Annotated in this window: 56 protein-coding genes (1 of these 56 cut by a window edge); 17 read left to right on the forward strand and 39 right to left on the reverse strand. The window is 66.3% G+C overall.

Annotation, left to right across the window (positions count from 1 at the left end):
* Positions 1 to 8: 8 nt before the first annotated feature.
* Positions 9 to 1001, forward strand: a complete 993-nt coding sequence (locus tag QRO95_RS03995) for a Gfo/Idh/MocA family protein (protein ID WP_285301759.1) — start codon at positions 9 to 11, stop codon at positions 999 to 1001.
* 54 nt (positions 1002 to 1055) lie between these two features.
* Here QRO95_RS03995 and hslU read toward each other — a convergent pair whose 3' ends face one another.
* From hslU to QRO95_RS04040, 9 genes are all read right to left on the reverse strand, one after another.
* A complete protein-coding gene (gene hslU, locus QRO95_RS04000; RefSeq protein ID WP_014038532.1) occupies positions 1056 to 2429 on the reverse strand; it encodes an ATP-dependent protease ATPase subunit HslU in 1374 nt (457 codons plus the stop codon).
* Positions 2430 to 2532: 103 nt separating this feature from the next.
* Positions 2533 to 3084, reverse strand: coding sequence for an ATP-dependent protease subunit HslV (gene hslV, locus QRO95_RS04005; protein WP_005411093.1), 552 nt, complete (start codon positions 3082 to 3084; stop codon positions 2533 to 2535).
* 172 nt (positions 3085 to 3256) lie between these two features.
* Positions 3257 to 3457: a DUF3079 domain-containing protein gene (locus tag QRO95_RS04010; RefSeq protein WP_049421394.1), complete on the reverse strand. Its 201-nt coding sequence runs from the start codon at positions 3455 to 3457 to the stop codon at positions 3257 to 3259.
* A gap of 77 nt (positions 3458 to 3534) precedes the next feature.
* The gene (gene xerC / locus QRO95_RS04015) at positions 3535 to 4425 is read right to left on the reverse strand and encodes a tyrosine recombinase XerC (protein ID WP_032129012.1); all 891 of its coding nucleotides are present in this window, start codon (positions 4423 to 4425) and stop codon (positions 3535 to 3537) included.
* A gap of 13 nt (positions 4426 to 4438) precedes the next feature.
* Positions 4439 to 5113 carry a DUF484 family protein gene (locus tag QRO95_RS04020; RefSeq protein WP_032129013.1) on the reverse strand — a complete coding sequence of 225 codons (675 nt, stop codon included), beginning with the start codon at positions 5111 to 5113 and terminating at the stop codon, positions 4439 to 4441.
* Positions 5110 to 5961, reverse strand: coding sequence for a diaminopimelate epimerase (dapF, locus tag QRO95_RS04025; RefSeq protein WP_049399235.1), 852 nt, complete (start codon positions 5959 to 5961; stop codon positions 5110 to 5112). Before dapF ends, QRO95_RS04020 begins: the two co-directional genes overlap by 4 nt.
* Positions 5954 to 6226 (reverse strand): LPS translocon maturation chaperone LptM, encoded by a 273-nt coding sequence (locus QRO95_RS04030; RefSeq protein ID WP_049463223.1) that lies wholly within the window; start codon positions 6224 to 6226, stop codon positions 5954 to 5956. Before QRO95_RS04030 ends, dapF begins: the two co-directional genes overlap by 8 nt.
* Positions 6227 to 6308: 82 nt before the next feature.
* Positions 6309 to 6734, reverse strand: coding sequence for a YbaN family protein (locus tag QRO95_RS04035; protein WP_049399233.1), 426 nt, complete (start codon positions 6732 to 6734; stop codon positions 6309 to 6311).
* Between the two features lie 54 nt (positions 6735 to 6788).
* A complete protein-coding gene (locus tag QRO95_RS04040) occupies positions 6789 to 8900 on the reverse strand; it encodes a S9 family peptidase (RefSeq protein ID WP_134951027.1) in 2112 nt (703 codons plus the stop codon).
* A 192-nt stretch (positions 8901 to 9092) separates the two neighbouring features.
* On the opposite strand from QRO95_RS04040, the gene QRO95_RS04045 reads away from it, so the two are divergent.
* Entirely contained in the window at positions 9093 to 10280 is a 1188-nt protein-coding gene (locus QRO95_RS04045; RefSeq protein WP_285301728.1) for a pyridoxal phosphate-dependent aminotransferase, read from the forward strand.
* 136 nt (positions 10281 to 10416) lie between these two features.
* On the opposite strand, the gene QRO95_RS04050 is transcribed toward QRO95_RS04045, so the two are convergent.
* Both QRO95_RS04050 and QRO95_RS04055 read right to left on the reverse strand, forming a co-directional pair.
* Positions 10417 to 12513: a prolyl oligopeptidase family protein gene (locus tag QRO95_RS04050; protein ID WP_197615758.1), complete on the reverse strand. Its 2097-nt coding sequence runs from the start codon at positions 12511 to 12513 to the stop codon at positions 10417 to 10419.
* 69 nt (positions 12514 to 12582) lie between these two features.
* Complete coding sequence (locus QRO95_RS04055) at positions 12583 to 12909, reverse strand: hypothetical protein (protein ID WP_049399225.1); 327 nt, start codon at positions 12907 to 12909, stop codon at positions 12583 to 12585.
* 127 nt (positions 12910 to 13036) lie between these two features.
* Between QRO95_RS04055 and QRO95_RS04060 the strand changes: the two genes are divergently transcribed.
* A complete protein-coding gene (locus QRO95_RS04060) occupies positions 13037 to 13639 on the forward strand; it encodes a lipocalin family protein (RefSeq protein WP_010481371.1) in 603 nt (200 codons plus the stop codon).
* A gap of 40 nt (positions 13640 to 13679) precedes the next feature.
* Here the strand turns inward: QRO95_RS04060 and QRO95_RS04065 are convergent, their stop codons facing one another.
* The 5 genes from QRO95_RS04065 to QRO95_RS04085 form a co-directional block, all read right to left on the reverse strand.
* Positions 13680 to 13979: a HigA family addiction module antitoxin gene (locus tag QRO95_RS04065; protein WP_049463234.1), complete on the reverse strand. Its 300-nt coding sequence runs from the start codon at positions 13977 to 13979 to the stop codon at positions 13680 to 13682.
* 10 nt (positions 13980 to 13989) lie between these two features.
* The gene (locus tag QRO95_RS04070; protein ID WP_080356578.1) at positions 13990 to 14268 is read right to left on the reverse strand and encodes a type II toxin-antitoxin system RelE/ParE family toxin; all 279 of its coding nucleotides are present in this window, start codon (positions 14266 to 14268) and stop codon (positions 13990 to 13992) included.
* Between the two features lie 255 nt (positions 14269 to 14523).
* A complete protein-coding gene (locus QRO95_RS04075; protein ID WP_032129021.1) occupies positions 14524 to 15213 on the reverse strand; it encodes a methionine ABC transporter permease in 690 nt (229 codons plus the stop codon).
* Positions 15210 to 16217, reverse strand: a complete 1008-nt coding sequence (locus QRO95_RS04080; RefSeq protein WP_285301730.1) for a methionine ABC transporter ATP-binding protein — start codon at positions 16215 to 16217, stop codon at positions 15210 to 15212. The genes QRO95_RS04075 and QRO95_RS04080 overlap by 4 nt, the downstream gene beginning before the upstream one ends.
* Positions 16218 to 16417: 200 nt before the next feature.
* Positions 16418 to 17314 (reverse strand): DMT family transporter, encoded by an 897-nt coding sequence (locus QRO95_RS04085; protein ID WP_285301731.1) that lies wholly within the window; start codon positions 17312 to 17314, stop codon positions 16418 to 16420.
* A 216-nt stretch (positions 17315 to 17530) separates the two neighbouring features.
* Here QRO95_RS04085 and QRO95_RS04090 point away from each other — a divergent pair, with 216 nt between their 5' ends.
* Positions 17531 to 18013: a YajQ family cyclic di-GMP-binding protein gene (locus QRO95_RS04090; protein ID WP_006471121.1), complete on the forward strand. Its 483-nt coding sequence runs from the start codon at positions 17531 to 17533 to the stop codon at positions 18011 to 18013.
* Between the two features lie 35 nt (positions 18014 to 18048).
* Here the strand turns inward: QRO95_RS04090 and QRO95_RS04095 are convergent, their stop codons facing one another.
* The 3 genes from QRO95_RS04095 to QRO95_RS04105 form a co-directional block, all read right to left on the reverse strand.
* Complete coding sequence (locus QRO95_RS04095) at positions 18049 to 19143, reverse strand: helix-turn-helix domain-containing protein (protein WP_285301732.1); 1095 nt, start codon at positions 19141 to 19143, stop codon at positions 18049 to 18051.
* Between the two features lie 157 nt (positions 19144 to 19300).
* Positions 19301 to 20428 (reverse strand): NAD(P)-dependent alcohol dehydrogenase, encoded by a 1128-nt coding sequence (locus tag QRO95_RS04100; RefSeq protein WP_049399218.1) that lies wholly within the window; start codon positions 20426 to 20428, stop codon positions 19301 to 19303.
* A 17-nt stretch (positions 20429 to 20445) separates the two neighbouring features.
* Positions 20446 to 21912, reverse strand: a complete 1467-nt coding sequence (locus QRO95_RS04105) for a benzaldehyde dehydrogenase (RefSeq protein WP_032129026.1) — start codon at positions 21910 to 21912, stop codon at positions 20446 to 20448.
* A gap of 193 nt (positions 21913 to 22105) precedes the next feature.
* Between QRO95_RS04105 and QRO95_RS04110 the strand changes: the two genes are divergently transcribed.
* Entirely contained in the window at positions 22106 to 22672 is a 567-nt protein-coding gene (locus QRO95_RS04110) for a DUF1415 domain-containing protein (protein WP_032129027.1), read from the forward strand.
* A complete protein-coding gene (locus QRO95_RS04115) occupies positions 22669 to 23472 on the forward strand; it encodes an SDR family oxidoreductase (protein WP_285301733.1) in 804 nt (267 codons plus the stop codon). The genes QRO95_RS04110 and QRO95_RS04115 overlap by 4 nt, the downstream gene beginning before the upstream one ends.
* A gap of 152 nt (positions 23473 to 23624) precedes the next feature.
* On the opposite strand, the gene QRO95_RS04120 is transcribed toward QRO95_RS04115, so the two are convergent.
* Entirely contained in the window at positions 23625 to 25655 is a 2031-nt protein-coding gene (locus tag QRO95_RS04120) for a M3 family metallopeptidase (RefSeq protein ID WP_285301734.1), read from the reverse strand.
* A gap of 170 nt (positions 25656 to 25825) precedes the next feature.
* Here QRO95_RS04120 and QRO95_RS04125 point away from each other — a divergent pair, with 170 nt between their 5' ends.
* The gene (locus tag QRO95_RS04125) at positions 25826 to 26230 is read left to right on the forward strand and encodes a hypothetical protein (protein WP_032129032.1); all 405 of its coding nucleotides are present in this window, start codon (positions 25826 to 25828) and stop codon (positions 26228 to 26230) included.
* Positions 26231 to 26288: 58 nt separating this feature from the next.
* Here the strand turns inward: QRO95_RS04125 and QRO95_RS04130 are convergent, their stop codons facing one another.
* Positions 26289 to 27401 carry a PLP-dependent cysteine synthase family protein gene (locus QRO95_RS04130; protein WP_285301735.1) on the reverse strand — a complete coding sequence of 371 codons (1113 nt, stop codon included), beginning with the start codon at positions 27399 to 27401 and terminating at the stop codon, positions 26289 to 26291.
* A 122-nt stretch (positions 27402 to 27523) separates the two neighbouring features.
* Between QRO95_RS04130 and gloA the strand changes: the two genes are divergently transcribed.
* The gene (gene gloA, locus QRO95_RS04135) at positions 27524 to 28042 is read left to right on the forward strand and encodes a lactoylglutathione lyase (RefSeq protein WP_285301736.1); all 519 of its coding nucleotides are present in this window, start codon (positions 27524 to 27526) and stop codon (positions 28040 to 28042) included.
* A 92-nt stretch (positions 28043 to 28134) separates the two neighbouring features.
* A complete protein-coding gene (locus tag QRO95_RS04140; RefSeq protein ID WP_032129035.1) occupies positions 28135 to 28563 on the forward strand; it encodes a VOC family protein in 429 nt (142 codons plus the stop codon).
* A gap of 67 nt (positions 28564 to 28630) precedes the next feature.
* On the opposite strand, the gene QRO95_RS04145 is transcribed toward QRO95_RS04140, so the two are convergent.
* On the reverse strand, positions 28631 to 29062 hold the full coding sequence (locus tag QRO95_RS04145) for a CBS domain-containing protein (protein ID WP_006394252.1): 432 nt from the start codon (positions 29060 to 29062) through the stop codon (positions 28631 to 28633).
* Between the two features lie 445 nt (positions 29063 to 29507).
* Positions 29508 to 31346 carry a glutamine--fructose-6-phosphate transaminase (isomerizing) gene (gene glmS, locus QRO95_RS04150; protein WP_049399202.1) on the reverse strand — a complete coding sequence of 613 codons (1839 nt, stop codon included), beginning with the start codon at positions 31344 to 31346 and terminating at the stop codon, positions 29508 to 29510.
* 203 nt (positions 31347 to 31549) lie between these two features.
* Here glmS and QRO95_RS04155 point away from each other — a divergent pair, with 203 nt between their 5' ends.
* The 6 genes from QRO95_RS04155 (at position 31550) to QRO95_RS04180 (ending at position 39008) form a co-directional block, all read left to right on the forward strand.
* Positions 31550 to 32827, forward strand: coding sequence for an efflux RND transporter periplasmic adaptor subunit (locus QRO95_RS04155; protein ID WP_049399200.1), 1278 nt, complete (start codon positions 31550 to 31552; stop codon positions 32825 to 32827).
* Positions 32828 to 32862: 35 nt separating this feature from the next.
* Positions 32863 to 33588 (forward strand): ABC transporter ATP-binding protein, encoded by a 726-nt coding sequence (locus QRO95_RS04160; RefSeq protein ID WP_032129038.1) that lies wholly within the window; start codon positions 32863 to 32865, stop codon positions 33586 to 33588.
* 10 nt (positions 33589 to 33598) lie between these two features.
* Positions 33599 to 34900, forward strand: coding sequence for an ABC transporter permease (locus tag QRO95_RS04165; protein WP_285301737.1), 1302 nt, complete (start codon positions 33599 to 33601; stop codon positions 34898 to 34900).
* Positions 34901 to 34921: 21 nt separating this feature from the next.
* Positions 34922 to 36136 (forward strand): ABC transporter permease, encoded by a 1215-nt coding sequence (locus tag QRO95_RS04170; protein WP_285301738.1) that lies wholly within the window; start codon positions 34922 to 34924, stop codon positions 36134 to 36136.
* Between the two features lie 176 nt (positions 36137 to 36312).
* Complete coding sequence (locus QRO95_RS04175; RefSeq protein ID WP_285301740.1) at positions 36313 to 37659, forward strand: sigma-54 dependent transcriptional regulator; 1347 nt, start codon at positions 36313 to 36315, stop codon at positions 37657 to 37659.
* A complete protein-coding gene (locus QRO95_RS04180) occupies positions 37656 to 39008 on the forward strand; it encodes a PAS domain-containing sensor histidine kinase (protein ID WP_285301741.1) in 1353 nt (450 codons plus the stop codon). Before QRO95_RS04175 ends, QRO95_RS04180 begins: the two co-directional genes overlap by 4 nt.
* 47 nt (positions 39009 to 39055) lie before the next feature.
* Here QRO95_RS04180 and QRO95_RS04185 read toward each other — a convergent pair whose 3' ends face one another.
* Both QRO95_RS04185 and glmU read right to left on the reverse strand, forming a co-directional pair.
* A complete protein-coding gene (locus tag QRO95_RS04185; protein ID WP_032129042.1) occupies positions 39056 to 39589 on the reverse strand; it encodes a GNAT family N-acetyltransferase in 534 nt (177 codons plus the stop codon).
* Positions 39558 to 40925 (reverse strand): bifunctional UDP-N-acetylglucosamine diphosphorylase/glucosamine-1-phosphate N-acetyltransferase GlmU, encoded by a 1368-nt coding sequence (glmU, locus tag QRO95_RS04190; RefSeq protein WP_134951578.1) that lies wholly within the window; start codon positions 40923 to 40925, stop codon positions 39558 to 39560. Before glmU ends, QRO95_RS04185 begins: the two co-directional genes overlap by 32 nt.
* Positions 40926 to 41008: 83 nt before the next feature.
* Between glmU and QRO95_RS04195 the strand changes: the two genes are divergently transcribed.
* A complete protein-coding gene (locus QRO95_RS04195) occupies positions 41009 to 41392 on the forward strand; it encodes a GtrA family protein (RefSeq protein WP_285301742.1) in 384 nt (127 codons plus the stop codon).
* A gap of 204 nt (positions 41393 to 41596) precedes the next feature.
* Here QRO95_RS04195 and QRO95_RS04200 read toward each other — a convergent pair whose 3' ends face one another.
* The 9 genes from QRO95_RS04200 to QRO95_RS04240 form a co-directional block, all read right to left on the reverse strand.
* Positions 41597 to 42019, reverse strand: coding sequence for a F0F1 ATP synthase subunit epsilon (locus QRO95_RS04200; protein ID WP_005419509.1), 423 nt, complete (start codon positions 42017 to 42019; stop codon positions 41597 to 41599).
* Between the two features lie 113 nt (positions 42020 to 42132).
* Positions 42133 to 43539 (reverse strand): F0F1 ATP synthase subunit beta, encoded by a 1407-nt coding sequence (gene atpD / locus QRO95_RS04205; RefSeq protein WP_032129045.1) that lies wholly within the window; start codon positions 43537 to 43539, stop codon positions 42133 to 42135.
* Between the two features lie 38 nt (positions 43540 to 43577).
* A complete protein-coding gene (gene atpG / locus QRO95_RS04210) occupies positions 43578 to 44441 on the reverse strand; it encodes a F0F1 ATP synthase subunit gamma (RefSeq protein WP_032129046.1) in 864 nt (287 codons plus the stop codon).
* Between the two features lie 97 nt (positions 44442 to 44538).
* Positions 44539 to 46086: a F0F1 ATP synthase subunit alpha gene (atpA, locus tag QRO95_RS04215; RefSeq protein WP_032129047.1), complete on the reverse strand. Its 1548-nt coding sequence runs from the start codon at positions 46084 to 46086 to the stop codon at positions 44539 to 44541.
* A gap of 44 nt (positions 46087 to 46130) precedes the next feature.
* Positions 46131 to 46658, reverse strand: coding sequence for a F0F1 ATP synthase subunit delta (locus tag QRO95_RS04220; protein WP_032129048.1), 528 nt, complete (start codon positions 46656 to 46658; stop codon positions 46131 to 46133).
* A 2-nt stretch (positions 46659 to 46660) separates the two neighbouring features.
* The gene (locus tag QRO95_RS04225) at positions 46661 to 47131 is read right to left on the reverse strand and encodes a F0F1 ATP synthase subunit B (protein ID WP_005419512.1); all 471 of its coding nucleotides are present in this window, start codon (positions 47129 to 47131) and stop codon (positions 46661 to 46663) included.
* Positions 47132 to 47237: 106 nt separating this feature from the next.
* Positions 47238 to 47543 (reverse strand): F0F1 ATP synthase subunit C, encoded by a 306-nt coding sequence (gene atpE, locus QRO95_RS04230; RefSeq protein WP_005411133.1) that lies wholly within the window; start codon positions 47541 to 47543, stop codon positions 47238 to 47240.
* A gap of 73 nt (positions 47544 to 47616) precedes the next feature.
* Positions 47617 to 48417, reverse strand: coding sequence for a F0F1 ATP synthase subunit A (atpB, locus tag QRO95_RS04235; RefSeq protein ID WP_010481316.1), 801 nt, complete (start codon positions 48415 to 48417; stop codon positions 47617 to 47619).
* Between the two features lie 31 nt (positions 48418 to 48448).
* Positions 48449 to 48814 (reverse strand): hypothetical protein, encoded by a 366-nt coding sequence (locus QRO95_RS04240; RefSeq protein WP_006394654.1) that lies wholly within the window; start codon positions 48812 to 48814, stop codon positions 48449 to 48451.
* Positions 48815 to 49275: 461 nt separating this feature from the next.
* On the opposite strand from QRO95_RS04240, the gene QRO95_RS04245 reads away from it, so the two are divergent.
* On the forward strand, positions 49276 to 50094 hold the full coding sequence (locus QRO95_RS04245) for a hypothetical protein (RefSeq protein WP_010481314.1): 819 nt from the start codon (positions 49276 to 49278) through the stop codon (positions 50092 to 50094).
* A 687-nt stretch (positions 50095 to 50781) separates the two neighbouring features.
* Here QRO95_RS04245 and QRO95_RS04250 read toward each other — a convergent pair.
* From QRO95_RS04250 to trbL, 5 genes are all read right to left on the reverse strand, one after another.
* The gene (locus QRO95_RS04250) at positions 50782 to 51027 is read right to left on the reverse strand and encodes a DUF2274 domain-containing protein (protein WP_026069911.1); all 246 of its coding nucleotides are present in this window, start codon (positions 51025 to 51027) and stop codon (positions 50782 to 50784) included.
* Positions 51024 to 52313 (reverse strand): TrbI/VirB10 family protein, encoded by a 1290-nt coding sequence (locus QRO95_RS04255; protein WP_075077240.1) that lies wholly within the window; start codon positions 52311 to 52313, stop codon positions 51024 to 51026. The genes QRO95_RS04250 and QRO95_RS04255 overlap by 4 nt, the downstream gene beginning before the upstream one ends.
* 2 nt (positions 52314 to 52315) lie before the next feature.
* The gene (trbG, locus tag QRO95_RS04260) at positions 52316 to 53278 is read right to left on the reverse strand and encodes a P-type conjugative transfer protein TrbG (protein ID WP_180834226.1); all 963 of its coding nucleotides are present in this window, start codon (positions 53276 to 53278) and stop codon (positions 52316 to 52318) included.
* A 176-nt stretch (positions 53279 to 53454) separates the two neighbouring features.
* Positions 53455 to 54156 carry a conjugal transfer protein TrbF gene (gene trbF / locus QRO95_RS04265; protein WP_180834224.1) on the reverse strand — a complete coding sequence of 234 codons (702 nt, stop codon included), beginning with the start codon at positions 54154 to 54156 and terminating at the stop codon, positions 53455 to 53457.
* An 18-nt stretch (positions 54157 to 54174) separates the two neighbouring features.
* Positions 54175 to 55057, reverse strand: partial view of a P-type conjugative transfer protein TrbL gene (gene trbL / locus QRO95_RS04270; protein WP_014646149.1) — the 3' portion only. The gene runs 491 nt beyond the window's last position; only the last 883 of its 1374 coding nucleotides appear in the window; its start codon lies beyond the right edge, outside the window — the gene reads right to left on this strand; its stop codon occupies positions 54175 to 54177.

Raw genomic sequence — 55057 nt, forward strand, 5'->3', positions numbered from 1 at the left:
GCATCGTGATGATCCGGGACAACGTGGTATGGGGCTTCAGCGGCTGCGGCAGCGTCACCGAGAAGAAGAGCGGCCCGGCCCTGGCCAACACGCCGGGCTCACGGGTGGCGGCGGTCATGCGCCGCAATGCGGCGTTGGCCGAGGATTATGCGCGGCGCCATGCGATTCCCCGCTGGTACGCGGACGCCGATGCACTCATCGCCGACCCGGAAGTGAACGCGATCTACGTTGCGACGCCGCCCTCCACGCACATGCACTACGCGTTGCAGGCGATTGCCGCGGGCAAGCCGGTCTACATCGAAAAGCCGATGGCCATGGATCACGCGGAATGCGAACGCGTGCTGGAGGCCAGCGCGCGCAGTGGCGTGCCGGTGTTCGTGGCCTACTACCGTCGCGCCCTGCCCCGCTTCGCGCAGGTGAAGCAGCTGCTGGACAGCGGCACGATCGGCACGCCGCGCAGCGTGCGCGCCACCCTGCACCGGCCGCATTCGGCGAAGGCTGCATCGCCGGACTTCTGGCGGACCAACCCGGCGATCGCCGGCGGCGGGCTGTTCGTCGATCTGGGCTCGCACACCCTGGACCTACTGGATCATCTGCTGGGGCCGCTGAGCGATGTGCGTGGCCTGGCCAGCTCGTTGACCGGCGCCTACGCCGCCGAGGACAGCGTCTCGATGTGCTTCCGCACCGGGACGGGGGCGCACGGCATCGCGCAATGGAGTTTCTGCGCGTTCCGCCGCCAGGATGAAATCGAAATCACCGGCGATCGCGGACAACTGCGCTTTGCCACCTTCGAGGACGTTCCGGTGGTTCTGGAGACGGAAGCGGGCGTGCAGGCGTTCGACATCCCGAACCCGCCGTCGATCCAGCAGCCGTTGATCGCCACTCTGGTGGACGAGCTGCGCGGCAACGGCCACTCGCCATCGAACGGCATCAGCGCCGCCCGCACCAGTGCGGTGATCGACCAGGTGCTGCAGGCCTACCGCACACGGCACTCGCGCTGACTGCCAAAGCAGAAGGCCGCCTTTCGGCGGCCTCCTGCTTTGCAGCGTCGGGCATTACAGGATGTAGCGGCTCAGGTCCGGGTCCTGCACCAGCTCACCCAGGTGCGCATCGACATAAGCACTATCGATGGCCAGGGTTTCGCCGTCGCGGTCCGGTGCCTCGTAGCTGAGCGAATCCAACAGGCGCTCCAGTACGGTGTGCAGGCGACGGGCACCGATGTTCTCCTGGCGCTCGTTCACCTGGAAGGCGATCTCGGCCAGACGATCAATAGCATCGGCAGTGAAGCTGACCTTGACGCCTTCGGTGGCCAGCAGCGCTTCGTACTGCTTGGTCAGCGCGGCCTTCGGCTCGGTCAGGATACGCACGAAATCACCCTTGCTCAGCGCACCCAGCTCCACGCGGATCGGGAAGCGGCCCTGCAGCTCCGGAATCAGATCGCTGGGCTTGGCCAGGTGGAACGCGCCCGAAGCAATGAACAGGATGTGGTCGGTCTTGATCGTGCCGTACTTGGTCGACACGTTGGAGCCTTCCACCAGCGGCAGCAGGTCGCGCTGCACGCCTTCGCGCGAGACGTCGCCACCACCCACGTTGTCACCACGCTTGGCAACCTTGTCGATCTCGTCGATGAAGACGATGCCGTGCTGCTCGCAGGCCTCGATCGCGGCAGTGCGGATGTCGTCCTCGTTGACCAGCTTGCCGGCTTCTTCCTCGATCAGCAGCGGACGCGCGGCCTTGATGGTCAGCGTGCGCTTGTGCGCCTTGGCGCCGCCGCCGAGGTTGGCGAACATCGACTTCAGCTGCTGGCCCATTTCCTCCATGCCCGGCGGGGTCATGATGTCCATGCTGACGTTGGCAGCCAGGTCGAGCTCGATCTCGCGTTCGTCCAGCTCACCGTTGCGCAGCATCTTGCGGAACTTGATGCGGGTCTCGTTGTCCTGCGCCGACGGTTCGTTACGGGCGACTTCCGGATCGAAGCCGATGCCACCGCTTCGGCGCGGCAGCAGCGCATCGAGGATGCGGTCTTCGGCGCGTTCTTCGGCCTGGGTACGCACGCGCACCTTGGCCTGTTCGCGGTACAGCTTGACCGCGGTATCGGCCAGGTCGCGGATGATCTGCTCAACGTCCTTGCCGACGTAGCCGACTTCGGTGAAGCGGGTGGCTTCAACCTTGACGAACGGCGCGTTGGCCAGGGTGGCCAGTCGACGCGCGATCTCGGTCTTGCCGACGCCGGTCGGGCCGATCATCAGGATGTTCTTCGGCATCACTTCATTGCGCAGCTCGGGCACCAGCTGCATGCGGCGCCAGCGGTTGCGCAGGGCAATGGCCACGGCGCGCTTGGCGTCGTGCTGGCCCACGATATGCCGGTCCAGTTCCTGCACGATCTCGCGCGGGGTCATGGTGGCGGAGGAAACTTCGATCTTCGACATGGATGTGCTCACGGATTCATTGTCGGTAGTGCCGGCCACTGGCCGGCAACCAGGCACGCGTGCGGGGGATCATGAGGTTGCCGGCCAGCGGCCGGCACGCCCCTCACAGCTCCTCGACCACCACGTTGCGGTTGGTGTAGATGCAGATGTCGCCGGCAATGCCGATCGCTTCGCTGGCAATGGTGCGCGCATCCAGTTCGGTGTGCGCCATCAGTGCGCGCGCGGCCGACAGTGCATAGGAACCACCGGAACCGATGGCGATGATGCCGTCCTCCGGCTCGATCACATCACCGGTGCCGCTGATGATCAGCGAGGTTTCCTTGTCGGCCACTGCCAGCAGGGCCTCGAGCTTGCCGAGGCGGCGCTCGGTGCGCCAATCCTTGGCCAGTTCGACCGCAGCGCGCTGCAGCTGGCCGTGCTTTTCCAGCTTGGCCTCGAACAGCTCGAACAGGGTGAAGGCATCGGCGGCGGCACCGGCGAAGCCGGCCAGCACCTGACCGTCTCGGCCGAGGCGGCGCACCTTGCGCGCATTGCCCTTCATCACGGTGTGGCCCAGCGTGACCTGGCCGTCGCCGGCAATGGCCACGTGCTCGCCGCGACGGACGCAGACGATGGTGGTGGCGTGGAAAACGTTGGGATTCTGACTGGGGTCCATGCGGCCTCCGATAGCTGTTCCCGGGACATGGGGACAGCGCCGGGTGCGATCAAGCCTGTGCGGATGGCTGCCGTTCAGCGCTTGGCGGCGCCCCATGGGAAGAGGGCGCCCTTTTAACGAGCGCATCGCAATGCGCGCGGCCCCCGCCGCCCGAACGTGGAACGCCTGCCGTTCAGCGCTTGGCCTGCGACGGCCGGTCCGGATTCGGCTCGATGCCCCAGGCGAGGTACCAGTCTTCACCCTGCGTCTCGATCGGGTGCTGGGTGCGGCCGGAGCCATTGCCGCAGGCCAGCGCGTCAGCCGCGCAGTAGCGGTCGCAGCCCCAGCAGATGCGCTCGGGATGCCTGGGGTGCAGCGGAATGGGCTTCGCCATGGTGGCGGGTTCCTCGTGGCCTGCGGCCACGATGCGCCGGTAGCGCCCGCCCTGCCCTGATCCAGATCAAGGGCGGTCTATTCAGCCTTGTCGTCCTTGCTGCGACGCTTCGCACGTGGATGCGCGGCGTCGTAGACCTTGGCCAGGTGCTGGAAATCAAGGTGGGTGTAGATCTGGGTGGTTGCGATGTCGGCATGGCCAAGCAGTTCCTGCACACCGCGCAGGTCGCCGGACGATTCCAGGATGTGGCTGGCGAAACTGTGACGCAGCATGTGCGGGTGCACGTGCTTGAACAGGCCCTGGCGCTGCGCCAGCTGGCGGATGCGGATCTGCACCGCGCGTTGGCTGATCGGTCCGTTGCGGCCGGGAAACACCGGCGAGGCCGGGCCGCCGCCGCTTTCCGCACGCCACGCCTGCAGTGCTTCGCGCGCCGGCCGGCCGAACGGTACCCGGCGCTGGCGGTTGCCCTTGCCCAGCACGTTGACCAGGCCGCTGTCGAAATCCAGATCCCGCCAGGTCAGCGCGCAGACTTCGCTCAGGCGCAGGCCAGAGGAATAGAACAGTTCCAGCAGCGCGCGGTCACGGCGGCCGAGCTCACCTTCCGGTTCCAGCTCGACCAGCTGCACGGCTTCGTCGGCGTCAAGCACCTGCGGCAACCGGCGCGGCGCACGCGGCGCCTTCAGCGTCGCCGCCGGGCTGACCTCGATGCGTCCATGCTTCAACAGCCAGGCGTAGAAGCTGCGGCAGGCCGACAAGCGGCGCTGCAGGCTCTTGGCTGACAGGCCTCTGCGGTGCTCGTCGGCAACGAACTGGCGCAGCGCCTCGGCATCGAGTGCGTCCACCGCAACACCGCGCGGCTCGGCCCAGACCGACAACGCGTCCAGGTCACGGCGGTAGGCATCGAGCGTATGCGCCGACATCCGCCGCTCCACCTGCAGGTGCTGCAGGAAAGCCTGAACCGCGCTCATCGTCGTGTCCTGCTCAGCCCGGGAAGCGCTTCAGGCCGGTGGCCAGGGCATCACCCATCATGCGCAGGAACAGCGTGCCCATGCCCGGGTAGAAGCGGTTCGGATCGTGGCTGCCGACCGCGATCAGGCCCACGCCCGGCAGCGGCAACAGTGCGGTGGTCTGCACTTCCTCACTGCGCACCCCGTACAGCACGGCGTTCTTTTCCGGCTGCAGGCGGCCGCAGATCGGCTCGCCGTCCTTCAGGCAGTCGCGGAACGGGCCCAGCTGCGCATCATCGGCGGCGATCACCTGCAGCCAGTCGGCCTGTTCCAGCCCGGCCACCGGTGTATGCACCACCAATCGCACCAGGTCGCCGGCGAAATCTTCCTGCAGCGAGGCAGCCATCGCACGCAGGGTGTCGGCGGCGTTGTCCTGCTTCATCAGCGCCAGGGTCAGCTGATGCGTGCGCACTGCCAGGCGTTCATTGACCTGGGCGGTGGCACCCAGATCGGCCAACCGTCGTGCCAGCTCGCGGTTCTTCTCGCGCAGCACTTCCAGCTGGTAGCTGGCCAGCGACGCGGTCGGGCCGTCGTCGCGTGGCACCACCAGGGTCAGGGCCAGGTCCGGGAACTGCTTGAGGAAGCCGGGATGTCGCCGCAACCACGCAGCGACTTCATGGGCCCCGAGCTTGTCGACGGTTTCGGTCATGCGATCCACTCCCCTTCGAAGACGAATGCGGTCGGGCCGGCCATCACCACCGGCTGGCCATCGCCCGGCCACTGGATGCGCAGGTCACCCCCGGGCAGGCTGATGCGCGCATCGCGCTGCAGGCGGCCACGCTGCATCAGGGTCACCGCAGCGGCGCAGGCGCCGCTGCCGCAGGCCAGGGTTTCGCCGACGCCACGTTCATTCACACGCAGACGTGCATGCGCCGGGCCCATCACCTGGGCAAAACCCACGTTCACCGAGCGCGGGAACGAGGCATGCTGCTGCAGCAGCGAACCGACGCGCTCGACCGGTGCTGCATCGATCAGGCCCACTTCGATCACCGCGTGCGGATTGCCCATCGACACCGCGGCGAAGCGTATGCTCTCGCCCTGCAACGGCAGCAGGTACTCCTCGCGTGCATGGGCGAAGCCCACCAGCGGCACGTTGACCGGCTCGAACGCAGGCACGCCCATGGTCACCGCGAACTGGCCATCGCCCAGGGCCTTCACCTCATGACTGGCCAGCGGGCTGTCGATGACGAACTGATCCCCCTGCGCACTGCCCTCACGCACCAGCCAGGCCGCGATGCAGCGCGCGCCGTTGCCGCACTGCTCGGAGTTGGAACCGTCGGCATTCCAGATGCGGTACGACGCCACCGAGCCTTCCGCGCGCGGCGCTTCGATAGTCAGGATCTGATCGCAGCCGACGCCGGTGTGGCGGTCGGCCAGGCGCGCGGCCAGTTCAGGCGTGGGCGGCGCAGTGCCGTCACGCAGGTCGATCACTACGAAATCATTGCCCGCGCCATGCATCTTGCTGAAGCGCAGCGCCTTGGAACCGGCCTTACTCATTCCCGCCGCCCACCTTCTTCGCAGGTGCAGGCGCCGGTTGCGTGGTCGGTGCAGCCGGGTCCACGGTCGTGGCCGGCGTGGCGCTGCCTTCGGTCTGCGCCGGGGTCGCTTCAGTAGCGGGCTCGGCAACCGGTTCGACGGTTTCTTCCACCGGCACCGGCTTCTGCGGCAGTACCAGCGGGCCCTTGTTGCCGCAAGCGGCGAGGAGCAGCAGCGAGGCCGCTGCCAGCGGAATCAGGATGGCGTTTCGATGGGGGATCTTCATGCCCCGAGTATAGCCATTGGCGGCTGAGCGGTTGGTGCAGGGGATCGGGTTGCCGGCCAGCGGCCGGCACCACCGCAGGCGTTCAATCTGCAGGCGGCGGCAGCGGCCGGGTCCACAGCCAGATCGCCACCACGGTCATGCTGCCGATCGAGAACCACTTCACCCAGGCGATCGGCACGCACCACAGCATGATGCCGGCGCACACTGCCATGGTGATCGTGGCCATCCACTTGCCGTAGCGGCTGACCGCCCCGTGTGCCTGCCAGTTGGCAATGGCCGGGCCGAAGCGCGGGTGCTGCAGCAGCCAGTTGTGCAGGCGCTCGGAACCACGCGAGGCAGCCCAGGCCGAGATCAGGATGAATACGGTGGTGGGAAGGCCCGGCACGAAGATGCCGACGATACCGGTGCCCAGGCTGACGTAGGCCAGCAGCCACCACGCCCAGCGGAAACGCACCACGCGCGGTGGCGTGGCAGCATCGCGGGATGCGGAGGGGTCGGGCTGGCTCATGGCCGCAAGGATACCGGTTCGGGATGCCAGGCAACGCCCGGCACCCCTGCACCATTACGGCTGGGCGATGCCCAGCTGCTGCAGCACGAACGCGTACGACTCGGACAGTTCACGGTAGCGCTGGAAGCGCCCCGACTTGCCGCCGTGGCCGGCTTCCATGTTGGTGCGGAACAGGATCGGGTAATGGCCGGTGTTGTCGTCACGCAGCTTGGCCACCCACTTGGCCGGCTCCCAGTACTGCACCTGCGAATCCCACAGGCCGGTGCCCACGAACAGCGCCGGGTACGCCTGCTGCTTCACGTTGTCGTAGGGCGAGTAGGACAGCATGTAGTCGTAATACTGCTTCTGCTCGGGGTTGCCCCACTCGTCGTATTCGTTGGTGGTCAGCGGAATGGTCGGGTCGAGCATGGTGGTGACCACGTCGACAAACGGTACCTGCGCCACCATCACCCGGTAGTCCTGCGGCGCCTGGTTGGCCACGGCGCCCATCAGCAGGCCACCGGCGCTGCCGCCGGACGCGGCGACGCGATCCTTCGCCGCCCAGCCCTGTGCGACCAGGCCGCGGGTGACGTCGATGAAGTCGTTGAAGGTGTTCTGCTTGTGCAGCAGTTTGCCGTTCTCGTACCAGTCGCGGCCCATCTCCTGGCCGCCACGGATATGGGCGATGGCATACACCACGCCACGATCGAGCAGGCTCACCGCGGTCTGGTTGAAGTACGGATCCATCGACATGCCGTAGCTGCCATAGGCGTACTGGAACAGCGCGCCCTTGCCGTCCTTCTGGTAGCCCTTGCGGTAGACCAGCGACACCGGCACCTTCACGCCATCGCGTGCGGTGATCCAGACACGATCGGTTTCGTACTTCGACGCGTCATAGCCGATCACCGGCTGCACCTTCAGCTGGCGACGCTCGCCGGTGGCGGTGTTCAGCTCGAACACGGTGGTGGGGGTGGTCATCGAGGTGTAGACGTAGCGCAGCCACGGCGTATCGGCCTCGGTGTTGTCGCCCAGGCCCATCGAGTACGCCGGCTCATCGGCCTTCACGTAGTCGCTGCGGCCATCCTTGAACAGCAGGCGGATGCGTTCCAGGCCCTCGGAACGTTCGGCGATGGCGGTGTACGCATCGAACAGCTCGAAGCCTTCGATGAACACCGCATCGTCATGCGCGATCCAGTCCTTCCACTGTGCGCGCGAGGTCGCATCGGTCGGTGCGGTGACCAGCTTGAAGTTCTTCGCACCGTCGTTGGTGCGGATCACCCAGCGGCCGTCGTAGTGGTCAGCGTCGTACTCCACATCGCGCTGGCGCGGCGCCAGTACGGTGAACGTGGTCGGGTCGCTGGCCGGCGCGTAGCGCTCTTCCGAGGACACAGTGCTGTGCACGCCGATGGTGATGAAGCGATCGTCGCGGGTGCGGCCGATGCCCATGTAGAAGCTGTCGTCCTTCTCTTCGTAGACGACGGTGTCGGCACTGGCCGGGGTGCCCAGCACGTGCTTCTTCACGCGTACGGTCAGCAGCGTTTCCGGATCGTTCTCGACATACAGCACGGTGCGGTTGTCGTCGGCCCAGACCAGGTCGCCGGAGCTGCCGGTGATCACATCGGGCAGCACCTTGCCGGTAGCCAGGTCCTTGAAGCGGATGGTGTACTGGCGGCGACCGACATCGTCATCGGCCCAGGCCAGCAGCTGGTTGTCCTGGCTGACTTCCATCGAGCCGACGCTGAAGTAGCCCTTGCCGGCGGCCATCGTGTTGACGTCCAGCAGGATTTCCTCGGCGGCATCCATGCTGCCCTTGCGGCGTGCGTGGATCGGGTAGTCCTGGCCGGTCTCGAAGCGGCTGTAGTACCAGTAGCCACGCTCGCGTGCCGGCACACTGGAATCGTCCTGCTTGATGCGGCCGACGATCTCCTTGTACAGGGTGTCTTCCAGCGGCTTCAGCGGCGCCAGCAACTGGTCGGCGTAGGCATTCTCGGCCTGCAGGTAGGCCAGCATGTCCTTGTTCTCGCGCTTGTCGTCGCGCAGCCAGTAATAGTCGTCGTTGCGGGTCGCGCCGAACGGCGCCTTGACCACATGCGGATGCTTGGCGGCATCCGGCGGAACGGGCGGCGTGGCGGCGGTGGCAGTGGTGGTCATCAGGCTCGCAAGCAACAGGCAGAGGGTGGATTTCATGAGATAAGGCTCCTTGAGCCGCAATGCAATGGCGTCCTTGTGCTCGAGTCTGGGTTGCAGGAGGGTTGCGGGCAACCCTGCGGATCGTCATGGGTCGTGCTGGCCGCTGGCCGGCAACCCCGGGATAAACAGAGGCGGGTGATTGCCGGCCAGCGGCCGGCACGACCAGGACGCGCGGCGTACCATGGGCACATGAGTACCCCGCCCCACACGCCGGGCTACAGCCGGCGCAGCCATGAAATCGCTCCGTTCCACGTGATGTCCCTGCTGGCCCGCGCGCAGGCGCTGGAACAGGCGGGCCACGATGTGATCCACCTGGAAATCGGCGAACCGGACTTCACCACGGCCGAACCGGTCGTGCGTGCCGGCCAGGCCGCATTGGCCGCCGGCCATACCCGCTACACCGCCGCACGTGGCCTGCCGGCCCTGCGCCAGGCGATCAGTGGCTTCTATCGCAGCCACTACGGGCTGGATATCGATCCCGAACGCATCCTGGTCACTCCCGGCGGCTCCGGTGCGCTGCTGCTGGCCAGCAGCCTGCTGGTCGACCCCGGCCGCCACTGGCTGCTGGCCGACCCCGGCTACCCCTGCAACCGTCATTTCCTGCGCCTGGTGGAAGGCGGTGCACAGCTGGTGCCGGTCGGCCCGGACACCGCTTACCAGCTCACACCGTCGCTGGTGGAACAGCACTGGAATGCCGACAGCGTCGGCGCACTGGTGGCCTCCCCCGCCAATCCGACCGGCACCGTGCTGTCCGCCGACGAACTGGCGGCACTGTCGCAGGTCCTGCACGCGCGTGGCGGCCATCTGGTGGTGGACGAGATCTACCACGGCCTGACCTACGGCCTGGATGCACCCAGCGTGCTGCAGGTGGATGACAGCGCGTTCGTGCTGAACAGCTTCTCCAAATATTTCGGCATGACCGGCTGGCGGCTGGGTTGGCTGGTGGCGCCGCCGGCGGCGGTGCCGGACCTGGAAAAGCTGGCGCAGAACCTGTACATCAGCGCCTCAAGCATCGCCCAGCACGCCGCACTGGCCTGCTTCAGCGAGGAATCGATGGCGATCTTCGAACAGCGCCGCGAGGCGTTCCGCCAGCGCCGTGATTTCCTGCTGCCCGCGTTGCGCGAGCTGGGTTTCCGCATCGAAGTGGAACCGCAGGGTGCGTTCTACCTGTACGCCGACGTCAGCGCGTTCACCGATGACGCGCAGGCGTTCTGTGCGCACTTCCTGGAAACCGAGCACGTGGCGTTCACCCCGGGGCTGGATTTCGGTTTCCATCGCGCCAACCAGCATGTGCGCCTGGCCTATACCCAGGAAGTGCCGCGGCTGCAGGAGGCGGTGGCGCGGATTGCACGCGGGTTGAAGAGCTGGGGCGCCTGATCGATCTGCGCGAACGGCATCCACGCATGGCGTGGATCTATTGACCCAGCGCACGATACGTAGGTAGATCCACGCCATGCGTGGATACGTGAACCCAACGAAAAACGCCGCCCTGGGGCGGCGTTTTCCGTTCTGCTTACTTGCCGCCCAACCGCTCCCACAGGAAGCTGTAGGCCAGTGCGGACATGTGTGCGGCCTGCGCGTTGTTGGCTGCGCCGCCGTGGCCACCTTCGATGTTCTCGTAGTAGGTCACGTCCTTGCCGGCGTCGATCATCTTCGCCGCCATCTTGCGGGCATGACCCGGGTGCACGCGGTCATCGCGGGTGGAGGTGGTGAACAGCACCGGCGGGTAGTTCTTCTTCTCGTTGAACAGATGATACGGCGAGAAGGTCTTGATGAACTCCCAGTCGCTGGTATCCGGGTTGCCGTACTCGGCCATCCACGAGGCACCGGCCAACAGGTGGCTGTAGCGCTTCATGTCCAGCAGCGGCACCTGCACCACCACTGCACCGAACAGCTCCGGGTACTGGGTCAGCATGTTGCCGGTCAGCAGGCCACCGTTGCTGCCACCTTGGACGCCCAGGTGCTTGGCACTGGTGATCTTGCGCTTGACCAGATCGCGCGCCACCGCAGCCATGTCTTCATAGGCCTTGTGACGGTTCTGCTTCAGCGCGGCCTGGTGCCAGCGCGGGCCGTACTCGCCACCACCACGGATGTTGGCGACCACGTACACACCGCCTTTCTCCAGCCAGGCGCGGCCCATGCCACCTGAGTAATTCGGGGTCAGCGAGATCTCGAAGCCACCATAGCCGTACAGCAGGGTCGGGTTGGATCCGTCCAGCTTCATTGCCTTGTCGTGCACCACGAAGTACGGCACGCGGGTGCCATCCTTGCTGGTGGCGAAGTGCTGCTCGATCACCTTGCCCTTGGCATCGAAGAAGGCCGGCATGGTCTTCAACGTTTCCGGCGCCTGGCCGATCTCGGCCAGAGCCAGCGTGGTCGGGGTCAGGTAGTCGGTGGCGGTCAGCCACACCGCATCGCTGTCGTTGCTGTCCACTGCGCCCACCGCCAGCGTGCCAAAGGCCGGCGCGCCGACGAAGCGGCTGGTCTGCCAGCCATCGGCGCCCGGGGTCAGCACCGACAGGCGGTTCTTGACGTCATCCAGCACGTTCAGCACCAGGTGGCTCTTGGTCCAGGTGGCGCCGGCCAGCGAGGTGGTCGCGGTCGGGGTGAACAGCACCTCGAAGTCGCGCTTGCCGGCCAGGTAGTCATCCAGCTTGGTGGCCAGCAGCGAACCGGACGCGTAGGTCTTGCCGCCCACGGTCCACGGATCGCGCAGTTCCAGGGTCAGCCACTGTTTGTGCAGGCCCTTCTCGGCCGAGTTCGGCGCGTCGATCTTGGTCAGCGTGCCATCGTCGCCACGCAGGTAGAGCTCGTTGTTGTAGAACGCCAGCGTGCGGCTGACCAGGTTGCGCTCGAAGCCCGGGGTGTCATCGTGCATCGCCGCGATGTACATGTCCTCCGGCTTGCCTTCGTACACCACGGTGGCCGAGGTCATCGGCGTGCCGCGCTTCCACAGCTTGGCCACGCGCGGGTAGCCGGAGGTGGTCATCGAGCCCGCACCGAAGTCGGTGTAGACGAACACGGTGTCGCGGTCGACCCAGTTGAGGCCGCCCTTGGACTCGGGACGGAAGAAGCCGTCCTTGATCCAGGTCTTGTTGGCCAGGTCGAACTCACGGGTGACGTCGGCGTCGGCGCCACCGCGCGACAGCGCGATCAGGCAGCGGCTGTAATCCGGGCGCAGGCAATCGGCGCCGTGCCAGACCCAGTTCTCACCCTCGGCCTTGTTCAGCGCATCCAGGTCGAGCACGGTTTCCCACTGCGGCGAGGCCTTGCGGTACTCGGCCAGGGTGGTGCGCCGCCACAGGCCGCGCTCGTGCTGCTGGTCCTTCCAGAAGTTGTAGTAGTAGTCGCCGATCTTCTGCACGCCGGGGATCTTGGCATCGGAGTCGAGCACCTCGCGGATGCTGGTCTCCATCTGCTTGAAGGCCGGGGTCTGCGCCAGGCGCGCCTCGGACTTGGCGTTCTGTTCCTTGACCCAGGTCAGCGGCTTGTCGCCGGTGACGTCTTCGAGCCAGGCGTAGCGATCGGTGTCTTCAGCGGCCACGGCGGTCCCCACCGAGGCAGCGGTCATCATGCCGGCCAGCAGGCAGGCGGAAGCGAGTCGAGACATTGCAGCTCCAGGCAGTCATAAGCCGTGGAACGCTAGCATGGATCGCCGCGGGCGCCCCCGTGTCGAAGGTCAGGCCGCGGCGGTGGAGCCGCGACGGCCTCGCGCCGCCCCGCCGCTACGGCGACGCGCCTGTCCACCGGTACGACGCGCCAGCCGCAGCCACGACAGGCGCGGCAACGGAAAGCGCAGCAACGCCCACCAGGCCACCAGCGGCATGCCCACCAGCCACATGGGTAGCCAGCCCAGCCAGGCACTGCTGCCGCGCGCGGCCGGCCAGACCAGTACCAGCGCCATACCGGCCAGGGCCAGCTGCTGCACGCTGCGCAGCAGGCGCGGGTCGGCACGCTCGAGAATGACGCGTTCAGTTGCAGAGCGGCGGACGGAACGTGCGTTCATGGGGCTTCTCCGGTGGACAATGCAACACAGCATGGGCAACCCCCTTCTCACAGGTTGCGACACCATTGACGGATCGCGTGCACACAGTCGACCATGCGCGTGCAAGCCCACTGGAGCCCGCTCCCGCATGACTTCGATCCGCCCGCTCTGCGCCGCGCTGCTGGCCCTTTCCCTGGCCGGCCCCGCCGTGGCCGCCAGTGAGCCGCCGTCGCCCCGTACCAGCGCCTCTGGTGCGGCTGCCCTGGACGCACCGATCGACCTGAAGCGCTTCATGGGTACCTGGTACGTGATCGGCCGCGTGCCGAACTTCATCGAACGTGGCCATGTCGCCAGCGTCAACGAGTACGAGTTGCGCGACGCGCACAAGGTCGGCATCACCTACCGCTACCGTGATGGCTTCGGCGAACCGCTGCAGGAAGTGCGTGCCCGCGCCAGCGTCGACCCGGACAGTGGCAACCACGGCTGGCGCACCTGGTTCTACCGCGTGGTGCCCACCCATTCGAGGGTGCTGGAAGTAGCGCCGGATTACTCGTGGGCACTGATCGGCTACCCGGGCCGCGAAATGGCCTGGATCTTCTCGCGTACGCCGGACATGGACAAAGCCCTGTACAAGGAGCTGGCCGAGCGCCTGCGTGACGAGTACGGCGTGAACACCGACAAGCTCAAGCGCGTGCCGCAGCACCCGGAGCAGGTCGGCAAGCTGGGCTACGAAGTACCGAACGTGCGTTGACTGGATTGTGGCCGCGGACCTCGGTCCGTGCGCCCCGAATTCACGCTGCCCGCGGCTGTACCCGTCGCTCGATCTCGCTGCGCGTTGGCAATGTCTTGAGGTCGTAGGCCGCCTGCATCGCAAGCCAGGACGCGGCATCCCCACCAAAATGTCGCGCCAGCCGTGCCGCGGTATCGGCCGAAATACTGCGCTCCCCGTGCACGATGGCGTGCAGCCGTGTTGCGGGAACATCCAAGGCCCTTGCCAGCGCGTTCACGCTCAACGCCAGAGGCATCAGGAACTCTTCGCGCAGGATCTCGCCAGGATGGATGGCGCGCATGCCGTTGTGGGGACGCTTCATGGCGGGCACCTCAGTGATAGTCAACAATTTCCACGGCATCGGCACCGTTGTCAGTCCAGGTAAAGCACAGCCGCCACTGGTCATTGATACGCAAGCTGTACTGCCCTCTCCGATCACCTGACAGCGCCTCGAGTCGGTTCCCGGGCGGGCTGCGCAGGAATGCCAACGTCTGTGCCGAGTCGAGCAGCTGCAGCTTGCGCTCGGCAGCCCGCCGGATCGAAAGCCAGGCACGTGGACAGGTTCCTTCAAACAGGGCACGGGTCTGCTTGCAGCGGAATGAACGGATCATTCCGTAAAACGTATTACGTTGAACGGAACATACCAAGGAACGGGGTGTGCTGCCAGTCCCAGTCTGGCGATATCGATTCCTGATGGGTGTGGCGGCTTCCAGAGCCTGGCGCTATGACAGGCACACTGTCGAAGTTCTGCAGGTTCTGCCGGCCAGCGGCCGGCACTGCCATTTCCAGGCAATGAGGTAGAGCCGGCCGCTGGCCGGCTGCCGCGATGCACCGGGCGACGCCGGGGGCAGCGCCCCGGCGCCTCGTCATTTGCGGCTGTAATGCGCGACCAGGCGGTCGCCGAGCATCTGCAGCAGCTGCACCAGAACCAACAGCAGGACCACGGTAACCAGGGCCACGTCGGTGTGCGAACGCTGGTAGCCATCGCGGAACGCCAGGTCACCAAGGCCGCCGGAACCAATCGCGCCGCCCATCGCGGTGAAACCGATCAGCGCCACGGTGGTGACCGTCGCACCGGCGATCAGGCCGGGGCGCGCCTCGGGCAGCAGCACGCGGGTGACCAGCTGCCAGGTGGTGGCACCCATCGACTGGGTCGCTTCGATCACGCCACGGTCCACTTCGCGCAGTGCGGTTTCGACCAGGCGCGCGTAGAACGGCGCGGCACCGATCACCAGCGGCACGATCGCACCGCGTACCCCCAGCGACGTCCCCATCAGGAACAGGGTGACCGGGATCAGCACGATCATCAGGATGATGAAAGGCACCGAGCGCAGCAGGTTCACCACCAGCGCCAGCACGCCGTAGGCGAACGGACGGCGCTTCATCTGCGGCGCGCCGAACAGGTACAGCAGCACGCCCAGCGGCAGGCCGATGGCCAGGGTCAGCGGCAGCGAACCGAGCAGCATCAGCAGGGTGTCGATGGTGGCCTGGCCGATGTCGGCCCACTTGCCCGCATCCAGGTGGCGGAAGAATCCGCCGGCAGTGGCGATGATCATCGACGCAGCTCCTCAACGTGCACGCCGGCAGCCACGAACGCGGCCTGCGCGGCGGACTGGTCACCGCCCACCAGGGCGACCACCAGCTGGCCATACGGGGTGTCCTTGATCCGGTCGATACGGCCGGACAGGATGTTGTAGTCGACCCCGGTCTCCCGCGCGACACTGCCGAGCAGGGGTTCGTAGGTGTCTCCGCCGAGGAAGGTCAGCCGCACGATGCGGCCACCGACGGCATCGAAATCACGATGCAGCGCGCCTTCATCCACGTGCTCCGATTCGCTGACGAAACGGCGCGTGGTCGGGTGCTGCGGATGCAGGAACACCCGGGTGACCGGCCCGGTCTCGACCATCTGGCCGGCGTCGAGCACGGCGACACGGTCGCAGACACGGCGGATCACATCCATCTCGTGGGTGATCAGCACGATGGTCAGGCCCAGCTCGCGATTGATCTTCGACAGCAGCGACAACACCGAGGCGGTGGTCTGCGGGTCCAGCGCACTGGTGGCCTCGTCGCACAGCAGGATCTGCGGGCGTGTCGCCAGCGCACGGGCGATGCCGACGCGCTGCTTCTGCCCACCGGACAGCTGTGCCGGGTACTTCTGCGCGTGCGCCTCCAGGCCCACGGTCTGCAGCAGCTCGGCCACGCGTGCATCGATCTCCGCCTTCGGCGTGCCCGCCAGCTCCAGCGGGAAGGCAACGTTGCCGGCCACCGTGCGCGAAGACAACAGGTTGAAGTGCTGGAAGATCATGCCGATGCGCCGGCGCAGCGCGCGCAGGCCGTCCGCATCCAGTGCGGTGACATCCTCGCCACCGATCAGCAGGCGACCACCGCTGGGCTCTTCCAGGCGGTTGATCATGCGGATCAGGGTCGACTTGCCGGCGCCGGAATGGCCGATGATGCCGAATACCTCACCGGCCTCGATGGTCAGGTCCAGCAGCTGCAGCGCGCTGACTGCGCGGCCGGCAACGGCATAGGATTTGTGCAGGCGCTGGAACTCGATCACGGGCGTGGCTCACCGGCTGGGTGACGGAAGGGGGCGTGCAGCCTACCAGCGCAAGCGGTCGCGCGCCCGCGCCATGGGCCAGAATGTTATTCCTTTTGGTTCTAAGTCGCCCGCACCCGGTAGTGTCGGCCGCTGGCCGGCACCTGCAGCGATCCCTCCGAGGCAAGGAGTTGCCGGCCAGCGGCCGGCACTACCCCGGCTCAGGGATGATCCAGCGGCTTCGGCGGTTCCTGCCGGTTCACCCGCTCACGGTGCAGCAGGTACAGCCCCGAGGCGACGATGATCGCCGCGCCCACCCAGGTATAGCTGTCCGGCAGCTGGCCCCAGAAGGCCAGGTCCCAGCCGATCACCCACACCAGGCCGCTGTACTCCAACGGCGCGATCATCGACGCCTCGCCCAGCTGGAATGCCTTGGTCAGGGCAATCTGGCCCAGCGCCCCAGCCAGACCCATGCCGGCGATCAGCGGCGCATGCGCCAGCTGCAGCGGCACCCAGCCGGGAAGGGCCAGCAGGCCGGCACCGATGGCCATGATCACCAGGAACCAGACCACCATCGACTGCGAGGTATCGGTGCGGGTGAGCAGGCTGACCGTGATCGCCGCCACGGCATACGCAGTGGCCGCGGCCAGCACCATCAGCCCCGGCACCGAAATGAAGCCGTCCACGCCCGGCCGCAGCACCACCAGCACGCCGACCAGGCCGATGCCGATGGCCACCCAGCGCCGCGGGCCAACCCGCTCACCCAGCAACGGCACCGACAGCGCGGCGATCAGCAGTGGGGCAACGAAATAGATGGTGTAGGTGGTGGACAGCGGCAGGTCACGCAGGGCGAACACGAAGCAGCCGATCATCGCCATGCCCAGCCCACCACGCAGCAGGTGCAGGCCCCAGCGGCGCGGGATCAGCGAGCGCGGGCCGGCGCTGACCAGCACCCAGACCAGCACGAACGGCAACGAAGCCGCACCACGCAGGAAGGTCACTTCCAGGGTCGGATAGCTGGCCGACAGCTGCTTCATGCCAGCATCCATCAGCGAGAAACAGGCGACCGCAGCGACCATCCAGGCCACCGCACGCGAAGGGGAGCGTTGCACATTCATGGCCCATTATCGCCGACAGCACCGGTTTGTAGAGTCGAGCTTGCTCGACTGGCCGTTTTGTAGAGTCGAGCTTGCTCGACTGCTCTTCACAAAGCCGCCGAGCATGGCTCGGCGCTACAAGGGAGGGAGCCAGTCGAGCATGGCTCGACTCTACAAAGCGGGCATGCAGGCCGGCACGATAGAATGGCCACCACTGAATCCTGCGGAGCCTCGCCCATGCCTTCCTTCGACGTCGTGTCCGAAGTCGACACCCACGAGCTGACCAACGCCATCGACCAGGCCAACCGCGAACTGGCCACCCGCTTCGACTTCAAGGGCGTGGACGCCAAGTTCGAACGCGATGGCGATGTCATCAACCAGACTGCGCCGACCGAGTTCCAGCTCAAGCAGATGAACGACATCCTGCGCGCACGCCTGGCCGCGCGCGGCATCGACGTGCTCAGCCTGGAGTTCGGCGACATCGAAACCAACCTGGCCCAGGCCCGGCAGAAGATCACCGTCAAGCAGGGCATCGAGCAGAAGATCGCCAAGAAGATCGCGGCGGCACTGAAGGACGCCAAGCTGAAGGTGGAAAGCCAGATCAACGGCGACAAGCTGCGCGTGCAGGGCAAGAAGCGCGACGATCTGCAGGACGCCATCGCCGTGCTCAAGGCCGGCAAGTTCGAGCTGCCGCTGCAGTTCAACAACTTCCGCGACTGATGCCCCCGCCGGGCCCTGCCCGGTGGACTACGCGGTCAATCGCGCAGCAGCTTGTACAGCGTGGTGCGCGAGATTCCCAACTGGCGTGCGGCCAGGCTGAGGTTGCCGTCAGCGGCCTGGGCCGCGCGACGCGCGGCCTCACGCTGCTGGTCACGCAGCAGCGGCGCGCCTGGATCTGCCGGGGTGCTCCGCACAGTAGACCGGTGCGTCGCGCCCCGCGGCCCCTGCAGACGCTGCAGGTAGACCGCACTGCCCTCGCCCAGCCGGACCCGATGCGCTGCGCCCGGTTGCAGCAGCCGACGCCGTTGCGCCGCGCTGGCACCGGAAAACAGCGCTTCCAGACCCAGCAGCGGCAACGGCCCGCGCCGTGGCAGGCCCAGCAGGCGCCGTGCAACGCGGTTGGCTGCACGCAGCTGGCCATCCTCCTGCACCGCCAGCAGCCCCTGCAGCGGTGACGCCAGCCAGCGCGGATCATGTTGCACGGCCAGCAGGTGCACGTCAGTGAGGCTGTGGAACAAGCGATTTTCGCTAGCCAGCGCAGCCTGCCGGAAATAGCCCTGCAGCAGCGCGGGATCGCGCTCGCCAAGACCGGTGATGTCGATCACTCCGCAGACCCGACCGTCGAGATCGTGCAGTGGCTCGCTCAGGCAGAACACCGGCGCGAACCGCTGCAGGTAGTGTTCGTTGCCGCGCACCAGTGCCGGCACATCGTCGGCCAGGCTGACCGCTGGCGCGGTGGTGCCGATCTCGGTCTCGCCCAGCTGTCGCCCGACCTGGATCGGCCGCAGCAAGGGAGCATCTTCCAGCCCGTGGGCCTGCTGGGCGATCACCATGCCGTCGCAGTTGGCGCAGAACATCGTCCAGCCACGCCCACCGAAGGCCGCCCAGAGCTGTTCCAGCTCCGGCTGCACGCAACGCGCCAGGCGCCGGTCATCGGGATGGGACAGATGGCGGCCATCGCCCAGCAGCGGCCGATAGTCCGGCTCCTGCCCCGGCTGCAGGCCCGCCGCGCGCGAACGCAGCCATGACTGCTGCAGCGGCAGCGGCAACACGCCCAATGAGCGCGCATCGCCGTCGGCGAAAGCGGCACGTGCCGCCACCAGTTGTTGCTGCCCGACTGTCGTGGCCATCATGGACGCAGCGTACACCCGCCAGCGGCAACGCCATGTTACGTCTCGGCAACGGAGCGTTTCCGTTTCAAGACGCGTTCAAACAAAGGGGCAGAGCCGTTATGGAAAACGGATCTGCCCCATGCAGGCCAGCGGCCGGCACTACCAACAAGGGAAACTACGCCGCGATGCGCAGCACCGGCTTCAGGGTAATGCCACGGGTACTGTCTTCGGCGGCCTGGTTGATCTGTTCCAGCGGATAGAACTTCACCAGTTTGTCGAACGGGAAGCGTCCCTGCTGGAACAGGGTCACCAGCTGCGGAATGAACACCTGCGGCACACTGTCGCCCTCGACGATGCCGCGGATGCTGCGACCGCCGAGCAGCAGGTTGTTCACATCGAAACTGGCGGTGGTGCCCAGCTTCGGCGCACCGACCACGCCCATCATGCCCAGCCCACCCAGCGCCTCGACGCCAGCGGACAGAACGTCCGGACGACCGGTCGATTCCAGCGCGAAGTCAGCACCCCCACCCGTGATCGCACGCACCGCCTCGACCACATCGGTCTCCCGGCTGTTGACCACGTGGGTGGCCCCCAGCTCCAGAGCAAGCTCCAGGCGCGAAGGCACCACGTCGATGGCAATGATGGTGGTGGCCCCGGCCACCTTGGCCGCCATCACCGCGCTCAGGCCCACCGCACCGGCACCATAGCTTGCAAAGCTGCTGCCCGACCGCACCTGCAGCGAGTTGAGCACCGCACCGGCACCGGTCTGGATGCCGCACCCCAGCGGGCCCAGCAGTTCCAGTGGTGCGTCATCAGGCACCTTGATCGCATTGATCTCTCGGGCCAGCGCGTAGGTGGCAAACGAGGACTGGGCGAAGAAGTGATCGTGCAGCGGCTGGCCCTGCGCATCGGTGATCGCGGTATGGCCGTGGCCATCATCGCCACCGAAGTTCAGGGCGAAGAAATCCCTGCAGTAAGCACCGTGTCCACCCCGGCAGGGATTGCAGTGACCACAGGCGCCGTAGGTCAGCACCACGTGATCCCCCGCCTTGAGGTCGCGCACGTTCGGGCCAACCGCTTCGACGATGCCCGCCCCCTCATGGCCCAGCACCGCCGGCAGCGGCACCGGATAGTACTGATCGCGCACGATCAGGTCGGTATGGCACAGGCCGGTGGCCACCACCTTCACCAGCACCTCGTCGTCCTGCGGACCGCGCAGCGTCGCCTGCTCGATGACGAAGGGCTGCTCCTTGCCGCGTACCACGGCGGCGGTGATCTCACGCGTTGCGTTGTTGTCGTTCATCGTGATGGCTCCTTCGATCAGATCGGGTAAGCGGGCGCTTCGCCCTTGACGGTCAACCACTGCCACTGGGTGAACTCCTCGCCGTTGGCCGGGCCACCGATGCTGGTGCCGTTGCCGGACGCGCCGACGCCGCCGAAGGGGTTGATCACCTCGTCATTCACGGTCTGGTCGTTGATGTGCAGCAGACCGGTACGCAGGCGCTCGCCGATCTTCAGCGCGCGGCCGACGTTGCTGGACACGATCGCCATCGACAGCCCGTACTCGCTGTCGTTGGCCAGGCGCACGGCTTCGTCGTCATCGTCGAACGGCACCACCACCGCTACCGGCGCGAAGATCTCCTCGCTGAAGGCCGGATTGTCGGCCGCAACGTTGCCGAGCACGGTGGGTGCGAAGAACAGCTCCCGGTGCGTGCCGCCCGCTTCCAGCGTGGCACCGGCCTGCACCGCCTGCTCGACCACGCGTGCAGCATGGTCGCGCTGGCCGGCATTGATCAGCGGGCCGATCGCCACGTCCTCACGTGCCGGGTCGCCTACCTTCAGCGCGTTGGCCTTGGCCACCAGTTTCTGCAGGAACGTGTCGTGGATCTTCCGGTGCACCAGCACACGGCCGGTCGCCATGCAGATCTGGCCCTGGTGCAGGTAGACGCCCCACGCGGTGTTGGCCACCGCCAGGTCCAGGTCCGCATCGTCCAGGATGATCAACGAATTCTTGCCACCCAACTCCAGCGAAACCTTTTTCAGGTGCTTGCCTGCCGCTTCGCCGACCTTGCGCCCGGCGGCGGTGGAACCGGTGAACTGGATCATCGCCACGTGCGGGTCACTGGTCAGCGCGGCCCCGGCCGCGCCATCGCCGGGCAGCATGTGCAGCACGCCTGCCGGCAGGCCCGCCTGCTCGAACAGGCGTGCGATCACCGCGCCACCACACACTGCCGTACGCGGGTCCGGCTTGAGAACCACAGCGTTGCCCAGCGCGATCGCCGGGGCCACCGCACGCATCGCCAGGTAGAGCGGGAAGTTGAACGGCGAAATGACCCCGACCACACCCAGCGGGCGGCGCCGCGCCAGATTCAGCTTGCCCGGCTCGGAGGGCAGGATCTCACCCGTGCTGCGCGACGGCAGTGCGGCGGCCTCGTGCAGCGCCTTGATCGTCACCTTGGCCTCGAAGCCGGCCTTCAGGCGGGTCGAGCCGCTTTCGCGCACCAGCCACTCGACCAGGGTGTCGATGTTCTCTTCGGCCAGACGCGCGGCCTTGCGCAGCACGTCGGCACGCTGTTCGTAGGGCGCCGCCGCCCAAGCCTGCTGCGCCTGTGCCGCGGCAGCCGCCGAACGCGCGATCTGCGCCGGGTCGGCCAGGCCGATCTCGCCCAGCTCCCGGCCAGTGGCCGGTTCAATCACCGGGTGCCGTTGCGGGGCAGCCTGCCAGTGGCCATCAAAGAAGGCGCCGGCCCAGAGGGCGTCCGGCAGCCACGGGGAAGATGCAGTCATGGGTGTCCTCCTGTGTCGTGCATCCATTCCACGCCCGTCGCCCCGGACTGGCAATCGGCCATCCATCGGTAGCGCGCAACGGTTTGAATCTTCAGGAATTTCCAGCTTCGCCACTGTCCAGTTCCTGCACAGTGGACAGCGCAGCACCGGCACACTGCCTACAATGGCGGCCCCGCCAGCCCACGTGCCCGCCATGACCGATTCCCACCTGCCCACCGATGACCCGATCGCCGCCACCCGCCTGTGGCTGGAGCGCATCGTCATCGGCCTGAACCTGTGCCCGTTCGCCAAGGCGGTGTACGTGAAGGACCAGGTCCGCATCGTGCTCAGCGATGCGACCACGCCGGAAGCGCTGGTTGAACAGCTGGCCGAGGAGCTGGTGCTGCTGCGCGATACGCCGGCCGAGCAGATCGACACGACGCTGATCGTGCATCCGCAGGTGCTGACCGATTTCCTCGACTACAACGATTTCCTCGACAACGCCGATGCGGCGATCGAGGCACTGGACCTGCAGGGCATCCTGCAGGTGGCCAGCTTCCACCCGGACTATCAGTTCGATGGCGTGGCCGCGGACGACGCCAGCAACTACACCAACCGCGCACCCTTCCCCACCCTGCACCTGCTGCGCGAAGACAGCGTGGCACGCGCGGTGGATGTCTATCCGGACCCGGACGTGATCGTCGAGCGCAACATCCAGACCCTGGACCGCATCGGTGTGGACGGCTGGCATCGCCGCCTGCGCGGCGAAGACCTGACGTGAGCAAAGTACCGCCGATCGCCGCATGGCCGGCCGCGCCACTGTCGGGCAAGGTTGTGCTGGTCACCGGCGGTGCCAACGGCATCGGCCGTGGTATTGCCCAGGCCGTACTTGGTGCCGGTGGACGCGTGCTGATCGGCGACCTGGACGTGGAGGCCGGAGAAGCGTGTCTGGCGGAATGGCAGCGCGGCGAGGATGCCGCGTTCCAGCGCCTGGACATCACCGACGAAGCCAGCGTGCGCGACTTCATCGCCGTGGCCCAGCAGCGTTTCGGCCGTATCGACGGACTGGTGAACAACGCGGGCATCGCCGGTCCACACGGCACGGGGTTGCAGGATATGGACTGGGACGAGTGGCAGCGCCGGCTGTCGTCACTGCACGGTGCATTCCTGTGCAGCAAGCACACGTTGCCAGCACTGACCGCCAGCGCCGCCGGTGCGATCATCAACATCGCCTCCACCCGCGCCTGGCAATCCGAAGCACACAGCGAAGCCTACGCGGCAGCCAAGGGTGGGCTGGTGGCCTTCACCCATGCACTTGCGATCAGCGCCGGCCCGGCGGTGCGGGTGAACAGCATCAGCCCCGGCTGGATCGGCACCACTGCGTGGCAGGCACCCTCACGGCGCCACGCGCCTGAATTCTCAGCCATCGACCATGCGCAACACTCGGTCGGCCGGGTCGGCCGCCCCGAAGACATCGGTGCACTGGCGGTGTACCTGCTGTCGTCGCTGTCCGGTTTCACCACCGGCCAGGACTTCATCGTGGACGGCGGCATGACCCGGAAGATGATCTACGCCGAATGACCCCAAGGCGCGACGCCCGGTAGAGGCCAACCTTGGTTGGCCTGGGCTTTTCGCCAACCAAGGCGTTACGCCATGTCCGAACATTCCGGTAGATCCACGCCATGCGTGGATAACGGTAACGTGCCAACCAAGGTTGGCACCTACCAAACACCTTACGCCATGCCCGAGTGGCGCAGCAGCGCGTCGATCTGCGGCGCGCGGCCGCGGAAGGCCTTGAAGTTCTCCGCCGCCGGGCGGCTGCCACCACGCGACAGAATCTCATCGCGGAAGCGTGCACCGGTTTCAGCCAGTGCCTGCGGCGCTTCCTCGAACGCGGCGTAGGCATCGGCGCTGAGCACTTCGGCCCACTTGTAGCTGTAGTAACCCGCGGCGTAACCACCGGCGAAGATATGGCTGAACTGGTGCGGGAAGCGATTCCAGACCGGCGGGTGGTTCACGGCCACTTCCGCGCGCACGCGGTCCAGCAGTGCCAGCACGCTGTCCTGCGCCGGTTCGAACTGGCTGTGCAGCAGCATGTCGAACAGGCCGAACTCCAGCTGGCGAACGGTGGCCATGCCGCTGTGGAAGTTGCGTGCAGCCAGCATGCGCTCGTACAGCGCGCGCGGCAGCGGCTCGCCACTGTCCACATGTGCGGTCATCGCCTGCAGGTGCTCCCATTCCCAGCAGAAGTTCTCCATGAACTGGCTGGGCAGCTCCACCGCGTCCCATTCCACGCCGTTGATGCCGGCCACGCCCAGCTCGCCGATGCGGGTCAGCAGCTGGTGCAGTCCATGGCCCATCTCATGGAATAGCGTGGTCACTTCGTTGTGGCTGAAGGTCGCCGGCTTGCCGTTGGCACCACGGCCAAAGTTGCACACCAGGTAGACCAGCGGGGTCTGCACGCTGCCGTCGGCGCGCACGCGACGGTTGCGGCAATCATCCATCCACGCGCCGCCACGCTTGCCTTCGCGTGCGTACAGGTCCAGGTAGAACTGGCCAACCAGTGCGCCCTGCGCATCGACCAGGCGGAAGAAGCGCACGTCTTCATGCCAGACCGGCGCACTGTCCTCCTGCACGCGCAGGCCGTACAGCTGCTCGATCACCGAGAACAGGCCGCCCAGCACCTTCGGTTCGGTGAAGTACTGCTTCACCTCCTGCTCGGAATAGCTGTAGCGCGCCTGCTTCAGGCGGTCGGCGGCGAATGCCAGGTCCCAGGCCTGCAGTGTCTCGATGCCCAACTGTTCGCGCGCGAACTGCTCCAGTTCGGCGCGATCCTTGGCGGCGAACGGCTTGGCGCGTGCGGCCAGGTCGCGCAGGAAACCCAGCACTTCGGCCGGGTCCTGCGCCATCTTGGTCGCCACCGAATAATCGCCGTACGAAGCGAAGCCGAGCAGCGCGGCCAGCTCCGCGCGCAGGGCGAGAGTGCGGTCGATGTTGCTGCTGTTGTCCAGCGCGTCATCGCCGAATTCGGATGCACGCTGCGCGCTGGCGCGGTACAGGATCTCGCGCAGGTCGCGGTCTTCGGCCCAGGTCTGCACCGGCAGGTAGCACGGCATCTGCAGGGTCAGCTTCCAGCCGGACTTGCCCTCCTTTTCCGCCGCAGCGTGCGCGGCGGCCTTCACGTCCTCCGGCAGGCCGTCCAGTCGCGCTTCGTCCTCGATGATCAGCGACCACGCGTCGGTAGCGTCGAGCACGTTCTGCGAGAACTTCGCCGACAGTGCCGACAGCTCCTCCTTGATCGCCGCGAAGCGCTGCTGTGCCTCGGGCGCCAGCTCGGCACCGCCAAGGCGGAAGTCACGCAGCGTGTTGTCCAGCACCTTGCGCTGGGCCTCGTCGAAGCCCGCGGCCTCCGCGCTGGCGGCCAGTGCCTGGTACTGGCGGTACAGCGCCAGGTTCTGGCCCAGCGCACTGGCGAAGCGGGTCACCCGCGGCAGGTTGCTGTTGTAGGCCTCACGCAGTTCCGGGGTGTTGACCACGCCCTGCAGGTGGCCGACCAGGCCCCAGGCGCGCCACAGCCGCTCGGTGGCATCGTCCAGCGGGGCAACGAAGGTCTCCCAGCGCACCGGCTGCACCTGCTCGGCCGCGCTGACGGCGGCTTCGGCCTCGGCCAGCAGCACGTCCAGCGCCGGCGCCACGTGCTCGGGGCGGATGGCCTCGAAGCGCGGCAGGCCGGAAAAATCGAGCAGGGGGTTGGCAACGGTCACGGTAGATCTCCAGGGTACGGGCCCGGCGGGCGGGCAGCATGCAAGATATGGCGCTGGCAGGCGGGGCTGACAAGGGGGCACGGCCCGGCATTCACGTCGGCCTTACGGTCCCGCGCTGAAGCTCTGGCTGCGGGGGAGTCCGCAGCGGTACGCACCGAACGAGGCCCTACATGGAAGGTCTGGCTGCAGTTGCATCCGCCTCACCGGCCCGGTCACTGGCATTGTCTGCCAGCCCGGCCGAACTGACCTGGATCGCCGCATTGTGCGATGCCGGCGACGACGCCCCGCGTCACCTGCAGCAACTGCAGGCAGTGCTGCAGCAGGGCGGCATGTTCAACGATGCCCAGGAGTGGTACCCGTTCGAGGTGATCGAACGTGGCGCCAGCCAGCTACGGCTGGGCCATGAGCGCGAGTTCGTGATCTGCGTGCTGCTGTGGCTGCAGGCGCTGGCCCAGGGCCGTGCCAGCATCCTGGACCCAAGCCTGCATCTGGATGATCGCGCGATGGACATCGAGGCCTTGCCCGATGCGCTGCGAGATGCAGTGCTGGATGCGTTCACCGCGGCGGGGTATTGATCGGGGTACGACACACCGCTGCGCTCGCCGGGCATGGCCCGGCGGAAACGCCTGCCGGCTACAACGCTTCCAGGCTGCACCACGGCAGTTCGGGCAGTCCCTGCCCAGCCACCGCCGCTGCCAGCTGTGCATCGGCGCCGTCGACATCGATGCCCTGGCGCGCGTACCACGCCGGGTCGTAATAGCTCTGCGCGTAGCGCTCGCCACTGTCGCACAGGATGCTGACAATGCTGCCCTGGTGGCCCGCGTCTCGCATCCACTGCGCGGCCTGCAGCACACCGATGAAGTTGGTGCCGGTGGAGCCACCGACACGGCGGCCGAGCTGGCGGCTGACATGGCGCATCGCGGCCAGGCTCAGCGCGTCGGGCACCTTCACCATCGCATCGACGCTGGTCGGGATGAAGCTCGGCTCCACCCGCGGCCGGCCGATGCCTTCCACGCGCGAACCACCACTGCAGGTCAGGCCACGCCAGTCCTGCTCACCGGCCACGGCGGCCTGGTAACCGTCGAAGAACACCGACACTTCCGGGTCTGCACAGAGGATGCGGGTGTCGTGCCGGCGGTAGCTGACATAGCGGCCCAGCGTGGCCGCAGTACCGCCGGTACCGGGGCTGCACACGATCCATTCCGGAACCGGGCTGGGCTCCTCGGCCATCTGCTTGAAGATGGACTCGGCAATGTTGTTGTTGGCGCGCCAGTCGGTCGCCCGCTCGGCATAGGTGAACTGGTCCATGAAGTGGCCACCGGTTTCGCGCGCCAGCTTCTCCGATTCACCGTTGAGTTCGCAGGCGCGCTCGACCAGGTGGCAGCGGCCCCCGTGGAACTCGATGGCGGCGATCTTCTCCGGCGAGGTCGTGGCCGGAATCACCGCGATGAACGGCACCCCCAGCAGGCGCGCGAAATAGGCTTCGGAGACGGCGGTCGAGCCGCTGGAGGCCTCGATCACCGGCCGTCCTTCGCGCAGCCAGCCGTTGGTCAACGCATACAGGAACAGCGAGCGCGCCAGCCGGTGCTTGAGGCTGCCGGTGGGATGGCTCGATTCATCCTTCAGGTACACATCGATGCCCGCGAACCCGGGCAGCGCCAGCGGGATAAGGTGGGTATCGGCGGAACGGTTGAAATCGGCTTCGATCTTGCGGATGGCGGCAGCCACCCATTCACGCTGCGACATGGCGGGCAATGCTCAGAACGGAACGGTGCGATCCGCCCATTGTACGTCGCGGTGCCGTCAGGTGACGGCCGGTAGAATGGCCCCATCCGGCCAGCAACGGCCCTGTCTGAAGGACCTCCCCCATGACCATTCCCGCCCTGCGCGATGTCCCCGGCGTCGCCGCCCAGGCCCCGGCTGAGACCACCGGCTTCGTGTTCAACCACACCATGCTGCGGGTGAAGGACATCACCGCCTCGCTGGACTTCTACACCCGCGTGCTCGGCTACCAGCTGATCGACAAGCGCGACTTCGCCGAAGCCCAGTTCAGCCTGTACTTCCTGGCCTACGTACCGGCCGGCGCGGTGGTGCCGGAAGACGACAGCCAGCGCCGCGTGTGGATGGCCGGCCTGCCGGGCGTGCTGGAACTGACCCATAACCACGGCACCGAAACCCAGGACGGCGCGGTCTACCACGACGGCAACAGCGACCCGCGCGGCTTCGGCCACATCTGCGTGTCCGTGCCGGACATCGAAGCCGCCTGCCAGCACTTCGAGGACCTGGGCGTGACCTTCCAGAAGCGCCTGACCGACGGCCGCATGAAGAACCTGGCCTTCATCAAGGACCCGGACGGCTACTGGGTCGAGATCATCGCCAACGTCTGACCCAAAAAGGGGACGGAGGGGATTAAGTCGTTTCTGGCACTATTGGCTGGAAGCGACTTAATCCCCTCCGTCCCCTTTTTTGCGAGGTTCGTATGGAAACGATGGAACTGCACCGTGGCCGCCTGATCGACCACATCCAGCTGGTGGTGCGCGACCTGGCCGCCAGCCGGCGCTTCTACCAGGCGGTGTTCGATACGATCGGCATCCCGATCGCCGGCGAAGGCGAGGATTACTTCTGGGCCGATGAGCTGTTCATTTCCAGCGCCAGCAGCGAGGCCGCCGCCGGCCAGCTGACCGGGCGCCACCATCTGGCCTTCCAGGCACGCGACAGCGCCACCGTCGATGCCTTCCACACCGCGGCCATCGCCGCCGGAGGCAAGGACAACGGCGCGCCCGGCGAGCGCCCCTACCATCCCGGCTACTACGGCGCCTTTGTGCTCGATCCGGATGGCAACAACATCGAAGTGGTCTATCACGGTCCGGCGAACTACAGCGCCGATTCGGTGAAGGTCACTTTCTGATATCACCGAAGCCGTGAACGAAGAAGCCGGGCAATGCCCGGCTTCTCTGCATCCAAGGGTCCAGCCCTCAGTGGGCGGCCATGTAGATGTCCTGCAGCACGGCCTTTTCCAGCTCCAGCTCGCCCAGCAGGTTCTTCACGATGTCGCCCAGGCTGAGGATGCCCACCAGCAGGGTGCCTTCGGTGACCATCAGATGACGGCGCCGCGAGTATGTCATCAGCGACATGGCCTGCTTCAGGGTCGCTTCCGGCGCAATGCCTTCCAGGCCGGTGGACGGCAGGCTGGAGATCACCCGGCGGCCGGCCTGCGGGCCGTCGTCGGCCAGGGTGCGCACGATGTCCTTCTCGGAAATGATGCCGACCGGGGCATCGTCCTTCATCACCACCAGCGCAGCGATCTTGTTCGCGCTCATCTTGTGGGCGGCGGCACCGATAGTGTCTTCGGCGTCGATGGTGATGACAGCTTCTTTCTTGGATTGCAGGAGTTCGCGGACGTTCATTCTTGTTTCCTGGTGCAGGTCACTAAGTCAAAAAGTGTGCTCTTCCGATACGCCCCCTCCCCGGGAACAGACCTTTCAGCGCACGTCTGGCGCACCCGGCTGCCGGTGGAAATGGATCGGCAGACGACGTGCTGCAACGCGAACGAGGTGGGTTCAACCGCTCAACCCGGCCCTCGGTCAAATCGATTCTACGACTGCGACCATCGGTCACTACCGGCATCGATAGGACAGTTCGTCGTGGGAACCAACTGACGATTCAGAGAATGGCACCGCGGCTGAAACCGCCGCTGAATACAGGCGATGTCGCGCATTAAAGATTGATTGCCTGCTGCCGACAGCGGACAGAACACCCGGCGGCTGTCCCACTTGGCACGACCACCGGCGCAAACGAAAGGGGCCCACGTGGGGCCCCTTTCGCATGCAGCTTCCAGCGGTTCCGGCGGAGTTACTCCACCGTCACGCTCTTGGCCAGGTTGCGCGGCTTGTCCACGTCGGTGCCACGTGCCAGTGCGGTGTGGTACGCCAGCAGCTGCACCGGGATGGTGTGCACGATGGGGCTGAGCACGCCGGCATGGCGCGGCGTACGGATCACATGCACGCCTTCGGACTCGTTGAAGTTGCTGTCCTGGTCGGCGAACACGAACAGCTCGCCGCCGCGCGCGCGTACTTCCTGCATGTTCGACTTCACCTTCTCCAGCAGGCTGTCGTTGGGCGCGATCACCACTACCGGCATGTCCTCGTCCACCAGCGCCAGCGGGCCATGCTTCAGCTCGCCCGCCGGATAGGCCTCGGCGTGGATGTAGGAGATTTCCTTGAGCTTGAGCGCGCCTTCCAGCGCGATCGGGTAATGCAGGCCACGCCCCAGGAACAGTGCGCTGCTCTTGCGCGCGAAACGCTCGGCCCAGGCGGCGATCTGCGGCTCCATGTTCAGCGCGTGCTGCACGCTCCCCGGCAGGAAGCGCAGCTGCTCCAGGTAGTCCGCTTCCTGCGCCGCGTCGATGCGGCCATGCAGCTTGCCCAGCACCACGGTCAGCTGGAACAGTGCGGCCAGCTGGGTGGTGAAGGCCTTGGTCGACGCCACGCCGATCTCGGCGCCGGCACGGGTGTAGCAGACCAGCTCGCTGGCGCGCGGAATCGCGCTTTCCGGCACATTGCAGATCGACAGCGTGTGCTTGTGGCCCAGCGACTTGGCGTACTTCAGCGCTTCCATCGTATCCAGCGTTTCGCCGGACTGGGAGATGGTGACGATCAGGTGCTTCGGGTTCGCATAGGCGGCGCGGTAGCGGTACTCGCTGGCAATCTCCACGCTGCACGGCAGGCCGGCGATGGCTTCGATCCAGTAGCGCGCGGTCAGGCCGGCGTAATAGCTGGTGCCACAGGCGATGATCTGCACGCCTTCGATGCCTGACAGCACGGCCTCGGCATTCTTGCCGAACAGTTCGGCCGGGAAACCACCGGCATCGATCGCTGCCTCGATGGTGTCGCCCAGCGCGCGCGGCTGCTCGTGGATTTCCTTCTGCATGAAGTGGCGGTACGGGCCCAGCTCCAGCGATGCCAGCGATACGTCGGACAGGTGCACCTCGCGCTCGATCGGCTGGTCGTGCTCGTCGAAGATGCGCACACCGTCGCGGCGGATCTCGGCGGTGTCGCCCTCTTCCAGGAAGATCACCTTGCGGGTGGCCGAGATCACGGCCGAAACGTCGGACGCCACGAAGTTCTCGCCCTCGCCCAGACCGATCAGCAGCGGGCAGCCCATGCGCGCGCAGACGAAGCGTTCCGGCTCGGCGCGGCTGACCACGGCCAGTGCGTAGGCACCGGTCAGCTCTTTCACCGTATGCTGCAGCGCCACCAGCAGGTCGTCGCCGTCCTTCAGGTGGTGATGGATCAGGTGCGCGATGACTTCGGTGTCGGTCTGCGACTCGAAGGTGTAACCCAGGGCACGCAGCTTCTCGCGCTGCTCCTCGTGATTTTCGATGATGCCGTTGTGCACCAGCGCCACGCCGTGGCTGATGTGCGGATGCGCGTTGGCCTCGGTGACACCACCGTGGGTGGCCCAGCGGGTGTGGCCGATGCCCAGCACTGCATTGAAGCCCTCGGCCTCGGCCGCAGTGGCCATTTCCGACACACGGCCGGTACGACGCACGCGGCGCACATCCGGCCGTTCGGCATGGTCGATCACCGCGATGCCCGAGGAATCGTAACCACGGTACTCAAGGCGCTTCAGGCCTTCGATCAGCACCGGCACTACGTCGCGATCAGCGATCGCACCCACGATTCCACACATGTCACGCGTTTCCTTGAAGACGATCGCCGCATTCTAGCCCGCGGGCCCGCGCTCCCCCTCCTGTCCGCTTAATGAAAGTGTCCGGAAAGGTGTCCGCGGACACCCGGACACTTCAGGGCGCCTCCCAACCCATTGACCCACAAGGAAATAAAGTTGGCACGCTACGTGCTTGGTACCCACTACCACCGTCAGGCACGCACCCGATGATCCGCGACACCTCCGCACAGGACCAGATCGTTTCCTCCGCCCCGGCCGGCACCACCCGAGCCAACTGGCAGCGTTACCGCTGGCCGGCACTGGGCGCCATCGCGCTGCTGGCCGGCATCGGCTGGGCCGTGTACGCCTGGTCCAACGCCAGCCGCTCCTACGACAGCAGCCGCGTGCGCATCGCCGAAGTGAAGCGCGGTGACCTGGTCCGCGACATCGCCGCCGACGGTCGGGTGATTGCCGCCAACAGTCCGATCCTGTACGCCATCTCGGCCGGTACCGTGGACCTGAAAGTCGTTGCCGGTGACGTGGTCAAGAAGGACCAGGAGCTGGCGGTCATCGACAGCCCGGAACTGCGCAGCAAGCTGGCCCAGGAGCAGGCCACCCTGGCCGGCCTGGAAGCCGAGGCCAGCCGCGCCGCGCTGGACGCCACCCTGGCCCGCGCCAAGTCGCGCAAGGAAACCGACCAGGCCACCATCGAGCGCCAGGCCGCCGACCGCGACCTGCAGCGCTACCAGCGCGGTTACGACGGCGGTGCAGTACCGCAGATCGATCTGGCCAAGGCCAAGGACTCGCTGAAGAAGGCCGACATCACGCTGGCCAATGCCACCACCGATGCACGCCTGCAGAGCCAGGGCGCTGACCTGGACGCCCGCAACAAGCGCCTGCTGGCCGACCGCCAGAAGGCCGTGGTGGCCGAGGTGCAGCGCCAGGTGGACGCGCTGACCCTGCGCGCGCCGTTCGACGGCCAGGTCGGCCAGGTGCAGGCCGTCCAGTCCACCAACCTGGCCGCCAATGCGCCCGTGCTGGGCGTGGTCGACCTGTCCAAGTTCGAGGTCGAGATCAAGGTGCCGGAGAGCTTCGCCCGCGACCTGGCGATCGGCATGCCGGCGCAGCTGACCGGCGGCAACGGCAAGCCGTTCCCGGGCGAGATCAGTGCGGTGTCGCCGGAAGTGGTCAACGGCGAGGTCAACGCCCGCGTGCGCTTCGCCAGCGCGCAGCCGGAAGGCCTGCGCCAGAGCCAGCGGATGTCGGTACGCGTGCTGCTCGATACCCGCAAGGACGTACTCAAGGTCGAGCGGGGCCCGTTCGTCGAACAGGGCAACGGCATCGCCTACGTAATGGACGGCCGCACTGCGGTGCGGCGTCCGGTGGAACTGGGCGTCAGCAGCCTGGGCGAAGTGGAAATCAAGTCGGGTGTGCAGCCGGGCGACCGCATCGTGGTCTCTGGCAGCGACCTGTTCAAGGACGCCGAACGCGTCTCCGTCAACTGATACCTGATACCTGAATCCTGGAGAGAGGACACCCCATGTACATGCTCGAAATGCGTTCGGTCGCCAAGGTCTTCCGCACCGAACAGGTGGAAACCCACGCACTGCGCTCGCTGGAACTGCAGGTCAAGGAAGGTGAGTTCGTCGCCGTCACCGGCCCGTCAGGCTCCGGCAAGACCACCTTCCTCAACATCGCCGGCCTGCTGGAAACCTTCACCAGCGGCACCTACATGCTCGACGGCCAGGACGTGAGCACGCTGGGCGACGACGCCCGCAGCCGCCTGCGCAACCAGAAGATCGGCTTCATCTTCCAGGGCTTCAACCTGATCCCCGACCTGAACCTGTTCGACAACGTCGACGTGCCGCTGCGCTATCGGAAGATGAGCGCCAACGAGCGCCGCGAACGTATCGAGAAGGCGCTGAGCCAGGTCGGCCTCGGCTCGCGCATGAAGCATTATCCGAATGAACTGTCCGGTGGCCAGCAGCAGCGCGCGGCCATCGCGCGTGCGCTTGCCGGCAGCCCGCGCCTGCTGCTGGCCGACGAACCGACCGGCAACCTGGACACACAGATGGCCCGCGGCGTGATGGAACTGCTGGAGGAGATCAACGCTGCCGGCACCACCATCGTGATGGTCACCCACGATCCGGAACTGGCCGCGCGCGCGCAGCGCAACGTGCACATCGTCGATGGCCAGGTGACCGACCTGGTGCGCGAGCCGGTGCTGGCCACCCCGCCGCGCCACATCGTCGCCGTCAACGAGTGAGGGCCCGACCATGTTCGCCTACTACGCCCGATTGGCGGTGCGCAGCTTCCGCCGCAACAAGGTACTGACCGCGTTGATGGTGATCGCTATCGCGCTCGGCATCGGCGCCTCGATGACCACGTTGACCGTGTTCCACGTGCTGTCCGGTGACCCGATCCCCGGCAAGAGTGACCGCCTGTTCTATGTGCAGGTCGAGCCGCGTCCGCGTGGCGGCTATACCCCGGGTGAGGAGCCTGAGGAACAGATGACCCGGCGCGATGCCGAGACCCTGCTGCGCGAGAAGCGCGGCGTCCGCCAGGCGATGATGAGTGCGGGCGGCGGCACGGTGGAACCGGAGCTCAGCACGCTCAAGCCGTTCTCGGTGGATACGCGCTGGACGTCGGCTGATTTCTTCCCCATGTTCGACGTGCCGATGCAGTACGGGCGCGCCTGGAGCAGCAGCGACGATGAGAGCCGCAGCCGCGTGGTGGTGCTGTCGAAAGCGATCAACGACAAACTGTTCCAGGGTGCCGACAGCACGGGTCGCGAGATCCGCCTGAGCGGCCATTCACTGCGGGTGATCGGCGTGATGAAGAAGTGGAACCCCGAACCCCACTTCTTCGATCTGACCACCGGCAACTACGGCAAGGATGAAGACCTGCTGGTGCCGTTCTCGACCGCGATGGACCTGGAGTTCGGCAGCAACGGCAACATGAACTGCTTTGGCGAGAATCCCGATGGCAGCAGCAACTCGATCAGCGCGCCGTGCAGCTGGATCCAGTGCTGGGTAGAGCTGGACCCTGCCAAGGTCGAGGACTACCGCAGCTACCTGGTCAACTACTCGGACCAGCAGCGCGCAGCAGGGCGTTTCGAGCGTCCCACCAACGTGCGGCTTCGCCCGGTAATGGAGTGGTTGACGTTCAAGAACGCCGTGCCCAGCGACGTGCGCCTGCAGATGTGGCTGGCACTGGGCTTCCTCGGCGTCTGCCTGGTCAACACGGTGGGCCTGCTGCTGGCCAAGTTCCTGCGCCGCAGCGGCGAAATCGGCGTGCGTCGCGCCCTCGGCGCCAGCCGGGGGCAGATCTTCCTGCAGTGCCTGGTGGAAGCTGGTGCAATCGGCGTTGCCGGCGGTGTGCTCGGCATCGGCCTGGCCCTGCTTGGACTGTACGCGGTACGCCAGCAACCCGTGGACTACGCGGATCTCGCCCACCTGGACGGCAGCATGCTGCTGCTGGCCATCGGCCTGACCCTGTTCGCCAGTCTCGCCGCCGGTTTCCTGCCCGCCTGGCGCGCGATGCAGGTCACCCCGGCCATCCAGCTCAAGTCGCAGTAAGCACGAATACGAGGACCTCCCATGGATATCCGCCCCATCCTCAGCACCCTGCGCCGGCACAAGACGGCCGCCGCCCTGATCGTGCTGGAAGTCGCCCTGACCTGCGCCATCGTCTGCAACGCCCTGTTCCTGGTCACCCAGCGCGTGGAACGGATCAGCCAGACCAGCGGCCTGGCCGAGAACGAACTGGTGTTCGTCCGGGTCAGCGGCATCGGCAAGCAGACCAACGGTCAGTCCCGCACTCTGGAAGACCTGTCTGCCCTGCGTGCGGTGCCCGGCGTGACTGCCGCAGCCAAGGTCAACCAGCTGCCGTTCCGCCCGAACTCCTCCAATACCAGCGTTTCGCTTAAACAGGAGCAGGAGCGTCCGACCGCCTTCGTCACCATGTACATGTTCGGCGAAGGCGGACTGCCCACGCTTGGACTGCAGCTGACCGCCGGCCGTGACTTCCAGTCCAGCGAGTACAGCAACTTCGAGGACGCACAGAAGAACGCCTCGTCCAATACGGCGTCCTCGGTGATCATCAGCCGCACCCTCGCTGACAAGCTGTACCCGGGCGAGAATGCACTGGGCAAGACGTTCTACATGGGCAAGCAGCCGCTGCACGTGGTCGGCATCGTCGCCGCACTGGCAACGCCCACCGACTACAACAACAACACCACGCTGTCGATGGTGCTGCCGGTGCGAACTGATTTCACCCAGGGCCCCTATGTGCTGCGTACCGCCCCGGAACGGCGCGAGGAAGTACTCAAGGGTGCGATCGCCGCGCTTGAACGCAATGACCCCAATCGACTGGTGCGCGAGAAGGAGACCTACGAGGATCAGCGCAAGGACTACTTCAAGAACGACCGCGCGATGGTCGGCCTGCTGATCACCGTCTGCGTCTCGTTGCTGGTGGTCACCGCGCTGGGCATCATCGGCCTGGCCAGCTTCTGGGTGCAGCAGCGCAGCAAGCAGATCGGCATCCGCCGTGCGCTGGGCGCGACCCGCGGGCAGATCCTGCGCTACTTCCAGACCGAGAACTTCCTGCTGGCCACGCTGGGCATCGTGCTGGGCATGCTGGCGGCCTACGCGATCAATCTGGCCTTGATGAATCTGTACGAGCTGCCGCGCATGCCGCTGCTGTACCTGCCGCTGGGTGCACTGCTGCTGTGGGCACTGGGCCAGATCGCCGTGTTCGGCCCGGCCCGCCGGGCTGCGGCTGTCCCGCCGGCGGTCGCCACCCGGGGCACCTGAGGCTCCGCTCCAGACAGGCCGGGCCGTGTCGATGGCCCGGCCTCCGGCCTTCCCCGAGGGCCGCTCCTGCACAGCCACGGGTTTGGCTATGCTTGATGGGTGGCGCCGGGCTCTCCCGGTGCGTGGACACGAACGGCTCCAACGGCGCCGCCCATCCCTTTCTGCAGAACCGCTTGATGCCTGCGATCCTGATCATCGACGACAACGCCAGCGTGGGTACCGCGCTGGACGTGCTGTTCTCCCTGCACGACATCGACACCCTGCAGGCGCAGAGCCCGTCCGAAGGGCTGGCCCTGCTGGAGTCGCAGCCGGTCGACCTGGTGATCCAGGACATGAACTTCAGCGAGGACACCACCTCCGGCGAAGAAGGCGAGGCCCTGTTCGCGCAGATCCGCGCGCGCCATCCCGATCTGCCGGTGATCCTGCTGACGGCCTGGACCCACCTCAGCAGCGCGGTGGATCTGGTCAAGGCCGGTGCGGCCGACTACCTGGCCAAGCCCTGGGACGACCGCAAGCTGATGACCACGGTCAACAACCTGCTGGAACTGTCCGAGGCGCGCCGCGAACTGGACCGGCGCCGCAGCCGTGAACTGCGCCAGCGCAATGCGCTGGAAGAGAAGTACGACCTGTGCGGCGCGGTCTTCGCCGACCCCGCCAGCGAGCGCGTCATCGCTCTTGCCTGCCAGGTCGCACGCTCGGAACTGCCGGTACTGATCACCGGCGCGAACGGTGCCGGCAAGGAGAAGATCGCGCAGATCATCCAGGCCAATTCCCTGGTGGCCAAGGGTCCATTCGTGGCGGTCAACTGTGGCGCGCTGCCTTCGGAACTGATCGAGGCCGAACTGTTCGGTGCCGAGGCCGGTGCGTATACCGGCGCCAACAAGGCGCGCGAAGGCAAGTTCGAGGCCGCCGATGGTGGCACCCTGTTCCTGGATGAGATCGGCAACCTGTCGCTGGGCGGGCAGATGAAGCTGCTGCGTGTGCTGGAAACCGGCCGCTTCGAGCGCCTGGGCTCCAACCGCGAACGCCAGGTCAAGGTCCGCGTGGTCAGCGCGACCAATGCCGACCTGCCGGCGATGATCCGCGACGGCACCTTCCGCGAAGACCTCTATTACCGCCTCAACACGGTGGAACTGGTGCTGCCGCCGCTGGCCGATCGCCCGGGCGACATCGTGCCGCTGGCCGAGCGCTTCCTGACCGCTGGCAAGCCCCTGTCCAGCACCGCCACCGCCGCCCTGCAGCGGCACCCGTGGCCAGGCAACGTGCGCGAACTGCGCAACGTGATCCAGCGCGCCGAACTGCTGGCCACCGGCAACCGCATTGAAGTGGCCGATCTCAATCTGCCGCGCGCAGCCGCCGCACCGCGCCCGGCCCCCAGTGCGGGCAATGACCCCGACCGCGCGCGCATCGAAGAGGTACTGGCGCGCAACCATGGCGTCATCGCCCAGGCCGCCGCCGAACTCGGCCTGAGCCGCCAGGCGCTGTACCGGCGCATGGACCGCCACGGTATCCCGCGCGAATGAAACGGCGCTCGTTCACTTTCCGCCTGTTCCTGCGCCTGCTGCCGGTGCTGGCGCTGGCCGCCGCGTTGCCGTGGCTGCTGGCCTACTGGATGGACCATGGTTGGGTGGTGACCACGGTGTCGGCGTTGATCCTGCTGTCGCTGATGTGGTGGACCCTGCGTCGCGCTACCGCCCCGGTGCGGTCACTGATGCGGGCCCTGGCGGGCACCACCAGCAGCTATCGCGACGGCGAATACAACTTCGGCGTGCACTGGCCCGGCAATGACGAGCTCGGCGACCTGGTGCAGGCACACCGCGAACTGGGCGATGTGCTGCGTGCACAGCGGCAGGGCCTGGTGCAACGCGAACTTCTGCTGGACACGATGGTGCAGAACACGCCGGTGGCGATGCTGCTGATCGCCTCGGGCGGTGATGGCATCGCCCGCGTGGTGTTCTCCAATCTGGCTGCGCGCAAGCTGCTGCATGGCGGCTGGAAGCTGGAAGGCCAGCGCTTGGAGGACGTGCTGGAACAGGTGCCGGTGGAGCTGCGCGATGCCATCGCCCGCGGTGGCGACAGCCTGTTCGCGGTGCATGCCGAGGGCGAGGACGGCGATGAGGACGACGAGCAGGTGTACCACCTCTCGCGCCGCGCCTTCCAGCTCAATGGTCGTCCGCACGACCTGCTGCTGGTGCGCCTGCTGACCGCCGAGCTGCGCCGCCAGGAAGTACAGACCTGGAAGAAGGTGATCCGGGTGATCAGCCACGAGCTCAACAACTCGCTGGCACCGATTGCCTCGCTGGCCCACTCCGGCGGTGTACTGGTGCAGCGTGAGCGCTTTGACCGGCTGCCGGAGATCTTCACCACCATCGAGGATCGTGCACGCCACCTGGAAGGCTTCATCCGCGGCTATGCGCTCTTTGCCAAGCTGCCGCAACCGCAGTTGCAGACCGTGCACTGGGCCCCCTTCCTGTCCAGCCTGCGCCAGCAGATCCCATTCGGCATGGAACGTGAGCCGGACGAGGAACTGAGCAGCCGCATCGACATCGCCCAGTTCGGGCAGGCACTGCTGAACCTGTTGAAGAACGCGCACGAAGCCTGCGCCGAAGCAGAACCGCCCAACGACGACGTACAGGTGCAACTCACGCGGCTGCCGCAGTGGCTGCGCCTGGACGTACTGGATCGCGGCAAGGGCATGAACGAGCAGGTGCTGCAGAATGCGCTGATGCCGTTCTATTCGACCAAGCGCAATGGCACCGGGCTGGGCTTGGCCTTGACCCGCGAGATCGTGGAAGCGCATGGCGGCCGGGTATCACTGCAGAATCGCGGCGATGGCGGGTTGTGCGTGTCGATCCTGTTGCCGGTGGGTTGAGCGGGTAGGTCCACGCCATGCGCGGATGTGCCGACCAAGGTCGGCACCTACCAAACCTGCCGCATCGCCACCCGCAGGTGCATCGGGAACCCGAGCGCAGCCTCTTCGGCCATCACCGCGCGCAGGCCATCGTTCCACTGCGCCTCGGGCACTACGTCGAATCCTTCGCTGGCATAGAAGGCCGCATTCCACGGCACATCGGACAGCGTGGTCAGCACCGCGGCCGCGTAGCCTCCCGCCCTCGCCTGCGCCAAGGCATGGCGCAGCAAAGCGCGGCCGTGGCCACGCCGCGCGTGTGCGGGATCCACGTCCATCTGCAGCACATGGAATTCACCGCAGAGTTCACCGGCCAGCAGGTAACCCGCGATACCACCGTCAGCCGCATCCACCACCCACAACTGGCCACGTTGAAGGCCATCCTGCAGCGTCGGCAGGTCCAGACCATGCCCGGCAAACACCGGGTAGGCCTGGTGACCCTTCAGCAGTTCACCGGCACGTTGTTCAATTGCCGGCAGCATGCCGAGTTCGTCGGCATGCGGGATGCGTGGCTCAGGACTTCTTGAGCGGGCGCTTCCAGCCATCGATGGTTTCCTGTCGTGCACGTGCCAGTGTCAGCTTGCCATCCGGGGCGTCGCGGGTGATGACCGAACCGGCGGCAATCGTCGCACTGTCGCCAATGGTCACCGGTGCTACCAGCGAACTGTTGGAGCCAATGAAGGCGTTGTCGCCGATGGTGGTGGTCGACTTGTTCACGCCGTCGTAGTTGCAGGTGATGGTGCCGGCACCGATGTTCACCTTGCTGCCGATCACCGCATCGCCCAGGTAGGTCAGGTGGTTGGCCTTGCTGCCAACACCGAGGGTGACCTTCTTGGTCTCGACGAAGTTGCCCACGTGCACGCCGTCTGCGAGCACGGTCCCCGGACGCAGCCGCGCGAACGGTCCCACCAGCGCAGCACCTTCTGTGACCACGCCTTCAAGATCACAATGCGCGCGCACTTCGGTGCCCGGGCCAAGATTGACGTCCTTCAGCCGGTTGAACGGGCCCACGGTGACGCCGTCGCCGAGCACGATGTGGCCTTCCAGAACGACGTCGACATCGATCAGCACATCGCTGCCCACGGTGACGGTGCCACGGATATCCAGTCGTGCCGGGTCACGCACGCGCGCGCCCTGCGCGCACAGGGCCCGTACCGCGCGGCGCTGCCAGGCACGCTCCAGCTGCGAAAGCTGCCAGGGATCGTTTGCCCCTTCGGCTTCCTGCGCGTCGGCCACCAGTGCCATTTCGGCCGGGGTGTACTCGTGCGCGGCAAAGGCGAACACGTCGGTCAGGTAGTACTCGCCCTGCGCGTTGCTGTTGGACAACTGCGACAGCCAGCGCCGCAGCGCGGTCGACTCGGCGGCAATGATGCCGGTGTTGATCGTGCGCACACGCAGCTGGTCATCGGTAGCGTCCTTCTGCTCGACAATGGAGCCCACCTTGCCTTCGGCATCGCGCAGCACGCGGCCGTAACCGGTCGGGTCATCGACATCGGCGACCAGTACCGCCAGGCGACCCGGCTGCGCCAGCAGGTCGCGCAGGGTCTGCGCGCGGATCAGTGGCACGTCGCCGTACAGCACAAGCACCTGCGCGGCGTCAGGCACCTGCGGCATCGCCTGGGCCACCGCATGGCCGGTGCCCAGCTGCTGCGCCTGTTCAGCCCATTGCAGGTCGGGCTGGTCGGCGAAGTGCTGGCGCACCGCTTCACCACCATGGCCGTAGACCACGTGGATCGCCGAGGGCTGCAGTTCGCGGGCCGCATCGATCACATGCGCCAGCATCGGCTGGCCGGCGATCGGCTGCAGCACCTTCGGCAGCACCGACTTCATGCGCTTGCCCGCGCCAGCGGCGAGGATGATGACGTGCAGGGGTTGGGTCATGGAAACGGCAGTCCGTGGTTCGTTGCCGATGATTCTAGAGCGTGGGCCGTTAACATGTGCATCCAACCTCCTTCACCGCACTGATGGGCCTCGTCCGCCAGGGAAGCACCTATCTCATCATCGGGCTCGTGCAGCTGCTGCTCGACTGGCTGGTGTTCGTCGCCGCGACCGCGCTGGGCCTGCCGGTGGTGCCTGCCAACATTGCCGGACGCCTGGCCGGGATGCTGCTGGGCTTCTGGCTCAACGGCCGTTACACCTTTGCCAACGCAGGTGATGCGCGCCTTGGCTGGCGTCGATTTTCACGCTTCTTCGGGCTGTGGCTGCTGCTGACTGCGACAAGCACGTTGCTGGTGAGCCTGGTCGACCACGAGCTGGGCCTGCAGTACACCTGGCTGGCCAAGCCGCTGGTGGAAGGCGGGCTGGCGTGCGTTTCCTTCCTGCTGATGCGCTACGTGGTCTACCGCTGATACGGCGCTGGGATCGGGATCGGGATCGGGATCGGGATCGGTAGAGTCGACTGTTGGTCGACTGCTCTTCCATCAGACTGCGGAAATCCCGCGCTGCGCGCGATAGTCGACTGACAGTCGACTCTACCCAGCCGACACTCTACCCCGCACAAACAAAAACGCCGGCACAGGGCCGGCGTTCTCGTGGATGCAGCGCGAGAAACCTCAGTGCTTGAGGTTCTTGCGCAGGCGCTCCAGCGCCTGCAGCTGGACGACGGCTTCGGCCAGCTTCTGCTGGGCTTCGGCCACTTCCATCGCTTCGCCGCGGTTGGCCAGGATGCGCTCGGCTTCTTCCTTGGCCTTGCGGACCGAGGCTTCGTCGATGTCCTGCGCGCGGATCGCGGTGTCGGCCAGCACGGTCACCACCTGCGGCTGCACTTCCAGGATGCCGCCGGAAATGGCGAAATCCAGCTGCTCGCCGTTCGGCGTGGTCACCACCACCTTGCCCGGCTTCAGGCGGGTGATCAGCGGCGCGTGCTTGGGCGCGATGCCCAGTTCGCCCAGCTCACCGGTGGCCACGACCAGGGTCGCTTCGCCACGGAAGATTTCCTGCTCGGCGCTGACGATGTCGCAACGGATCGTGCTCATGCAAATCTCTTCGCTGTTCGCGGCGGCGCAATGCCACCGTGGGAGTCCACCGGCGCGGGCGGTTGCCCGGCGCCGGCGTCAGGTCGGGCAGGATCGCTCCCGCCCGTCCCGGATCAGGCCTTCTCGGCCATCTTCTTGGCCTTCTCGACCGCTTCTTCGATGCCGCCGACCATGTAGAACGCCTGCTCCGGCAGGTGGTCGTACTCGCCATCGACGATGGCCTTGAAGCCACGGATGGTGTCCTTCAGCGGCACGTACTTGCCCGGCGAACCGGTGAACACTTCGGCCACGTGGAACGGCTGGCTGAAGAAGCGCTCGATCTTACGGGCGCGCGACACGGCCTGCTTGTCCTCTTCGGACAGCTCGTCCATGCCCAGGATCGCGATGATGTCCTTCAGCTCCTTGTACTTCTGCAGGGTCTGCTGGACGCGCTGGGCGGTGTCGTAGTGCTCGTGGCCGATGACCAGCGGGTCCATCTGGCGGCTGGTGGAGTCCAGCGGATCGACGGCCGGGTAGATACCCAGCGAGGCGATCGAACGCGACAGGGTAACGGTCGAGTCCAGGTGGGCGAAGGTGGTCGCCGGCGACGGGTCGGTCAGGTCGTCCGCGGGAACGTAGACGGCCTGGATCGAGGTGATCGAACCATTCTTGGTCGAGGTGATGCGCTCCTGCAGGACGCCCATTTCCTCGGCCAGGGTCGGCTGGTAACCCACGGCGGACGGCATGCGGCCCAGCAGTGCCGACACTTCGGTACCGGCCAGGGTGTAGCGGTAGATGTTGTCGACGAACAGCAGGACGTCCTTACCCTTGCCGTTTTCGTCCTTCTCGTCGCGGAAGTACTCGGCCATGGTCAGGCCGGTCAGGGCGACGCGCAGACGGTTGCCCGGCGGCTCGTTCATCTGGCCGTACACCATCGCCACCTTGTCGAGGACGTTGGAGTCCTTCATTTCGTGGTAGAAGTCGTTGCCCTCACGGGTACGCTCACCCACGCCGGCGAACACGGACAGACCGCTGTGCGCCTTGGCGATGTTGTTGATCAGTTCCATCATGTTGACGGTCTTGCCGACGCCGGCGCCGCCGAACAGGCCGACCTTGCCGCCCTTGGCGAACGGGCACATCAGGTCGATGACCTTGATGCCGGTTTCCAGCAGCTCGGTAGCCGGGGACTGGTCTTCGTACGACGGGGCCGCACGGTGGATTTCCCAGCTGTCGCTGGCGGCCACCGGGCCGGCTTCGTCGATCGGACGGCCCAGCACGTCCATGATGCGGCCCAGGGTGCCAGCGCCGACCGGCACCGAGATACCGCGGTCGGTGTTGGTGGCGACCAGGTTGCGCTTCAGGCCGTCGGTGGAACCGAGGGCGATGGTACGCACCACGCCGTCGCCCAGCTGCTGCTGGACTTCGAGGGTGATTTCGGTGTTGTCGACCTTCAGTGCGTCGTACACCTTCGGCACCGACTCACGCGGGAATTCGACGTCGACGACCGCGCCGATGATCTGAACGATCTTGCCCTGACTCATTGCTGCATCCTCTAAATGTGTGCTTTGAACGAACGCGGTCAGACTGCTGCCGCGCCGCCGACGATTTCGGAGATTTCCTGGGTGATCGCTGCCTGGCGCGCCTTGTTGTAGACGAGCTGCAGTTCGCCGATCAGCTTGTTGGCGTTGTCGCTCGCCGCCTTCATCGCAACCATGCGTGCGGCATGCTCGGAGGCGACGTTTTCCAGCAGTGCCTGGTACACCAGCGACTCGATGTAACGCGTCATCACGTGCTCGAGCACGGTCGCGGCATCGGGTTCGTACAGGTAATCCCAGTCGTGGTGAGCGACCTGCTTCTCAGCCGGCGGCAGCGGCAACAGCTGATCGAAGCTGGCCTTCTGCGTCATGGTGTTCACGAAGCGGTTGTAGACCAGGTACACGCGGTCGACCTTGCCTTCGGTGAAGGCGTCGAGCATGACCTTGATCACACCGATCAGCGATTCCAGCTTCGGCACGTCGCCGATGTGGGTCACGCTGCCGACCATGTTGACCTTCACGCGGCGGAAGAAGGTCGATGCCTTCTGGCCGATGGTCACCAGGTCCACTTCCGCACCCTTGTCCTGCCATGCCTTGGCTTCGCCCAGCATCCTGCGGAACAGGTTGTTGTTCAGGCCACCGGCCAGGCCGCGATCGGAGGAGATCACGATGAAGCCGACCCGCTTGACCTGCTCGCGCTCGACCAGGAACGGATGCTGGTAGTCGGTGCTGGCCTGGGCCAGGTGACCGATCACCTGCTTCATCGCCTGCGCGTACGGACGCGAGGTCTTCATCCGATCCTGCGCCTTGCGGATCTTGGAGGCCGAGACCATTTCCAGGGCGCGCGTCACCTTGCGGGTGTTCTGCACGCTCTTGATCTTGGTTTTGATTTCGCGTCCGCTTGCCATCTCTTGTTTCCCGTGGCGCGGGGCTTCTGCCCCGCGTTGTTCAACCGTTTGTCATCTGGTCCAGCGGAGCCAGAGGCTCCGCTCTACAGGACCGCGATTACCAGCTGCCGGTGGTCTTGAACTCGGCGATGCCCTTCTTGAAGGCACCTTCGATGTCGTTGTCCCAACCGCCGGTGGCGTTGACCTTGCTGACCAGTTCGCCCTGGGTGTTGGCGAAGTGGGCGTGCAGGCCTTCTTCGAACGCCAGCAGCTTGTTGACCGGCACGTCGTCGAGGTAACCCTCGTTGACGGCGTAGATCGACAGCGCCTGGTTGGCGATCGACATCGGCGCGTACTGCTTCTGCTTCATCAGCTCGGTGACGCGCTGGCCACGCTCCAGCTGCTTGCGGGTGGCTTCGTCCAGGTCCGAGGCGAACTGCGCGAACGCAGCCAGCTCGCGGTACTGGGCCAGCGAGATACGGATGCCGCCCGACAGCTTCTTGATGATCTTGGTCTGGGCCGAGCCACCGACGCGCGACACCGAGATACCGGCGTTCACGGCCGGGCGGATGCCGGCGTTGAACAGGTCGGTTTCCAGGAAGATCTGGCCGTCGGTGATCGAGATCACGTTGGTCGGAACGAAGGCGGACACGTCGCCGGCCTGGGTTTCGATGATCGGCAGCGCGGTCAGCGAACCGGTCTTGCCGGTGACCTTGCCTTCGGTGAACTTCTCGACGTATTCCTCGGACACGCGGGCAGCGCGCTCGAGCAGACGGGAGTGCAGGTAGAACACGTCACCCGGGTAGGCTTCACGGCCCGGCGGGCGCTTCAGCAGCAGCGAGATCTGGCGGTAGGCGACGGCCTGCTTGGACAGATCGTCGTACACGATCAGCGCGTCTTCGCCGCGGTCCATGAAGTACTCACCCATGGTGCAGCCCGAGTAGGCGCTGATGTACTGCATGGCAGCCGATTCGGAAGCAGTCGCGGCCACCACGATGGTGTGGGCCAGCGCGCCGTTCTCTTCCAGCTTGCGCACGATGTTGGCGATGGTCGAAGCCTTCTGGCCGATCGCAACGTACACGCACTTGATGCCGGTGCCCTTCTGGTTGATCACCGCATCGATCGCCATCGCGGTCTTGCCGGTCTGGCGGTCACCGATGATCAGCTCGCGCTGGCCACGGCCGATCGGGATCATCGAGTCGACCGACTTGTAACCGGTCTGCACCGGCTGGTCGACCGACTTGCGCCAGATCACGCCCGGAGCAACGCGCTCCACCGGAGCGGTCAGGTCGGTGCCCAGCGGGCCCTTGCCGTCGATCGGCTCGCCCAGCGCGTTCACGACGCGGCCCAGCAGTTCCGGACCGACCGGCACTTCCAGGATGCGGCCGGTGGTCTTGGCGACGTCGCCTTCGCGCAGGTTTTCGTAGTCACCCAGGACCACGGCGCCGACCGAGTCGCGCTCCAGGTTCAGGGCCAGGGCGAAGGTGTTGTTCGGCAGTTCGATCATTTCGCCCTGCATCACGTCGGCCAGACCGAAGATGCGCACGATGCCGTCGGACACGCTGGTCACGGTGCCTTCGTTGCGCGATTCCGCGGCCAGCTTGACCTTCTCGATGCGGTTCTTGATCAGTTCGCTGATTTCGGAGGGGTTGAGCGTGGTTGCCATCGTCAAGTCCTAGTGCCGGCAGCGGGGCCGGACGTTAAATGAATTCAGTTAGCGAGCGCGGTCTGCAGACGGGCCAGCTTGCCCTTCAGCGAACCATCGATGACCACGTCGCCGGCGTCGATCACGGCGCCGCCGATCAGCGAAGCATCGACCGCGGTGGTCACGTCGACCTCGCGGTTGAAGCGCTTGCGCAGCGCAACCTTGATCGCGTCCAGCTCTCCGGCCGACAGCTCGGAAGCCGAGGTCACCGTGGCCTTGACCACGTGCTCGGCTTCGGCGCGCAGGGCGTCGAACATGCCGGAGATTTCCGGCAGCAGCGGCAGACGATGCGATTCGGCCAGGATGGCCAGGAAGCGCGAGTAGGTCTCGCCGTGGGACACCGGCGCCAGCAGGGCGACGGCGTCGTCACGACCCAGCTCCGGGTTGGCGAGCAGGGCCGCCACGCGCGGATCGGCGGCGACGTGGGCGGAGAACGCCAGGGCGTCCGACCACGGCGCGAACGCGCCTTCGTCGCGCGCGGTCGCGAACGCGGCGCGGGCGTACGGGCGGGCAAGCGTGAGGGCCTGGCTCATCCTTAGATCTCCGAGGCCAGCTCGTCGAGCAGCGCCTTGTGGGCGTTGGCGTCGATTTCGCGCTTGAGCAGCTTTTCGGCACCGGTCACGGCCAGCGCAGACACCTGCTTGCGCAGATCTTCACGGGCACGGTTGGCGGCGGCGTCGATTTCAGCCTGGGCCAGTTCCTTCTGACGGGTGGCTTCGGTGATCGCTTCGTTACGGGCAGCATCAACGATCTGGTTGGCACGTGCGTGGGCCTGATCGATGATCTCGTTGGCCTTGGTACGTGCTTCCTTCAGCGCTTCGTTGACCTTCTCCTGCGCCTGGGCCAGATCTTTCTGGCTGCGGTCGGCAGCAGCGAGGCCTTCAGCAATCTTCTGCTGGCGCTCTTCGATCGCGTTCATCAGCGGCGGCCAGATCTTGGTCGCGATGATCCAGATCAGACCAGCGAAGGCCAGCGCCTGCGCAAGAAGGGTGAAATTGATATTCATGGTTAGCTCGATCGCTGGTTTCGGGGTGGACGCGCCGCCGTAGCGGCGCATCCGGCCTTCATCCGAAACCGGGTGCATCAGCACCCGGTCGTCTCAAACCGCTGTATCAGCCGGCCAGAGCCTTGGTGACGGCGCCAGCGAAGGCAGCCGACAGCGGGTTGGCGAAGGCCAGCAGCAGGCCGACGGCGACCGAGATGATGAACGCGGCGTCGATCAGGCCGGCGGTGATGAACATGCGGACCTGCAGGACCGGGATCAGTTCCGGCTGGCGGGCGGCCGACTCCAGGAACTTACCAGCCATGATGGCCAGACCCAGACCGGCGCCCAGCGCGGCCAGGCCGATCATGATGCCGACGGCAAGGGCGGTGGAGCTCTGAATCTGCGCGAAGTTGGTCAGGACGGCGAAGTACATGGTTATCTCCAGGAACTTAAGTTGCTAAGGGTGATGAAACGGATGAAGGTTGAAACGCGTTGAAGCTTGAAACTCAGTGAGCGTCTTCCGACAGGCTCAGGTACACGATCGACAGCATCATGAAGATGAAGGCCTGCAGCGGGATCACCAGCAGGTGGAACAGCATCCAGCCGAGGCCGAACACACCACCGGCAATGGCACCGAAGAAACCGGCACCACCCAGCACCCAGATCAGCAGGAACACGATTTCGCCGCCGAACATGTTGCCGAACAGTCGCATCGCCAGCGAGATCGGCTTGCTCAGCCACTCGACGATGTTGAGGATCAGGTTGAACGGCATCATCCACTTGCCGAACGGCGCCGTCAGGAATTCCTTGATGAAGCCGCCCAGGCCCTTGGACTTGAGCGCGAAGAACAGCATCAGGAAGAACACGCTGATGGCCATGCCCAGGGTGGCATTGACGTCAGCGGTCGGGACCGGCTTCCAGTAGTGCACGCCCACCCATTCCAGCGGCTTGGCGATGAAATCGGCCGGGATCATCTTCAGCAGATTCATCAACAGGATCCAGAAGAAGATCGTGATGGCGATCGGCGTGACCAGCTTGCTCTTGCCGTGGTAGGTGTCCTTGGCCTGGCGGTCGACGAACTCCAGGCAGATCTCGACGAAGGCCTGCCACTTGCCCGGCACGCCGGCGGTGGCCTTGCGGGTGCCCAGCCAGAACGCGACAACGATCACCAGGCCCATCAGGACCGCGGTGAGGAAGGTATCGACGTGGATATGCCAGAACATACCCTCACCCTTGCCGACCGGCGCGGTCAGGTTGTGCAGGTGATGCTGGATGTAGCTGGTAGGGGTTAGAGCCTCGCCCGCCATGTGTCCGGAACCTTCAGTTAATTGAATTCTGTCAACGCCTGGCCATCGCCAGGACCTGGAACATCAAGCCGACGGCGATACCGGCCAACAGCGCCAATGCAGGCAGCTTGAAGACCAGGAACCCCACCAGCAGGACGCCGAAAACCACCACCCACTTGGCCACGATCGCAATGATCAGGCGAGCCATCGCCGAACCTGCGGCCAGTGCCCCACCGCCCAGTGCCATCCGTGCCGCCACCCAGCCACCGGCCGAAATGGCCACACCGGACGCCAGCGCGCCGAGGGCATATTTCGGACCTACCAGCAGGAAGGCCAGGGCCAGGACAGCCACTGCGGCCAGCGGGTAGACCGCGGCGCGCAGCATCAGTCGCCGACCCGCATCAACGGAGTTCAGCACAGGACGTCCCGCGTGGTTGCAAGTGGAGGGCTGAGGCGACTACAGCAGGGGGGCCTCATCGAGCCGCCAAATTATAGCAATGGGACAATTTGCGAGACAACCGCTCCCTGTTCATCCCGGGAGGCCGCAAGTTGCGGTAACGGTTACATTTTTGCGTGCCACCCAGGGGACAATGACGTCCGTATGATGTTGCAGCGCAGTATTGAACTTTGGTCGCAGGCCACGGAACTTTCGCCGAATGCGCCGGTCCGATCTTTCGCGACCTGCCTGCAGCAACCTCGTCGACGCTCCGCCCCGCAGGTCCCACGATGGCCCCGAAGCCCGGCTCCGGGGCCATCTTTTTGCATCGTCGCGACAGCGCTGAACCGTGCACACTTCGTGGACCATACGTTCACGGATGGTGGACGGGCCTGTCCGGCACAGTGGCCTTCATTCTGATGAACCACTGCAAGGACTCTTCGATGCGCCCCGTACCCACCCTGCTCGCCCTCTCCCTGCTCGCCGCTGGTGCTTCGTTCGCCACTGCCGCCCACGCCGCTGAAGGCGACGACCGCTTCGCCCTGCGCCTGGGTGCGATGAACATCGACTCGGACAACACCCTTCGCGGCAAGACCAACGTCGCCGGCCAGGACATCGGCTTCTCCGAGGACTTCAAGCTGGGTGGCAAGGAGTGGGAACCGCGCATCGACGGCATGTTCCGCATCAGCAACCGCCAGCGCCTGCTGTTCAACTACTTCAAGTACGACAAGGACCGCCGCGAGACCCTTGGCCAGGACATCTCCTTCGGTGACGTCAACGTGCCATCCGGCAGCTTCGTCAAGGGCGAACTGAAGTACCAGGTCGCAAGCCTGGTCTATGACTACTCGGTGGTGGACACCGATACCTTCGACCTCGGCCTGCAGCTGGGTGCCGAGTACGCCAAGGTCAGCACCAAGGCCTACGCCGATCTGGGCACCGTCTACGAAGGCCAGTTCCTCAATGAGAAGACCGACGGCGTGGCGCCGGTGGTCGGTGCGCGCCTGAGCTTCACCCCGTCGGAAAAGTGGATGATCACGCTGCAGGGCCAGTACCTCAACACGCGCTGGGGCAGCTTCGATGACTACAAGGGCGACCTGAGCCGCGCCAACGCCATCGTCGATTACCGCTTCACGAAGAACTTCGGTGTGTTCGCTGGCTACGACTGGTTCAAGCTCGACGCGGACAAGAAGGGCAGCGACGGCACCATCGGCCTGAAGCAGGAATTCAAGGGCCCGGTGGCCGGCGTCAGCTTCGTGTTCTGATCCCCCGCCCCTTCCACGGCACACTCTCTCCTGGCGCGGCCTCCGGAACATCGGGGCCGCGCTTTTTCTTTGCATCGTCGAGCAGAGAAGCAGGTTGGTCGAGCGCTGGGGGAAGAGGGGCTTGTGTGCGAATGTCCCCCGGCACCGGCCTGCGGCCGTCACCTCCTCCTTTACTTCGCACGCAAGCCCCTCTACCCCCGCGTGTCAGGCATCCAGGCGGGCCAAGCTGTGGCTCTCGACTATCCGCAAGCCGAGCCGCTGCGCGGGTGGCAGGCGCTTGGACAAAGTAAAGGAGGAGGCGACCGCCGCAGGCGGACGACGGGGGACATTTGTCCAGACGCCTGCCACCCGCGCAGCGGCCCCACCGCTCGCAAAAATCCGGAGCGGAGAAACAAAAAAGGGCCTGTGTCAAGCCCTCGGCGAAAATCGCCAAGAGTCCGAAAGCTTAAACAAGACAGGGAGTTAGCTCTACTTCGGGCCGCTTTGCGGGGCGGCGGCCATATGGACTAGGAGCCACATGGGAGCGTCGCGGTAGAGGGCCAAGTCGTGCTGCATCGGGGACGATCACCGGCAGACGGCGGGCTTGCCGCACGATCATAGCCCACTCTGTCGCCATCCTCCAGAACGAAGAACGCGCAGCGTTGGGCTGCGCATTCGAGGGATGGCCGCCGGCGAGACCGTGCATCGTCAGCCCGGCTTCGCTGGCACCGTCCTGCTCACGCTTCCCTTCCTGAATCCCCGGTCCCCCGCGATGAAGGCTTCGAGCATGTGCGGGATCAGCGTCACGGCATCGACTGCTTCGCCATAGGTCTGCGCATGCAGCGCGGCGTAGCGGTCGAGGTCGGCTTTCAGGCTGGCCGGGCAAGGAAAGGTCAGCTTGATGTTCTCGGTCTTCGGCAGCGGTCCCAACCGCAGCTTCCTGGTCGTGCTCATCGTGAAGTCCCTCGGTTGAAGAACAGGGGCTGGTAGGGGCGCAGCGCCAAGTCCCGACTCACGACCAGACGCACCGGCAGACCGGGGCGCGCGCTCAACGTCGGTTGGATGTTCATGTTGCGCCGGGTCATCTCCTGGCCGACCTGGTTGATGCTGTCCTGCGCGCTGTCGCGGCCGGCGATGACGATGCGGTTGCCGTCCTGGCGGTTCTCCGGCGCGGCCAGCTCGGCGCCGACGCCCAGCAGCGTCGTCAGCGCCGCCCCGGCGAAGATCCGATCCCAATGCCAATCGACTTCATCCTCCAGCCCGGCATAGCCGGCCGGATCGGTGCCGACCAGGTTGTCGAGCGTCACCGACGACGTATCGGGCAGAATGATCCGGTTCCAGACGACTTGAACCCGGCTCTGTCCGTAGCTCACCTGGCTGTTGTAGCGACCGAGGATGCGCGAGCCCTGCGGGATCAGCAGGAACTTGCCGGTGGCCGTGTCATAGACCGGCTCCGTCACCGTGGCGATGACATCGCCCGGCAAGTCCGACTTGATGCCCGTCACCAGCGCGCCGGCGATGACCGTCCCGGCCATGACCTGATACGGGGAGGCTGGCAATTGCAGGTTGCCGGAATTACGGGTTTGCGTGGAACCGCCTTGCAGGAACGCCTCCTTCTGTTCCTGCCGGTTCTGTACTGCGGTCGGGTCGGCAGGCTGGGCTGCCGTCGAGGCCGGCCCAGCGGCCATCGGATCGAACGCCGCTTTGGCGGCGAAGCCCGGCGCCGCGGTGGCCTGTGACTGCGCCACCGGCGCGGCGCGCTGCGTACCCGAGCGGAAGAACACCGATGACGCCGCCGCTTCCTCGGCTTCCTTCAACCTGGCCAGGCGCTCGGCCTCTGCCGGATCGTGGCCGGGCGGCGCGTAGCCTGGTGTCGGTTGCTGCGCATTGACGATGGCCGGCCCGAGGTCGCCCGGCAGCGGCGGCCCCAGCTCCGGCACCGGGGGCGGCGCGGCCGGCGGCAGCTTGGAGTAGTCGGTCGGAAGCCGCTCCAGCCCTTCGGAGCGCGAAACGCGATCGACGTTGTAAAGCTCGGTCTGTTCGCTGGCGCCGCGTCGCTGCGGTTGCAGCGACCACATCAGCGCGCCCAGCACGGCGACCGACAGCCCGCCGGCCAGGATCGCCAGCATGCGACGATTCAAGCGCGTGACCGGACGCGGCTGGGCGCGCAGCGCTACCGCCTCGGGCGCTGCCTTGGCCGCCTGCGGTGCGACCGGCTCGGGGGTGTCGTCCTGGCGCATCATCAGTTCCTCCGCGCCACGCCGTCGGTGCGCTCGATGCGCACCACGTCGCCCTTGTCGCCGCCCAGGCGCAGTTCGGCCGCGCCGAACAGCCGGTCCACGATGTAGTACGGCGAGCGGAAGCGGTAGTTCACCAACTGCCCATCGCCCTGCACGCCGATGACGAACAGCGGCGGCAGTTCGCCCTGGGCGATGCCGGCAGGGAACTGGATGTAGACCTTCTCGCCGTCATCGAAGGCACGCAGCGGCTTCCATGACGGATTGCTGCCGCTGATCGCGTAGCGGAAGCGGATGCGCTCCAGCGATAGGCCCGTATCAACCGGCGCCGCCACCTGCGCGGCCTGCGCCTGGCGCTGCAAAGCCAGCATCCGGTCCTTCGGGTAGTCCCACGACACCGACGCCATCCAAGCGCGCTCTGTCGAGGTCAGCTCCAGCAGGTAGGTGCGCCGATTGGTGGTGATGACCAGATTGGTCTTGAGGCCCGAGCGGACAGGCTTGACCAGCACGTTGACGCGCAGCTCGTCGCCGGCACCGCTGGACGTGTCGCCGACGATCCAGCGCACGGTGTCGCCGGCGGCGACCGTCACCAGTTCTTCGCCGGGCTGGAGCGAAACCACGGTCACGCGCCCCGGCGCGGCATAGACCTGATACAGCGCGCCATCGGTGAAGGGCCAGACCTGGATGGCATTGACGTAGCCCTCGCGCGTGGGCGCGACCCGCGCCTCGGTATTGGCCTTGGACACGCGCACGGTTTCGTCGGCCGGCTCCGGCGCGGGCTGGGCTTCGTCACCTTCCGGCAGCGGCTTCAACTGCTCCGGCAGCGCCAGCGGTTCGAGGACGGCGACCACCTCCACCGGCGAGGGTGGATCGGGCACGAGCTGCGCCTGCACTGGCTCATCGAGTGGGATCACGGGCGGCGGCTTGCGCTGTGTGGCGCAGCCCGCCAAGGCCGCCACCAGCGTCAACAGGCAAACGTGGCGAAGTGTTCGATCGTCTATCCGCAGATTCGGGGCGAACAAGGGCCATACCGATACGACGCCATCCCGCAGACGCTGCTGATACGCCTCCTGAGACATCCGCCACCGCTCATCGGGGGGAAGATCATCCTGACGCGAAACGGGATCATGCGATTGGAGAGTGTTCATGGTTTCGTTCCTTCCGAGGGATCGAGTTCGCGGCTCCACGACAGGCCGTTGACGTAGATGCCCAGCGGGTTCTTGCGCAGGCGTTCCTCGGTGCGTGGGGTTTGCAGGACGATGGAGATGACGGCGTTCCAGCGCTCGGTCCCGGCCGGCGCGCCGTTGGCGAAGCGTTGCTCGGTCCAGCGCACGTTGAACGACGTGTCGCTGGCGCGCACGACGCTGGTGATCTGCACCGTGACCGACTCCTTGCCGACGCGCGCGAAGGGATCGTTCTTGCTGGCGTAGTCGTTGAGCATGGCGGCGCCCCGGTCGGTCGCGTAGTCGTAGGCGTCCAGCCAGTTCTGCCGGACCACGATCGGGTCGATGGACAGCGAGCGCACCAACGTCACGAAGCGCGCCAGGTGATGCGCGATCTGCGCATCCGTGGGCTTGTACGGCGTGGCCGCCTCGCCTACGGCGCGCACGTGCTCCTTGTCCACCTCCACCACGTAGGGCGTGACGATGGACTGCGCCGAGCGCCAGACCAGGCCGCCGGCCATCAGCAGCGTCAGCACCAGCAGGCCGAAGGCCATGAGGCGCCAGTTCTTGGCCTGCACGCGGGGCGCGCCGATACGCTCGTCCCACACCTGCGCGGCAGATTGATACGGCGTGGCAGGCTGCGGCGTGTCGGCATAGCGCACCTGCGGTCGTTTGAATCGCATGGGTGTTCTCCTTGAAGGTCAGGAATCGGAATCGCGCAGGCTCGGGCCTTGCCCGGAGCCGCCGCCGTCGCCGCCGCGCAGCGCATGGGCGGCGGTGGTCGCGGCGTGGGTGAGCTGCTGGCGGCGGTGCAGCCGCTTGGCCCAGGCCGGTTGCTGCCCGGTGTTGGACGTGGCTTCGCCGCCGGACTGGCCGCCGCCGGACGCGGCGCCTGCGCCTTCATCGGCCGGCGGCCCGTTCCAGCCGGCGCGGAAAGGCGCAGCCATGCGTTGCCCGATGGCGGAAGCGCGGGATGCGGCACCGCGCCCGGCCGCCTGCGCGCCCGTCTTGGCGACGTTGCCCAGGCCGGCCGCAGCGCCCTTGGCCCCGCCGCCGGCAGCGGCGGACCCGGCCCGGAACGCTGACCGGGCACCACCGGCCGTCGATGTCGCGGCGCGCGCACCGCTGCCGGCCAGCTTGGCGGCAGCAGGCGCCATGCGCGCCCCGGCGGCCACCGCCCCGCCCACGCCGGTTGCGGCAGCACCGATGGCGACGGCCGTGCCGGCAGCGCCGACAGCGGCACCGGCCATCGCCCCCGCACCGAGCTGCGGTGCACCGGACACCAGGCCGGTGGCGATGCCGGGGCCGAAGATGCCCAGCGCCAGCAGCGTCAGCGAGGCCAGCATGATGACCAGCGCGTGGTCGATGGATGGCTCGTCGGGATGCACCTGGAACTCGGCGAACAGGCCCGAGCCGATGCCGACGATCACGGCTAGCACCAGCACCTTGATGCCGGCCGACACCACGTTGCCCAGCACCTTCTCGGCGAGAAAGCTGGTCTTGTTCCACAAGGCGAACGGCACCAGCACGAAGCCGGCGAGCGTGGTCAGCTTGAACTCGATCAGCGTGATGAAAAGCTGGATC

The organism is Stenotrophomonas maltophilia group sp. Smal13, from assembly GCF_030236855.1.
Lineage (GTDB): Bacteria > Pseudomonadota > Gammaproteobacteria > Xanthomonadales > Xanthomonadaceae > Stenotrophomonas > Stenotrophomonas maltophilia_A.

What these genes read in the sequence shown, in the direction of transcription:
- QRO95_RS03995 (WP_285301759.1), top strand. Translation starts at nt 9, where the DNA reads ATGATCCGGGACAACGTGGTATGGGGCTTCAGCGGCTGCGGCAGCGTC.
- hslU (WP_014038532.1), bottom strand. Translation starts at nt 2,429, where the DNA reads ATGTCGAAGATCGAAGTTTCCTCCGCCACCATGACCCCGCGCGAGATC.
- hslV (WP_005411093.1), bottom strand. Translation starts at nt 3,084, where the DNA reads ATGGACCCCAGTCAGAATCCCAACGTTTTCCACGCCACCACCATCGTC.
- QRO95_RS04010 (WP_049421394.1), bottom strand. Translation starts at nt 3,457, where the DNA reads ATGGCGAAGCCCATTCCGCTGCACCCCAGGCATCCCGAGCGCATCTGC.
- xerC (WP_032129012.1), bottom strand. Translation starts at nt 4,425, where the DNA reads ATGAGCGCGGTTCAGGCTTTCCTGCAGCACCTGCAGGTGGAGCGGCGG.
- QRO95_RS04020 (WP_032129013.1), bottom strand. Translation starts at nt 5,113, where the DNA reads ATGACCGAAACCGTCGACAAGCTCGGGGCCCATGAAGTCGCTGCGTGG.
- dapF (WP_049399235.1), bottom strand. Translation starts at nt 5,961, where the DNA reads ATGAGTAAGGCCGGTTCCAAGGCGCTGCGCTTCAGCAAGATGCATGGC.
- QRO95_RS04030 (WP_049463223.1), bottom strand. Translation starts at nt 6,226, where the DNA reads ATGAAGATCCCCCATCGAAACGCCATCCTGATTCCGCTGGCAGCGGCC.
- QRO95_RS04035 (WP_049399233.1), bottom strand. Translation starts at nt 6,734, where the DNA reads ATGAGCCAGCCCGACCCCTCCGCATCCCGCGATGCTGCCACGCCACCG.
- QRO95_RS04040 (WP_134951027.1), bottom strand. Translation starts at nt 8,900, where the DNA reads ATGAAATCCACCCTCTGCCTGTTGCTTGCGAGCCTGATGACCACCACT.
- QRO95_RS04045 (WP_285301728.1), top strand. Translation starts at nt 9,093, where the DNA reads ATGAGTACCCCGCCCCACACGCCGGGCTACAGCCGGCGCAGCCATGAA.
- QRO95_RS04050 (WP_197615758.1), bottom strand. Translation starts at nt 12,513, where the DNA reads ATGTCTCGACTCGCTTCCGCCTGCCTGCTGGCCGGCATGATGACCGCT.
- QRO95_RS04055 (WP_049399225.1), bottom strand. Translation starts at nt 12,909, where the DNA reads ATGAACGCACGTTCCGTCCGCCGCTCTGCAACTGAACGCGTCATTCTC.
- QRO95_RS04060 (WP_010481371.1), top strand. Translation starts at nt 13,037, where the DNA reads ATGACTTCGATCCGCCCGCTCTGCGCCGCGCTGCTGGCCCTTTCCCTG.
- QRO95_RS04065 (WP_049463234.1), bottom strand. Translation starts at nt 13,979, where the DNA reads ATGAAGCGTCCCCACAACGGCATGCGCGCCATCCATCCTGGCGAGATC.
- QRO95_RS04070 (WP_080356578.1), bottom strand. Translation starts at nt 14,268, where the DNA reads ATGATCCGTTCATTCCGCTGCAAGCAGACCCGTGCCCTGTTTGAAGGA.
- QRO95_RS04075 (WP_032129021.1), bottom strand. Translation starts at nt 15,213, where the DNA reads ATGATCATCGCCACTGCCGGCGGATTCTTCCGCCACCTGGATGCGGGC.
- QRO95_RS04085 (WP_285301731.1), bottom strand. Translation starts at nt 17,314, where the DNA reads ATGAATGTGCAACGCTCCCCTTCGCGTGCGGTGGCCTGGATGGTCGCT.
- QRO95_RS04090 (WP_006471121.1), top strand. Translation starts at nt 17,531, where the DNA reads ATGCCTTCCTTCGACGTCGTGTCCGAAGTCGACACCCACGAGCTGACC.
- QRO95_RS04095 (WP_285301732.1), bottom strand. Translation starts at nt 19,143, where the DNA reads ATGGCCACGACAGTCGGGCAGCAACAACTGGTGGCGGCACGTGCCGCT.
- QRO95_RS04100 (WP_049399218.1), bottom strand. Translation starts at nt 20,428, where the DNA reads ATGAACGACAACAACGCAACGCGTGAGATCACCGCCGCCGTGGTACGC.
- QRO95_RS04105 (WP_032129026.1), bottom strand. Translation starts at nt 21,912, where the DNA reads ATGACTGCATCTTCCCCGTGGCTGCCGGACGCCCTCTGGGCCGGCGCC.
- QRO95_RS04110 (WP_032129027.1), top strand. Translation starts at nt 22,106, where the DNA reads ATGACCGATTCCCACCTGCCCACCGATGACCCGATCGCCGCCACCCGC.
- QRO95_RS04125 (WP_032129032.1), top strand. Translation starts at nt 25,826, where the DNA reads ATGGAAGGTCTGGCTGCAGTTGCATCCGCCTCACCGGCCCGGTCACTG.
- QRO95_RS04130 (WP_285301735.1), bottom strand. Translation starts at nt 27,401, where the DNA reads ATGTCGCAGCGTGAATGGGTGGCTGCCGCCATCCGCAAGATCGAAGCC.
- gloA (WP_285301736.1), top strand. Translation starts at nt 27,524, where the DNA reads ATGACCATTCCCGCCCTGCGCGATGTCCCCGGCGTCGCCGCCCAGGCC.
- QRO95_RS04140 (WP_032129035.1), top strand. Translation starts at nt 28,135, where the DNA reads ATGGAAACGATGGAACTGCACCGTGGCCGCCTGATCGACCACATCCAG.
- QRO95_RS04145 (WP_006394252.1), bottom strand. Translation starts at nt 29,062, where the DNA reads ATGAACGTCCGCGAACTCCTGCAATCCAAGAAAGAAGCTGTCATCACC.
- glmS (WP_049399202.1), bottom strand. Translation starts at nt 31,346, where the DNA reads ATGTGTGGAATCGTGGGTGCGATCGCTGATCGCGACGTAGTGCCGGTG.
- QRO95_RS04155 (WP_049399200.1), top strand. Translation starts at nt 31,550, where the DNA reads ATGATCCGCGACACCTCCGCACAGGACCAGATCGTTTCCTCCGCCCCG.
- QRO95_RS04160 (WP_032129038.1), top strand. Translation starts at nt 32,863, where the DNA reads ATGTACATGCTCGAAATGCGTTCGGTCGCCAAGGTCTTCCGCACCGAA.
- QRO95_RS04165 (WP_285301737.1), top strand. Translation starts at nt 33,599, where the DNA reads ATGTTCGCCTACTACGCCCGATTGGCGGTGCGCAGCTTCCGCCGCAAC.
- QRO95_RS04170 (WP_285301738.1), top strand. Translation starts at nt 34,922, where the DNA reads ATGGATATCCGCCCCATCCTCAGCACCCTGCGCCGGCACAAGACGGCC.
- QRO95_RS04175 (WP_285301740.1), top strand. Translation starts at nt 36,313, where the DNA reads ATGCCTGCGATCCTGATCATCGACGACAACGCCAGCGTGGGTACCGCG.
- QRO95_RS04180 (WP_285301741.1), top strand. Translation starts at nt 37,656, where the DNA reads ATGAAACGGCGCTCGTTCACTTTCCGCCTGTTCCTGCGCCTGCTGCCG.
- QRO95_RS04185 (WP_032129042.1), bottom strand. Translation starts at nt 39,589, where the DNA reads ATGGCTGGAAGCGCCCGCTCAAGAAGTCCTGAGCCACGCATCCCGCAT.
- glmU (WP_134951578.1), bottom strand. Translation starts at nt 40,925, where the DNA reads ATGACCCAACCCCTGCACGTCATCATCCTCGCCGCTGGCGCGGGCAAG.
- QRO95_RS04195 (WP_285301742.1), top strand. Translation starts at nt 41,009, where the DNA reads ATGGGCCTCGTCCGCCAGGGAAGCACCTATCTCATCATCGGGCTCGTG.
- QRO95_RS04200 (WP_005419509.1), bottom strand. Translation starts at nt 42,019, where the DNA reads ATGAGCACGATCCGTTGCGACATCGTCAGCGCCGAGCAGGAAATCTTC.
- atpD (WP_032129045.1), bottom strand. Translation starts at nt 43,539, where the DNA reads ATGAGTCAGGGCAAGATCGTTCAGATCATCGGCGCGGTCGTCGACGTC.
- atpG (WP_032129046.1), bottom strand. Translation starts at nt 44,441, where the DNA reads ATGGCAAGCGGACGCGAAATCAAAACCAAGATCAAGAGCGTGCAGAAC.
- atpA (WP_032129047.1), bottom strand. Translation starts at nt 46,086, where the DNA reads ATGGCAACCACGCTCAACCCCTCCGAAATCAGCGAACTGATCAAGAAC.
- QRO95_RS04220 (WP_032129048.1), bottom strand. Translation starts at nt 46,658, where the DNA reads ATGAGCCAGGCCCTCACGCTTGCCCGCCCGTACGCCCGCGCCGCGTTC.
- QRO95_RS04225 (WP_005419512.1), bottom strand. Translation starts at nt 47,131, where the DNA reads ATGAATATCAATTTCACCCTTCTTGCGCAGGCGCTGGCCTTCGCTGGT.
- atpE (WP_005411133.1), bottom strand. Translation starts at nt 47,543, where the DNA reads ATGTACTTCGCCGTCCTGACCAACTTCGCGCAGATTCAGAGCTCCACC.
- atpB (WP_010481316.1), bottom strand. Translation starts at nt 48,417, where the DNA reads ATGGCGGGCGAGGCTCTAACCCCTACCAGCTACATCCAGCATCACCTG.
- QRO95_RS04245 (WP_010481314.1), top strand. Translation starts at nt 49,276, where the DNA reads ATGCGCCCCGTACCCACCCTGCTCGCCCTCTCCCTGCTCGCCGCTGGT.
- QRO95_RS04250 (WP_026069911.1), bottom strand. Translation starts at nt 51,027, where the DNA reads ATGAGCACGACCAGGAAGCTGCGGTTGGGACCGCTGCCGAAGACCGAG.
- QRO95_RS04255 (WP_075077240.1), bottom strand. Translation starts at nt 52,313, where the DNA reads ATGCGCCAGGACGACACCCCCGAGCCGGTCGCACCGCAGGCGGCCAAG.
- trbF (WP_180834224.1), bottom strand. Translation starts at nt 54,156, where the DNA reads ATGCGATTCAAACGACCGCAGGTGCGCTATGCCGACACGCCGCAGCCT.